The organism is Citrobacter sp. Cb031 (assembly GCF_030336725.1).
GTDB classification, from domain to species: Bacteria; Pseudomonadota; Gammaproteobacteria; order Enterobacterales; family Enterobacteriaceae; genus Citrobacter; species Citrobacter braakii.
The window spans coordinates 1-57,671 of sequence record NZ_JAOWDA010000026.1 but is presented as its reverse complement, the minus strand read 5'-3'; the positions used below and the strand labels follow the sequence as shown (position 1 = coordinate 57,671).

General features: G+C 50.9%; 55 protein-coding genes, 2 tRNA genes and 1 pseudogene (1 of these 58 running past the window's edge). 20 read left to right on the top strand and 38 right to left on the bottom strand.

The window, feature by feature from the left end; translation table 11 throughout:
- The 7 genes from hyaC to cbdX all read left to right on the top strand — a co-directional run.
- Positions 1-516: the 3' portion of a Ni/Fe-hydrogenase b-type cytochrome subunit gene (gene hyaC / locus OGV93_RS11635; RefSeq protein ID WP_049042196.1), read on the top strand. It extends 219 nt beyond the left edge of the window; the window shows 516 of its 735 coding nt (coding positions 220-735); its start codon lies beyond the left edge, outside the window; its stop codon occupies positions 514-516.
- Positions 513-1,094 (top strand): hydrogenase 1 maturation protease, encoded by a 582-nt coding sequence (hyaD, locus tag OGV93_RS11630; RefSeq protein WP_046276295.1) that lies wholly within the window; start codon positions 513-515, stop codon positions 1,092-1,094. Before hyaC ends, hyaD begins: the two co-directional genes overlap by 4 nt.
- A 5-nt stretch (positions 1,095-1,099) precedes the next feature.
- Complete coding sequence (hyaE, locus tag OGV93_RS11625) at positions 1,100-1,507, top strand: hydrogenase-1 operon protein HyaE (RefSeq protein WP_235116679.1); 408 nt, start codon at positions 1,100-1,102, stop codon at positions 1,505-1,507.
- On the top strand, positions 1,500-2,357 hold the full coding sequence (locus tag OGV93_RS11620; RefSeq protein WP_181634966.1) for a hydrogenase expression/formation protein: 858 nt from the start codon (positions 1,500-1,502) through the stop codon (positions 2,355-2,357). The genes hyaE and OGV93_RS11620 overlap by 8 nt, the downstream gene beginning before the upstream one ends.
- Positions 2,358-2,446: 89 nt before the next feature.
- Positions 2,447-3,991 carry a cytochrome bd-II oxidase subunit 1 gene (appC, locus tag OGV93_RS11615; protein WP_155574000.1) on the top strand — a complete coding sequence of 515 codons (1,545 nt, stop codon included), beginning with the start codon at positions 2,447-2,449 and terminating at the stop codon, positions 3,989-3,991.
- 11 nt (positions 3,992-4,002) lie between these two features.
- A complete protein-coding gene (gene appB / locus OGV93_RS11610; RefSeq protein ID WP_155573999.1) occupies positions 4,003-5,139 on the top strand; it encodes a cytochrome d ubiquinol oxidase subunit II in 1,137 nt (378 codons plus the stop codon).
- Between the two features lie 13 nt (positions 5,140-5,152).
- Positions 5,153-5,242, top strand: coding sequence for a cytochrome bd-II oxidase subunit CbdX (gene cbdX / locus OGV93_RS11605; protein ID WP_016151902.1), 90 nt, complete (start codon positions 5,153-5,155; stop codon positions 5,240-5,242).
- Between the two features lie 251 nt (positions 5,243-5,493).
- Here cbdX and OGV93_RS11600 read toward each other — a convergent pair.
- The 13 genes from OGV93_RS11600 to proB all read right to left on the bottom strand — a co-directional run bounded on the left by OGV93_RS11600 (position 5,494) and on the right by proB (position 19,644).
- Positions 5,494-5,569, bottom strand: a tRNA-Thr gene (locus OGV93_RS11600).
- Between the two features lie 165 nt (positions 5,570-5,734).
- Positions 5,735-6,079 carry a methyltransferase family protein gene (locus tag OGV93_RS11595; RefSeq protein ID WP_287109586.1) on the bottom strand — a complete coding sequence of 115 codons (345 nt, stop codon included), beginning with the start codon at positions 6,077-6,079 and terminating at the stop codon, positions 5,735-5,737.
- Between the two features lie 313 nt (positions 6,080-6,392).
- Positions 6,393-7,841 carry an EAL domain-containing protein gene (locus tag OGV93_RS11590; protein ID WP_046276289.1) on the bottom strand — a complete coding sequence of 483 codons (1,449 nt, stop codon included), beginning with the start codon at positions 7,839-7,841 and terminating at the stop codon, positions 6,393-6,395.
- A gap of 342 nt (positions 7,842-8,183) precedes the next feature.
- A complete protein-coding gene (locus OGV93_RS11585; RefSeq protein ID WP_131380711.1) occupies positions 8,184-8,657 on the bottom strand; it encodes a FidL-like protein in 474 nt (157 codons plus the stop codon).
- Entirely contained in the window at positions 8,632-9,363 is a 732-nt protein-coding gene (locus OGV93_RS11580; protein ID WP_131380709.1) for a winged helix-turn-helix domain-containing protein, read from the bottom strand. Before OGV93_RS11580 ends, OGV93_RS11585 begins: the two co-directional genes overlap by 26 nt.
- 144 nt (positions 9,364-9,507) lie before the next feature.
- A complete protein-coding gene (locus tag OGV93_RS11575) occupies positions 9,508-10,203 on the bottom strand; it encodes a fimbrial biogenesis chaperone (RefSeq protein WP_047417050.1) in 696 nt (231 codons plus the stop codon).
- Positions 10,200-11,816 carry a fimbrial adhesin EcpD family protein gene (locus OGV93_RS11570; RefSeq protein WP_046276285.1) on the bottom strand — a complete coding sequence of 539 codons (1,617 nt, stop codon included), beginning with the start codon at positions 11,814-11,816 and terminating at the stop codon, positions 10,200-10,202. The genes OGV93_RS11575 and OGV93_RS11570 overlap by 4 nt, the downstream gene beginning before the upstream one ends.
- 4 nt (positions 11,817-11,820) lie before the next feature.
- Positions 11,821-14,313, bottom strand: coding sequence for a CS1-pili formation C-terminal domain-containing protein (locus OGV93_RS11565; protein WP_284201686.1), 2,493 nt, complete (start codon positions 14,311-14,313; stop codon positions 11,821-11,823).
- A 47-nt stretch (positions 14,314-14,360) separates the two neighbouring features.
- A complete protein-coding gene (locus OGV93_RS11560; protein ID WP_065554268.1) occupies positions 14,361-15,038 on the bottom strand; it encodes an EcpB family pilus assembly chaperone in 678 nt (225 codons plus the stop codon).
- Between the two features lie 53 nt (positions 15,039-15,091).
- Positions 15,092-15,679: a common pilus major fimbrillin subunit EcpA gene (gene ecpA, locus OGV93_RS11555; protein WP_046276283.1), complete on the bottom strand. Its 588-nt coding sequence runs from the start codon at positions 15,677-15,679 to the stop codon at positions 15,092-15,094.
- Between the two features lie 595 nt (positions 15,680-16,274).
- Positions 16,275-16,994: a Crp/Fnr family transcriptional regulator gene (locus OGV93_RS11550; RefSeq protein WP_200083796.1), complete on the bottom strand. Its 720-nt coding sequence runs from the start codon at positions 16,992-16,994 to the stop codon at positions 16,275-16,277.
- Between the two features lie 281 nt (positions 16,995-17,275).
- Positions 17,276-18,529, bottom strand: a complete 1,254-nt coding sequence (gene proA / locus OGV93_RS11545) for a glutamate-5-semialdehyde dehydrogenase (protein ID WP_137352372.1) — start codon at positions 18,527-18,529, stop codon at positions 17,276-17,278.
- Between the two features lie 11 nt (positions 18,530-18,540).
- Positions 18,541-19,644 carry a glutamate 5-kinase gene (gene proB, locus OGV93_RS11540; protein ID WP_003031373.1) on the bottom strand — a complete coding sequence of 368 codons (1,104 nt, stop codon included), beginning with the start codon at positions 19,642-19,644 and terminating at the stop codon, positions 18,541-18,543.
- 289 nt (positions 19,645-19,933) lie between these two features.
- Here proB and phoE point away from each other — a divergent pair, with 289 nt between their 5' ends.
- Entirely contained in the window at positions 19,934-20,989 is a 1,056-nt protein-coding gene (gene phoE / locus OGV93_RS11535; protein WP_016151867.1) for a phosphoporin PhoE, read from the top strand.
- A gap of 57 nt (positions 20,990-21,046) precedes the next feature.
- On the opposite strand, the gene crl is transcribed toward phoE, so the two are convergent.
- From crl to gpt, 3 genes are all read right to left on the bottom strand, one after another.
- Positions 21,047-21,448: a sigma factor-binding protein Crl gene (gene crl / locus OGV93_RS11530; protein ID WP_016151866.1), complete on the bottom strand. Its 402-nt coding sequence runs from the start codon at positions 21,446-21,448 to the stop codon at positions 21,047-21,049.
- Between the two features lie 57 nt (positions 21,449-21,505).
- Positions 21,506-22,750 (bottom strand): esterase FrsA, encoded by a 1,245-nt coding sequence (gene frsA / locus OGV93_RS11525; RefSeq protein WP_016155767.1) that lies wholly within the window; start codon positions 22,748-22,750, stop codon positions 21,506-21,508.
- A gap of 98 nt (positions 22,751-22,848) precedes the next feature.
- Complete coding sequence (gene gpt, locus OGV93_RS11520) at positions 22,849-23,307, bottom strand: xanthine phosphoribosyltransferase (RefSeq protein WP_003031380.1); 459 nt, start codon at positions 23,305-23,307, stop codon at positions 22,849-22,851.
- A gap of 261 nt (positions 23,308-23,568) precedes the next feature.
- Between gpt and pepD the strand changes: the two genes are divergently transcribed.
- Complete coding sequence (pepD, locus tag OGV93_RS11515; protein ID WP_016151863.1) at positions 23,569-25,026, top strand: cytosol nonspecific dipeptidase; 1,458 nt, start codon at positions 23,569-23,571, stop codon at positions 25,024-25,026.
- 53 nt (positions 25,027-25,079) lie between these two features.
- Here the strand turns inward: pepD and dinB are convergent, their stop codons facing one another.
- The 3 genes from dinB to lafU form a co-directional block, all read right to left on the bottom strand.
- Entirely contained in the window at positions 25,080-26,135 is a 1,056-nt protein-coding gene (gene dinB, locus OGV93_RS11510) for a DNA polymerase IV (protein WP_103928935.1), read from the bottom strand.
- A 66-nt stretch (positions 26,136-26,201) separates the two neighbouring features.
- Positions 26,202-26,843: a hypothetical protein gene (locus OGV93_RS11505; RefSeq protein WP_016151861.1), complete on the bottom strand. Its 642-nt coding sequence runs from the start codon at positions 26,841-26,843 to the stop codon at positions 26,202-26,204.
- A 55-nt stretch (positions 26,844-26,898) separates the two neighbouring features.
- Complete coding sequence (gene lafU, locus OGV93_RS11500) at positions 26,899-27,813, bottom strand: putative lateral flagellar export/assembly protein LafU (protein WP_071600315.1); 915 nt, start codon at positions 27,811-27,813, stop codon at positions 26,899-26,901.
- Between lafU and OGV93_RS11495 the strand changes: the two are divergent.
- Positions 27,725-29,443, top strand: a pseudogene (locus OGV93_RS11495) (flagellar biosynthesis protein FlhA); the annotation flags it as partial. The gene lafU and the pseudogene OGV93_RS11495 sit on opposite strands and share 89 nt — an antisense overlap.
- A 38-nt stretch (positions 29,444-29,481) precedes the next feature.
- Here OGV93_RS11495 and OGV93_RS11490 read toward each other — a convergent pair.
- Complete coding sequence (locus tag OGV93_RS11490) at positions 29,482-30,243, bottom strand: C40 family peptidase (RefSeq protein ID WP_103928934.1); 762 nt, start codon at positions 30,241-30,243, stop codon at positions 29,482-29,484.
- A gap of 349 nt (positions 30,244-30,592) precedes the next feature.
- Here OGV93_RS11490 and dpaA point away from each other — a divergent pair, with 349 nt between their 5' ends.
- A complete protein-coding gene (gene dpaA / locus OGV93_RS11485; RefSeq protein ID WP_016151817.1) occupies positions 30,593-31,333 on the top strand; it encodes a peptidoglycan meso-diaminopimelic acid protein amidase in 741 nt (246 codons plus the stop codon).
- Here dpaA and OGV93_RS11480 read toward each other — a convergent pair.
- Both OGV93_RS11480 and lpcA read right to left on the bottom strand, forming a co-directional pair.
- Complete coding sequence (locus OGV93_RS11480) at positions 31,304-32,071, bottom strand: class II glutamine amidotransferase (protein WP_016151816.1); 768 nt, start codon at positions 32,069-32,071, stop codon at positions 31,304-31,306. The genes dpaA and OGV93_RS11480 overlap by 30 nt on opposite strands.
- A 149-nt stretch (positions 32,072-32,220) precedes the next feature.
- The gene (gene lpcA, locus OGV93_RS11475) at positions 32,221-32,799 is read right to left on the bottom strand and encodes a D-sedoheptulose 7-phosphate isomerase (protein ID WP_016151815.1); all 579 of its coding nucleotides are present in this window, start codon (positions 32,797-32,799) and stop codon (positions 32,221-32,223) included.
- Positions 32,800-33,038: 239 nt separating this feature from the next.
- Here lpcA and fadE point away from each other — a divergent pair, with 239 nt between their 5' ends.
- From fadE to OGV93_RS11460, 3 genes are all read left to right on the top strand, one after another.
- Entirely contained in the window at positions 33,039-35,483 is a 2,445-nt protein-coding gene (fadE, locus tag OGV93_RS11470; protein WP_016151814.1) for an acyl-CoA dehydrogenase FadE, read from the top strand.
- A gap of 110 nt (positions 35,484-35,593) precedes the next feature.
- The gene (locus OGV93_RS11465) at positions 35,594-36,361 is read left to right on the top strand and encodes an amidohydrolase (RefSeq protein WP_016151813.1); all 768 of its coding nucleotides are present in this window, start codon (positions 35,594-35,596) and stop codon (positions 36,359-36,361) included.
- 177 nt (positions 36,362-36,538) lie between these two features.
- On the top strand, positions 36,539-36,949 hold the full coding sequence (locus OGV93_RS11460; RefSeq protein ID WP_016155758.1) for a Spy/CpxP family protein refolding chaperone: 411 nt from the start codon (positions 36,539-36,541) through the stop codon (positions 36,947-36,949).
- 15 nt (positions 36,950-36,964) lie between these two features.
- On the opposite strand, the gene OGV93_RS11455 is transcribed toward OGV93_RS11460, so the two are convergent.
- From OGV93_RS11455 to OGV93_RS11415, 9 genes are all read right to left on the bottom strand, one after another.
- Complete coding sequence (locus OGV93_RS11455; protein WP_103928933.1) at positions 36,965-37,684, bottom strand: EAL domain-containing protein; 720 nt, start codon at positions 37,682-37,684, stop codon at positions 36,965-36,967.
- Between the two features lies 1 nt (position 37,685).
- Positions 37,686-39,353 carry an O-antigen ligase family protein gene (locus OGV93_RS11450; protein ID WP_287109585.1) on the bottom strand — a complete coding sequence of 556 codons (1,668 nt, stop codon included), beginning with the start codon at positions 39,351-39,353 and terminating at the stop codon, positions 37,686-37,688.
- 1 nt (position 39,354) lies between these two features.
- Positions 39,355-39,897 (bottom strand): fimbrial protein, encoded by a 543-nt coding sequence (locus OGV93_RS11445; RefSeq protein WP_137379584.1) that lies wholly within the window; start codon positions 39,895-39,897, stop codon positions 39,355-39,357.
- A gap of 9 nt (positions 39,898-39,906) precedes the next feature.
- Entirely contained in the window at positions 39,907-40,971 is a 1,065-nt protein-coding gene (locus OGV93_RS11440) for a fimbrial protein (RefSeq protein WP_287109584.1), read from the bottom strand.
- Positions 40,968-41,573 (bottom strand): fimbrial protein, encoded by a 606-nt coding sequence (locus OGV93_RS11435; RefSeq protein ID WP_019076065.1) that lies wholly within the window; start codon positions 41,571-41,573, stop codon positions 40,968-40,970. The genes OGV93_RS11440 and OGV93_RS11435 overlap by 4 nt, the downstream gene beginning before the upstream one ends.
- 12 nt (positions 41,574-41,585) lie before the next feature.
- Entirely contained in the window at positions 41,586-42,362 is a 777-nt protein-coding gene (locus tag OGV93_RS11430) for a fimbrial biogenesis chaperone (RefSeq protein WP_287109583.1), read from the bottom strand.
- Positions 42,363-42,388: 26 nt separating this feature from the next.
- Positions 42,389-44,860 (bottom strand): fimbria/pilus outer membrane usher protein, encoded by a 2,472-nt coding sequence (locus OGV93_RS11425; RefSeq protein ID WP_016155751.1) that lies wholly within the window; start codon positions 44,858-44,860, stop codon positions 42,389-42,391.
- A gap of 41 nt (positions 44,861-44,901) precedes the next feature.
- Positions 44,902-45,450: a fimbrial protein gene (locus OGV93_RS11420; protein WP_019076063.1), complete on the bottom strand. Its 549-nt coding sequence runs from the start codon at positions 45,448-45,450 to the stop codon at positions 44,902-44,904.
- A gap of 69 nt (positions 45,451-45,519) precedes the next feature.
- Positions 45,520-46,068 (bottom strand): fimbrial protein, encoded by a 549-nt coding sequence (locus OGV93_RS11415; RefSeq protein WP_016155749.1) that lies wholly within the window; start codon positions 46,066-46,068, stop codon positions 45,520-45,522.
- Positions 46,069-46,817: 749 nt separating this feature from the next.
- Between OGV93_RS11415 and OGV93_RS11410 the strand changes: the two genes are divergently transcribed.
- Together OGV93_RS11410 and OGV93_RS11405 are read left to right on the top strand one after the other, a co-directional pair.
- Positions 46,818-47,501: a winged helix-turn-helix domain-containing protein gene (locus OGV93_RS11410; protein WP_223307926.1), complete on the top strand. Its 684-nt coding sequence runs from the start codon at positions 46,818-46,820 to the stop codon at positions 47,499-47,501.
- Between the two features lies 1 nt (position 47,502).
- Positions 47,503-48,021 carry a FidL-like protein gene (locus OGV93_RS11405; RefSeq protein WP_016155747.1) on the top strand — a complete coding sequence of 173 codons (519 nt, stop codon included), beginning with the start codon at positions 47,503-47,505 and terminating at the stop codon, positions 48,019-48,021.
- A 156-nt stretch (positions 48,022-48,177) separates the two neighbouring features.
- Here the strand turns inward: OGV93_RS11405 and OGV93_RS11400 are convergent.
- Positions 48,178-48,254, bottom strand: a tRNA-Asp gene (locus tag OGV93_RS11400).
- 134 nt (positions 48,255-48,388) lie between these two features.
- Entirely contained in the window at positions 48,389-49,117 is a 729-nt protein-coding gene (dnaQ, locus tag OGV93_RS11395; RefSeq protein WP_029139417.1) for a DNA polymerase III subunit epsilon, read from the bottom strand.
- 64 nt (positions 49,118-49,181) lie between these two features.
- Between dnaQ and rnhA the strand changes: the two genes are divergently transcribed.
- Entirely contained in the window at positions 49,182-49,649 is a 468-nt protein-coding gene (gene rnhA / locus OGV93_RS11390; protein ID WP_287109582.1) for a ribonuclease HI, read from the top strand.
- Here rnhA and OGV93_RS11385 read toward each other — a convergent pair.
- Complete coding sequence (locus OGV93_RS11385) at positions 49,646-50,368, bottom strand: class I SAM-dependent methyltransferase (protein WP_019076062.1); 723 nt, start codon at positions 50,366-50,368, stop codon at positions 49,646-49,648. The genes rnhA and OGV93_RS11385 overlap by 4 nt on opposite strands.
- 33 nt (positions 50,369-50,401) lie before the next feature.
- Here OGV93_RS11385 and gloB point away from each other — a divergent pair, with 33 nt between their 5' ends.
- Both gloB and mltD read left to right on the top strand, forming a co-directional pair.
- Positions 50,402-51,157 (top strand): hydroxyacylglutathione hydrolase, encoded by a 756-nt coding sequence (gene gloB, locus OGV93_RS11380; protein ID WP_046274999.1) that lies wholly within the window; start codon positions 50,402-50,404, stop codon positions 51,155-51,157.
- A 71-nt stretch (positions 51,158-51,228) separates the two neighbouring features.
- Positions 51,229-52,587, top strand: a complete 1,359-nt coding sequence (gene mltD, locus OGV93_RS11375; RefSeq protein WP_029139416.1) for a murein transglycosylase D — start codon at positions 51,229-51,231, stop codon at positions 52,585-52,587.
- A 49-nt stretch (positions 52,588-52,636) separates the two neighbouring features.
- Here mltD and OGV93_RS11370 read toward each other — a convergent pair whose 3' ends face one another.
- The 3 genes from OGV93_RS11370 to OGV93_RS11360 form a co-directional block, all read right to left on the bottom strand.
- Positions 52,637-53,407 carry a class I SAM-dependent methyltransferase gene (locus OGV93_RS11370; protein ID WP_049271174.1) on the bottom strand — a complete coding sequence of 257 codons (771 nt, stop codon included), beginning with the start codon at positions 53,405-53,407 and terminating at the stop codon, positions 52,637-52,639.
- Positions 53,408-53,483: 76 nt separating this feature from the next.
- Positions 53,484-54,284, bottom strand: a complete 801-nt coding sequence (locus tag OGV93_RS11365; RefSeq protein WP_029139415.1) for an endonuclease/exonuclease/phosphatase family protein — start codon at positions 54,282-54,284, stop codon at positions 53,484-53,486.
- Between the two features lie 131 nt (positions 54,285-54,415).
- Complete coding sequence (locus OGV93_RS11360) at positions 54,416-55,591, bottom strand: MFS transporter (protein ID WP_131380669.1); 1,176 nt, start codon at positions 55,589-55,591, stop codon at positions 54,416-54,418.
- Positions 55,592-55,695: 104 nt separating this feature from the next.
- Here OGV93_RS11360 and yafC point away from each other — a divergent pair, with 104 nt between their 5' ends.
- A complete protein-coding gene (yafC, locus tag OGV93_RS11355) occupies positions 55,696-56,610 on the top strand; it encodes a DNA-binding transcriptional regulator YafC (protein ID WP_047498515.1) in 915 nt (304 codons plus the stop codon).
- A gap of 20 nt (positions 56,611-56,630) precedes the next feature.
- Here yafC and dkgB read toward each other — a convergent pair whose 3' ends face one another.
- On the bottom strand, positions 56,631-57,434 hold the full coding sequence (gene dkgB / locus OGV93_RS11350) for a 2,5-didehydrogluconate reductase DkgB (protein WP_047417102.1): 804 nt from the start codon (positions 57,432-57,434) through the stop codon (positions 56,631-56,633).
- Positions 57,435-57,671 lie beyond the last annotated feature (237 nt).

The following is a 57,671-nucleotide window of genomic DNA, read 5'->3' as shown; positions in this document are numbered from 1 at the left end:
GCAGCCATGGTGTTTACGGTGATACTGTTGGGTCGCATTTACTGGGCCTTCGTCGGCAATCGCTATTCACGCGAGCTGTTTATCGTGCCTGTCTGGCGTCGCAGTTGGTGGCAGGGTGCCTTTTCGGTGGTGCGCTGGTATCTGTTTCTGGAAAAAAAACCGGGAGAAGATATCGGCCATAACCCCGTCGCGCAGGCGGCGATGTTCGGTTATTTCCTGCTCTCAGTTTTTATGATCCTCACCGGTTTTGCCTTATACAGCGAGCATAGCCAGTACGCCATTTTTACCCCCTTCCACTATGTGACGGAGTTTTTCTACTGGACCGGCGGTAACTCTCTCGATATCCACAGCTGGCATCGGTTGGGGATGTGGTTCATCGCCGCCTTCATCATCGGTCATGTGTATATGGCTATCCGCGAGGACATCATGTCTGACGATACCGTCATCTCAACCATGATCAACGGCTATCGTAGCCACAAATTTGCCAAACGCCAGCACGATAAGGAGGCGTCATGAGCGAACCTAACGTCATCGTGATGGGCTTAGGCAACCTGCTGTGGGCAGATGAAGGATTTGGCATTCGCGTTGCCGAACGCCTGTACGCCCACTATCACTGGCCGGAATGGGTAGAGATTGTCGACGGCGGCACGCAAGGGCTGAATCTGCTGGGCTACGTTGAGCAGGCCAGCCATTTGTTGCTGCTGGACGCCATCGACTACGGACTCGCGCCAGGCACTTTGCAATCCTACGCCGGTGAACAAGTCCCCAGTTACCTCAGCGCCAAAAAAATGAGTCTGCATCAGAACAGCTTCTCCGAAGTGCTTGCTCTGGCGGAGATTCGCGGTCATCTGCCCGCCCACATCGCCCTCGTAGGACTACAGCCGGTGCAGCTGGACGACTATGGCGGCAGCCTGACCGACATCGCGCGCGCTCAGCTCCCGGCGGCAGAACAAGCCGCGCTAAGGCAACTGGCCGCGTGGGGCATCGCGCCACAGACAATCGATGAAACGCGTTGCCTGAACTATGAATGCCTGTCGCTGGAAAACTATGAAGGCGTGCGTATTCGCCAGTATCGTGTAACGCTGGAGAGATAAGCAACATGTTGAATGACAAACCATTTTCTGCGCTATGGCAACGCATGCTGGCGCGCGGCTGGCAACCGCTGACCGCATCTGAACTGGATGACTGGGTAACGCGTGTGCGTGATGGCGTGGTGCTGCTCAGTAGCGATCCCCGCCGCACGCCAGAAGTCAGCGATAACCCGGTAATGATTGCCGAGTTGCTCCGCGAGTTTCCCCAGTTTGACTGGCAAATCGCTATGGCGAATCTCGAGCACAGCGAGGCTATCGGCGATCGTTTTGGCGTATTCCGCTTCCCGGCCACGCTGGTATTTATCCACGGCGAGCTGCGCGGCATTCTCAGCGGCATCCACCCGTGGGCCGACCTGCTCAACCTGATGCGCCCCCTCGTTGAAGAACGTATCCCCCGGAGCCTGCAAGATGAGTGATACCTTTTTTCATCTGCTGGGGCCGGGAACCCTGCCGGGCGATGACAGCTTCAGCATGAATCCCTTGCCCCTCACCTGCCAGGTCAACAGCAGCCCCAGCATGGCGAGGCTGGAAAACTGTCCGCACAGCCCGGCGGTGATGGCATTGTTAGCCGACGTGCGCCACCAGCTTAGCCAGAAAATCCCCGTAAAACAGGACGTGCTGGGATGGGATTTATCCACGCTCAACGCAGACGACCTCACGTTTTTGAATACGCTGCTCGGCGAAGGCGAAGTTTCCGTGCGTATCCAGCAGGCTGACGGCAGGGCGAGTGTGATTCAGGAGTCTATTTTCTGCGGAATCTGGCGGGTGCGTTGCCAGAATGACTTGGGTCAATGGGAGGAGCATCTGGAGGCAGGCAGTGCGCCACGGGCGCTGTGGCAGGCAGCAACAATCACGACGCTGCCAGACGATAGCCTGTTGCCTCCGCCCGTCGATGGGTTGATGAATGGCCTGACGCTGGCTCAGGAACTGCTGGCGCACGTGCGCGATCCGGCCACGCAACCTCATAGCATTAACCTCACCCAACTCCCGGTTAGCGATGCGGATCGCCAGTTCCTCTCCCGCCTGTGTGGCGAAGGACGCATTCAGATCCGCACCATCGGCTACGGCGAGAGCCAAATCGACGCCACGGCGCTGCGCCATGTCTGGCATCTGCGCTGTCTGGATACCCTGAAAGGGCTTCTGCTCGAGAGTTATGAGATCTGTCCATTACCGGAACTGGTACTGGCTGCTCCGGAGGATCTGCTCGACTCGCTCCAGCGCCTGGATGAAGTCTGTAGCTGGCTGGCATCCGGCCCGCCGGCCTGATCCCCTTCTCCCGACCCGCATACTTTTCTGCTGCGGGTCTGGCGTTTTCTTCCTTATCTGTTCACTCTCTAATGCCTGATGGAGTTCGCATGTGGGACGTCATTGACTTATCGCGCTGGCAGTTTGCGCTGACCGCGCTGTACCATTTTCTGTTTGTTCCCCTGACGCTGGGGCTGATTTTTTTGCTGGCTATCATGGAAACCCTGTTCGTGGTGACGGGCAAAACAGTCTACCGCGACATGACGCGTTTCTGGGGAAAGTTATTCGGTATTAACTTTGCGCTCGGTGTGGCGACCGGCCTGACCATGGAGTTTCAGTTCGGGACTAACTGGTCGCTCTATTCCAACTATGTGGGCGATATTTTCGGTGCTCCGCTGGCGATGGAAGCCTTGATGGCTTTCTTTCTTGAATCCACATTCGTGGGGCTGTTCTTCTTCGGCTGGCAGCGCTTAAACAAGTATCAGCATTTACTGGTGACCTGGCTGGTAGCGTTTGGCTCCAATATCTCGGCCCTGTGGATCCTCAACGCCAACGGCTGGATGCAATATCCAACAGGCGCTCACTTTAATATTGATACCCTGCGCATGGAGATGAGCAGCTTTAGCGCGCTGGTTTTTAACCCCATCAGCCAGGTGAAATTTGTGCATACCGTGATGTCTGGTTATGTCACAGGCGCCATGTTTGTGATGTCCATCAGCGCCTGGTATCTACTGCGTGGTCGCGCTCGCGAGTTCGCCCTGCGCTCCTTCGCGGTAGGTTCCGTCTTTGGCACACTGGCTATCCTCGGCACTCTGCAACTGGGAGATAGCTCAGCCTATGAGGTCGCCCAACGCCAGCCGGTAAAACTGGCGGCAATGGAAGGGGAATGGCAAACCGAACCGGCACCTGCGCCCTTTCATGTGATAGCCTGGCCGCAGCAGGAGCAAGAGCGTAACGCCTTTTCCGTGAAGATACCGGCCCTGCTGGGTATCCTGGCGACTCACTCTTTAGATACGCCAGTTCCGGGGCTGAAGAACCTGATGGCAGACGCGCTACCCCGCCTGCAGCGGGGCCGGGAAGCATGGTTGCTGATGCAGGAAATCGCCAAAGGTAACCGCACGCCTCAGCTACTGCGCGCTTTTCACGCCGTGGAAAAAGATCTGGGTTACGGCATCCTGTTAGCAAACTACGCCCCTGACATGAACCATGTCACGCCAGCGCAATATCAGGCCGCACAACGCGGCGCTATTCCGCAAGTCGCCCCCGTGTTCTGGAGCTTTCGCATCATGATTGGATGCGGTTCCCTTCTGCTGCTGGTGATGGCGATTGCGCTGATACAGACCTTACGCTGGCGTATCGACCAGCATCGCTGGTTACTGCACATAACGCTGTGGAGCCTGCCACTACCGTGGATTGCCATTGAAGCAGGCTGGTTTATGACGGAGTTTGGCCGCCAGCCGTGGGCGATTCAGGATATTTTGCCGACCTGGTACGCCCACTCTGCGCTGAGCGCGGGCCAACTGGCCTTCTCCATGGGGCTAATCCTCACGCTTTACACCCTGTTTTTAATTGCCGAAGTCTACCTGATGCAAAAATACGCGCGTCTTGGTCCAGATGCGATGCAACGTCAACAACCGGCACAACAACAGGAATAAAGGAGAGCATCATGTTGGATTATGAAACGTTGCGGCTCATTTGGTGGCTGCTGATTGGCATTATTCTGGTGGCCTTTATGGTCACTGACGGGTTTGATATGGGGGTCGGCTGCCTGTTACCGCTGATCGCGCGCAACGATGATGAACGTCGGGTGTTAATCAATAGCGTAGGGGCACACTGGGAGGGTAACCAGGTGTGGCTCATTCTGGCGGGCGGTGCATTATTCGCAGCCTGGCCGCGCGTCTATGCTGCTGCATTTTCGGGGTTTTATGTGGCGATGATTCTGGTGCTGTGCGCCCTTTTCTTTCGTCCATTGGCCTTTGATTATCGCGGTAAAATAGCGAATGCACGCTGGCGCGCCATGTGGGACACCGGGTTGGTTATCGGCAGCCTGGTGCCACCGGTTATCTTCGGCGTCGCCTTCGGCAATCTGTTCCAGGGGGTGCCTTTGGTGTTCACGCCACAATTACACGTGCAATATCTGGGCACGTTCTGGGAATTGCTCTCTCCTTTTGCCCTACTGTGCGGCGCATTAAGCCTGATGTTGGTCATTATGCAGGGGGGCGTGTGGCTCCAGTTGAAAACCGACGGCATTCTTCACCTGCGCGCGCTGTCTGCCACCCGCCGCAGCGCAATGTTAGTGGTGCTCTGCTTCCTGTTAGCCGGGTACTGGCTGTGGACGGGGATCGACGGCTATGTGCTGCTTAGCCAGGATCCTAATGGTCCGTCCAACCCGCTATTAAAGGCAGTAATGACCGCACCGGGCGCGTGGATGGCGCACTTTGAAAATTCACCACTACTGTTGGTTATTCCGTTGTTGGGCATGATTTTTCCAATGCTCGCGATCTATGCCTGCGGGCAACGTCGGGCCGTGTGGGGATTTCTGTTTGCTTCATTGACCCAGACCTGCGTGATCTTCACCGCTGGAATCACCCTGTTTCCATTTGTGATGCCATCCAGCGCATATCCACTCTCTAGCCTGACGGTGTGGGACAGTACCTCCAGCCAGATGACGCTCAGTATCATGCTGGTTATCGTGCTGATTTTCCTACCGATAGTTCTGCTTTATACCTTGTGGAGTTATTACAAGATGCTGGGACGAATCAACGTAGAAACCATCCGCCGCCACAACCACGAACTTTATTAGGGAGGACTGTACGATGTGGTATCTGTTTTGGTTTGTCGGCATTCTGCTGATGTGCACGCTCTCCACGCTGGCGCTGGTCTGGCTTGAGTCACGGCAGAAATAGCCCTGCGCGTGCGTTACGCTTCCGGGCTCCCCTGTTTATTCGGGGAGTCTTTATTCGTTCACACAAAAGCAGCATGGCTGCACCCAACCCCTGGTTAGCACCAAGCTTTTCTATAAACCGCAGAGTGGTGCTGCAATGGAAGGGTTCGAAGAGCGGAAAGGAAATGAGAAGCTATAGAGTGCTAAACCAGTGCGCGAGACAAAAAGAAGGGGATTACATTGAAGATGTGGAGTTGTAACTGCTTGATTGAATGGTGCCGATAATAGGAGTCGAACCTACGACCTTCGCATTACGAATGCGCTGCTCTACCAACTGAGCTATATCGGCCCTGAAAAGGACATGTCCACGAATGTGAGCACGGGGTAGAAGGTTAAAACTAACCGGGCGATGCGTCAATGGCCTTGCGAATCAAACGCCTATTTTTGCATCATCCGGTTTCAATTACGCACGAATCGTGTCGTTACAGACATGCTTATACGCGGTCGGGTATTACTATAACCAGCGGCGAACGTGTTGTTCATAGCGCTCCCATTCCAGCCCGAAATGTTTTCGCAGTTGTTCCTCTTCAAAATCAATATGTAATCTGGCAACCGCCAGCATAAACACCGGTACAGCCAGTACTCCAGTCAGGCTACCGATGCAAAGAGCAAAGGCCAACTGGAGTCCACTCATACCAAGGTAGATCGGGTTGCGGCTCCAGGCATAACATCCGTCGGTAACAAGCGTGGTCGATTTATGTGCATGCAGCGGATTCAGGGTCGTACGTTTCATCCGCATCTGCCACGCGGTATGCAATATCACCAACAGACTGACGCCGGCCAGCAATGCGCATATCACGATATTCACCTCGCCGAATGTGAAACGCGGACTCGCCGTCAGCACATCCGCAACGAGAAAAAGTACTAAGATAAGAGGCGGCGGAAACCAGACTCTTAATTTTGTCAGGAAATGACGCATGGCCAGGAACTCACCTCGGCATCGGTTTAATTAACGCTGATACCGCTATAAATACCCCGTATTAGATACATAAACAAACGATGCCTCACTCACAACAGGCTATCGCCTTCACCAGACAGGCGGGAGTTATCGTACTCACCTCGACAAAAATACCTGCATCAGAGGCATCCGCCCCTGATGTTCCCGAAAGGCTTTACGTTGAGAAAGTAGAATCCGACGCTGATTCAAAAAAATCTAAAGACTGCTTGTAGTAACGCATAAAATCATCAAACGTCACTGGCGGTAAAAATTGATAACCCTGCAGGTAATCAACATTATTTTTCCCCAACCATTGCTGCTGATAGCCATATTCAACGCCTTCCGCCACCATGCGTAACCCCAGGAGTTCGGAAAGGTGAATGATTGACTCGAGCATAGGGATATGTTGCTCAACTTCTTTAATAGCTTTGATAAACGTTTTATCAATTTTTATAACATCCAGGTCTAACTCATTGAGATAGCAAAGGTTAGCGTATCCCGTCCCAAAATCATCTAAAGCAAACAGAACCCCTCTGTTTCGCAACGATCGTATCAGCTCTTTAATTGCAGGAGTAATAGTGAGAGTCTGGTTTTCAGTTATTTCAATCATCAATTTTATTGGTAGCCTTTGCGTTATTTCCATAAAATTAAGACACTCCCAATAAAAGACGGGGTTACTTAAACCTGATGGACTCACATTAAAAGAGACGAATAAAGTTTTATTGAAATCCTCGCTTCCGTCGACCAGATTACGCGCGACGGTGTTCATTAAATAGCTCGTTAACTCATTCATTAAGCCACTTTTTTCAGCCAGCGGTATAAACTCACGCTGAGAAATAGCATAATTATCCCCCTGTGGCCAACGAGCCAAAACCTCAACACCACAGACATCTTCGTTGATATTTACGATGGGTTGAAAATAAGGAATGATCTCTTCATTCCTTATTGCCATACTCAGTCGACTAGAATCTGAGACATCATATGCTTCGCCGTATATTACATTCTTACCAGAATAACTGTTCGTCGAGGAACCTTCATGCAATAGATTATTCCTGGTTAAAAAAATGATAGTTTCATTAAAATGAGAAAATCCCAGACGAGCGGTAATTCGTTCCCGATATCGATACACTGACTTAATTGTTATCGAGTTAGCATGACAAAAATCGTGCAATTTTTCCTTTGTGAAAGATGCATACAGCATTTTCTCTTCAAACTCAGTCAAATGAAACGTAAATATCGCTGAACCTTTAGTGACTTCCACAACCTCATTGGGAGCCATTAGATTGGCTCTCAACTGAGAAATCAGCTGATCCGATAGTTCCCGTCCATTAATGAATGCATACTCCTCATATCCCCGATTAATAGAACGGTTTTCATTCATCCGAAGAACAATACAGTTTATATTGATAAACTGCGTGCTATTTCTCTGAAACCACTTCCTGACCTGGAATAATGGTAATCGGTTATCGATCACCAGTAAACAGGATGGATACCGTGGAATAATTGACTGTGAACCAGAAATAAATGCCCGCGCATCGACCAACACCAGATTTGGCAACCACGCTTTTATCCCTGAGAAAAGAAAAATATCATAACTGAGCAGAAAAACCTTTTTCGTATTCATAGTTACCACCAACTTAAATTTATGGCATGGCAGGTCCCTCGTTTTATACACGAGAGAATATACAACACCTTTAGCCTCCAGAAATTACAATGCAGTCCGCGAATTAACTTTATCCATAAGTCATCTCACGCAGTTTCAGATTTTATAATCACGATTATCCATATGAATATTACCATTAAATGTTAAGGCCATTTTAATTATTGAAAAAGGAAAAATCCTAATTCTTCATCAATACAAATCCTATTGCTCATTTTCACTGCAAGACAAAACAAAAAACCACGAATACTAAAAACGACAAAATATAAAACTACTAAAACCATAAGGATAACATATTATTGTTACTCATGCTGCCCGACAAACCATTAACGTACGTCGCAGATCTCTGATCGCATAGACATTTTTGGCGATATGGATGATCTTATAATAAAAAATTTCCTGTCGTGACATGAGCTGTTCGGTAACGTCATCAGGAACATTATCATTTTTATTTTTAACAATAGCTACACGACGGGTCTGCAGGTAACCATCACGATCTTTACCAATAAAATTCAGGATAACATTACGATCTACAGCATAATTTTCACCCTGAATATTGAGGCTTCCTATCTGAGATACCCGCCCTTCGGTAGCAGAAGAAATACGAAAAACCAGCAGAACTTCACCTTCAATTTTTACCCCCTGAGTTTGCGCCTCCAGATGTAGGTAAGTTTTTGCCGAGCAGGTCAGCGTCTCAGGTTCTTGATGGCGATATAAAAAATATGCTGTTATCGCTGCAAGAAAGATTGCCCCACTAATAAACAAAATTTTCACATTCACGGACAACCCCTCCTTTCTCTAACGTACAAATCCCAAGCAAATTCACTCTAAGATCATTGCCGACTGATAAATTATTATCATCATAAAAAACAATTGTTTTCTTGCCATCATGACAAGCCGCATTTACTTTTCGCCACATATCAGAAGATAAAAATGCTTTCGTTTTATCAGCATTATTGTCATCGGCAGTATAAAGTTCACAATCATCTATTGCCCTGATATAGATAAAATTTTTGGAACTTGAATTAAGTGCTGAAAATATAAAAATAGCGCTTCCAAGAAATGCAAATAATAAAATGAACAGAATAATATTTTTACGTTTTGGTCTTACGGATGAGTTCACCGTCTCAGTTACCGAACGCACAGTTTCATCTTCACAGGAAGATGACGATTCATCGCTGATCGAAGCATGGAACAAAAATCCCTGCCGAGGCAGCGTTTCAATGGGATTACCCGCCCCCAGCTCACTAAATGCTTTTCGCAAAATACTGATGCTTTTATTAAGACTATGACCCGATGGGGCCATGCCATGCTTTTTCCACACTTCTTCAATGATAAACTCGCGGTGGACTTGTTGATTTTTATGGGCAATGAATAGCTCAAGTAGTCTCGCGGTAGACGCCGAAAGAATTATTGTCGTATCGCGATGTTTCAGGCTTTTTCTGGTGGAATCATACTCAACCTGTTCATTAATTATACTGTTCATACTACCTGACTCTTAATTACCGTGACGTTGAGTGCAAATGACTAAAATTTCATCTGTGCCGAGCTGATTACTGCATTGTATAAAGACAGTTACAGTATAGGTTCGATATCTAACCATGACATATCGGATCAGACTTAATGCTTACTATTGATTGAGTTTGAAGCACCCCTGACCTACTGGTATGTATTTCTGCAATGCAACGATAAATTTCCGGTTTTTTGATTTCAATTCGCTACTACGCCAGGTTTCACCCGGCAACACATAACGCATGGTGGCTTCATCATCGGTTGAGTTGCACCCCAGGTGTACGATGATTTTAAAAAAAGTATTCCCGGTGTTTTTCAGTGTTCCGTTTGCCTCATCAATGGTGTAGGCCAGATTCATTTTTCTCGGGCGAACAACCAATATGGTGTCCATAGCAATCACCGGGAGAGCCTGCCCACCTTTCCCTTGATTACGCTCGGTAAACAGCGTTATCGGCATTTCACGAAACAGAATTCGGTAATAGCGTTCTTTATCATCCTGCGGTCCACGGTAGAAAATCTTAAAAAACTCACTCGCCTGCGGAGCCAGTGAAAAATTCAGCGGCGTAAACAGAAGTTCGCCTTCAGCAATGGCACTTCTGTTTTCACCTCCCGGTCCAGGCTTATCAATTTTTACTGCGCCAATACTGTACAAATTCTGTTTCTGGCTATCGTTATAGATCCGTTTGCTGATAAATGATTTATCCGATGGCATCTCATAAATGGTCGACTCCAGGTAGACAGCCTGTGCGGAGAATATAGTCAACCCGGAAAGTAAGATAAATACCCATCTAAACACCAAACGGCAGCGGTTCATGGCGTCACTCCCACCCAATTCGCCGTGACTTTTATCTCTCCACTGGCACTGACGACACCTTCCCAATCTGTTCCGGAAACAGTTAACATCGACCGTGAATCATTCATTGGGAAAAGCAATTTTAAATCCGTAGTATAGTAGCTTCCATCATCATTGTTATTTGCGTCCCAGGGCGTCTGTTGCCACTGCGCATCGCTCATATTGATTGCTGCTTCACTACAGCTATTTCGTTTCTTCACCACGCCCCCCGACTGACTGTTGTACTGCAGAAAGGCGGGGATTGGGACTGACAGCCCGCCTTGAGGGGAGGTAAACAGACAGTAAGGCACACTGTTTATCGTCGTACTTTCTCCAATAACTTGCGCGGTAATGCTATCAGCCTGACGAGGACCGGAGACTGTCACGGTGTAATCTATTTCTATAGGAGCGGCGTCGCCAATCGTGCCACTGCCGCTCGCAGAAGCGGTGTTGTCTGAAGAGACGATACTGATCCCATACTCCTTCGGCACAATATTGATCTGTAGCGAAGGCGTAAACTGGTAGTGCCCTGACTCAGGTGTTAAGCCATTATAAAAACCGAAGGTAAACGGTTGAGTGTTAGTAATGCTGATTCCTGAATCGACGAGTTTTTTCAGGAATACTTTTGACAGAAAAATATATATGTACTCTCCAGAGGTCGTGAAAACGTTGTAATAAGCAGTTGAAGTACCATAGTTATACCAGTTTGAACCATTCCCGGAGTATTTCACGGTGGCCGGTCCAGGCGTAAAACCAAGCATCGCCGTGTCGACATAAGCGCGAAACGTCAGAGAGGCGGTCAGATTGGCGGTTTGTTGCAGGTTATAATTTACCATTTTGCAAATCACGCCGTCTTCGCCGTTAACCACGCCAAGCTCGCAATAACCAGTGTCTTTGGTGATGCTCGGCGTACCGTCGCTGGCAACCCAAAGCTCCTGAAATGCATTAGTCGATACAAGTGACAGATGACCGCGTTTGGTTAACGTATAATTGACGTAATTCCATAATCCTTTCGATTGATCTTTGCAACGTTGCCCGGAAGAATAATCATAATCCACGGAAGTATAACAACGGTTGAACACATAGGTTTCGCTGCTACCGGTAGGCACATTGCGAAAGTACTCATAGGCAGTATCCGTCAGGGAAGCGAATCCGTAGGCGCCACCAATAACACCTGCGACAGATCCCACCTGCGCATGATAAAAACCGTTTTTATCAGTGCCTTGCCCGGCAATAAATCCAGTTGATGGACACTGGCTGCCGCTATAACAACGGATCCCCCGAAAAGGCCCGTTAATCGGGGAATTATCAATCCACATGTCCTGATAATAATTTCCTGGCGCAGTCCAGATGACAAAACCTAAATACCCGAGACTTACCTGAGAGGTACCGTATTTTATCCACGTGTTTGAACCGCTGAAACGAGGGTCGAGTGCGGAGGGGGTGATAAAGTATTCACTATCAATGGCATTTTCAATAAACAAATAGTTATTACTGACTGAGCCGGAAGATACTGCATTTAAAGCCAAAGCAGGCGCAGGCGTGAAACTCCCCACGGCACAGATTACAGTAGCTACTTTAATTAATACTTTCATTTTATTACCTCTGCGCCATCGTGGTTTGCGTGGAACATTTCACATCACCAACCCACGCTGCGCCACGTGCTTTTTCCAAATCGAGATCGGCTTCGCATAGGCTGCCATTGGCTGAAATTAACGTGATGACCGGATATTTCTTATCGATATCGATAGCAAACTCCCCTTTTTCATCCGTACGCGTTTTACCGATGTGATTATGAATATCGGTGTTTGCAGCCAACTGCCCATCGGGATAACGAATACGCCCGAATACGGTGACCATACTTTTCACTTCAGGGTTGATAACACCCACGTTACCAGGATATAGCGTCAGTTCCTGTTTGCGCCCTGAAACAATATCAAAGCTGTCTTCAGAGTTTTTATCATTGAGGATCTCCAGCTTGTACTGAGCATAAGGCGGCAGTGCAATGAAATTTGATTTACCGCTGAGAAGATAATTTCGGTTATTAATCTTCGCAGCCAGTTTCCCTTCGCCGGTTAAATCGGTTTTCACAATAATGCCTGACCTTTGCCTCTCTTTACTCAGACCGAAATCTTTTCCTGCCCACGCCAGGGAACCTTGAGAAGAGAAGTTCATATTGGTTGAGTTGTCCGCAGAACGCGTTACCGATACGGTGCCGGCGTTATATTTCGTGTCATAACTCAGATTGCCGTTTACCGAGTAATTATTGTCGTAATACTGCTCACCACTCAGGCGTGTCGAAGCCGACAATCCGACCGATTTAATGGGGCCTTCAGCATACTGCTTGCGCGCGCTGAGATTACCCTGAGTGCTGCCATAGCGATCCCGGGAGACGCCCATGCTCATCCAGGACGCCAACGGCAACGATAAATCCAGGCTGACATAACGTTCCTGTCGCCCATCGTCATTCCGGTTGTTGTAGTAATAACGCTGAATACCTGCGCGCAACCCAACCGTGGCATACTTGCCTGAATAAAGGTTCGTGCTGTAGTCCAGGTTACGGTATTTATTTCCCGAGTAGCGATTCTCCGTCTGACTCACGGTAAGCGAGCCGCCATGAGGAATAAACTTCCCGAGGTTAAGAGTGCCACCAATGGAATAATTGTCACGCTCCTGCATGGGCAGACGGTCGCCAATTTTACTGTCTTCACGAGATGCCCAAAGGGAACCATATCCCTCGGGGATATTGAGATTGATATTACTGATGTTTCGCCATGACGAATCGTTAGCTACCAGCGTCTGATTGCCAATGCTTACGTATTCATTCACATTGAGTGTGACATCCGTTTCATTAACCGTATTGTTACCAAAACCGTAGAGCGTAGATTTCAGGCCCAGCCCCGACAATATCGCCAACGTCACCGATGCGGCACCGCCGGCAATCCAGGTCTGCTCATTGCCTAAATCCTGATAGTAGTTTCGCTTATAGCTCACACGGTCATAATCCAGTGAGCCACCAAACAGTTGCCATGAGAGCTGATCAATTCCAGCTGCCTGCTGGCGGGCAAAGATTTTATTAACCCGACTAATACGACTATTAATTGTCCGGCCATTGACCACGATATCTACCGTGACATCATAAACACCATACGGAAAACGACTGGTATCAATTTCATAACTGCCCATATTAAAGTTCTGTACGCTGAGCAAACGCCCGTCACGAAATACATGAACCTCGCCAGCGGCTGGCAAAAATACGGTAATTGGCGTGAGCGAAAGCGAGGTATTCTCAACAACCGTACTTCCTTTGTTTCCGTAGCTTACGCCGTAAATTTTCCCACCATTCAGCGCATTCAGGCTGGCAATAGACTGGACATTCCAGGTGTCGAGCATCCCGAGCGCCAGTCGATATCCGTCATAATCACGCTCATACATCGCGCGATAGAGTTTACTGGTGCTGTTGCTGTCGCCTATGCCGTAAAACGAACCGTTAATGTTGACATGGTGTTCACGCAGCGATGTTGTATTGTCCATCGTCAGATAGCTGCGGGTACTGCTGCCGTTATGATAATCGTTGTAGTAGGTGCCAAAGTTATAGTTCAGGACGTTAGAGAGAGTCTCCACGCTGGAAGGTCCAAGCAGGCTGCTGCGTGCGACAATCGCTTCAGTTAACGCATCTTTGCTGACAATCATCTCCAGGTGAAATGAAGAGACGTTGAGTTGCAGACGTGCATCATTCGATAGCTCGATATTGGTGTTATCGTGAAACTTCACATCACGAATTTTTTCCACCAACGCGCGGGTTTTTCCAGATAACACGGCATTATTGGGCAATTCAGCAAGAGTCAGGGCTTTAACCGTAATATTGCCATCAACAAGGGAAATCACCGCATCGGCAACTTTTTGCTGACTTTTCTCGTCAGTCTCGTTGTAACGAATATATACCGGCACCGTCATTCCCTGTTCCAGTGAACGGGCGAAAGCGCTGGGGATAACATAATTACCCACTTTTACTGGGGCTGCATGTGAAAATCCTGGTGTCAGCGCAAGAAAAAGACAAATGCTACCGCCGACAATATTTGTTGTTGTCATCTGCATCCTTACATTCCGGTAATTTTATTTATCCCTGCTATTGACCATCACTTCACTGTAATAAACTGCTTACCGTGCCAGATACCGATGCGTGAACGGCTATTACTAATGTCGGTAAACTGTAATTTTATTTTTGTACCCGGCATAATGTAATAACGTTCGCGACAGCCTCGCCCCCGCTCGCGAGCCTTATCTTTACAAGCCCCATAAGCGATCACACGAAACGATACATTGCCGGTATTGGTAATAACATCGCCATTTCGGCTATATTCAAAACGCTCCTTGCGCGGCGCGACTACCAGGATAGTGCCAATTTCAGCCGACGCTGTTGCAACAGCCATTTTATTCGCCCGGGTTTCCGCGCTCTCGGTGACCGGCTCATCTATCCATTGCAGACGATAATAACGCTCGACATCATCTGCAGGTCCTTTATAAAAGAAACGAAATACATCCTTCGCCTGGCCAGGAAGAATAAGATTGGCAGGTGTAGAGAGTAATTCTCCGGAATTAACGGGCTTTATTTCGATTCCCCCCGCCAAAGGTGATGACAATTGTTTTACCGAAACACTGACATAACGCGCCGCATCTGTCGTATTGATAATTTCTTTCGATAATGAACTCTCAGCAGAAGTCATGATCGATGTGATTTCACCAACATTAATTGCCCATCCGGGAAAAGATGCTACTAACCCTACCAACATCGCTGCCGGTAAATATTTTTTCATGACACCATTCCTGATAAATTCGGGAGAACAAATTCTCCCGAATTTTTTATTACTTAGGCAGACGGAGTCGTCCAGGTTGCATTGAACTGTACTTTTACATCGCCAGTCCAATAGCCGTCTGGCAGTGCAGAGTAATCTGCTACTGTCTGACTACCATCAGAAGTCGCTGACGCGATGGTGAATTTGAAGTTGGATTGATCGCTGACACGATCGGCACCGTTATAAGCGCCATCAGCCATCAAGCTTTCAAGACCAGAAGTGGAGCTGGAGTTAACAAGGACAGTATCTGATGAATTAGTCAGCGCAGTGCCATTCCATGCCACCCCTACGTTCAGGGTAGAAGCATCACCACTGGCGTTGATCAGAGTGTTACTAATAATCTGAGCAGTCAGTTCAAAATCAGTTGCCGTCTCCTGACCCTGAATCGTCACATCAAAAGCACCGTCCTGAGAGTTGAAGGCATTCAGCCCTTCAGCATACTGGAAAGTTAAAGAGTTCAGCGGGGTGACAACCAACATGCTGGTGGTATCTTTCGTTGCCGTCGCGTCCCACGAGGCTGTTGCAGAAGCAGTAACATCTGCCATTGCATTTGCTGCAACAAATACAGAAGCCAGAGATGTTACTAATAATATTTTTTTCATTTTATCTTCTCCTAAGAACAAACTCACCACCGAGTCTTATTATTAAGTCACTCCAGCGGTTCCATTAATTGCGAGCCAGAATTGCCGCGCCAAAAAATTATCATTTGGATTAAGTAACATCTCAACAAACCCTGAAACGTAAAAATTACAAAAAACTAAGAATTTTCCTATAAAAAACATTATCTAAGAAGTTTCCTAAGATATAATTACTTAAAATGCGTACATTTTTAGAATTATTATCCACACGAACAATAAAAACCAAACAATTCATCTTTTTTATGTTTTTGATAAATATCAAAAAGATCATACAAATAGCCCAGGAGTAAAACCCTTAAAAAACATAAAGATAATTAACATCCACATACTCTCTCTGTAATGCTTATTATTTGTTGCAATTATGCTAATTTTTTAACTTCACAAGAAAATTCTCATGAAATATTTATTTAAGAGGGAATATTCTTATAAAAATAGCGCTGACCTGTAGGATTATCATTCGAATTGATAATTATTCCACATAAATAAAACCAGGAATTTTCCATATAAAATGAATATTCCTGGAATATCAAGAGATAAATAACGCACGGCAAAGATAGGGTTAGCAGAAACCTTTTAATCCCAAATAACTATTAATTGTTACCGTACGGACCCGATGTAAGCTAATCAACTTTTGATGTTCGAGGGATTTTAATGAGCGGCTAACGGTTTCAATTTTAAGATCGAGATAACTGGCAATTTCCTCCCGCGAGAATGGCAAGCGAAGCGTCGTTTCAGGCCTGCCAATACGTAAATGCATTTCGTAAAACTCCACGAGGAAAGCAGCGATTCTGGCCTCAGCATGTTTATTGGCATAACGCCGTAGTTTTTCAACAATGAATCCATTGTCCCTGCAGAGAAACTTGATGACTGCCGCTGCAACCGACGGCTCCTTTTCTGCTGCCTTGAACAACCGCGCAATATCGATATGACATACCTCCGCAGCCGTTGCAGCCTTGATCGTTGTCAGATACTTACCCCCCTCAACGGCATCCAGCGCCATGATATCTCCCGGAACATAAAAGCGACTGATAAAATCGTTATCACCACATTCCACGCTGGACGTGCAGTACCCCTCGTGAATAACAAAAAGCATGTCCGCGGCTCCATCCTGCCGGGCGAGTATCTCCCCCGCTTTAAACTTCCTTCTTTTGTCTATTAATCGGTATTGATTATCACGATCAATCGCCGCTCCCTTTGGACACAGTGAACAATGGCGGGGGGGAAACGGGTTGCCGAGTGGCACAACAGGAATGCTATGTTTGTGAATATCCGATTTCACGCAACGACTCCTCATAAAAATGAGACTGATTCTAATAGATTGGACCATAGGAACAATACGTGAGCCACAGACCCAGAAAATTCATGCTGGTAGGGAAAATTCTGTGTTACGTCGCCTTTTCGACGCCGGGGAGCACATGGCTAAAAACCAGACTGATGCGGATGATGATAAAACACAGGATAGAAAACAAATGCGGTAGCGGGGTAAAGAGTAGAATTAACCGAGCAATGCCTTAACAGACCTGAAAATCATAGACCTATTATGGCATCGCCCGTTTTCAATTACGCACGAATCGTGTCGTCACCGAAGCCAACCCACTTATAGGTGGTCAGTGCTTCCAGACCCATTGGGCCACGCGCGTGCAGTTTTTGCGTACTCACAGCCACTTCCGCCCCCAGTCCGAACTGGCCGCCATCGGTAAAACGAGTAGAGGCGTTAACGTACACGGCAGAAGAGTCCACTTCATTCACGAAACGATCGGCGTTACGCAGGGTGCGCGTCAGGATGGCATCGGAATGCTGGGTCCCATGTTCGCGAATGTGGGTAATAGCATCGTCCAGATCGGTAACGATTTTCACGTTCAGATCCAACGACAGAAACTCGTCGTCATACTCTTCGGCTTTCACCGCAACCACGTTAGCGGGCCCTGCCTGCAATGTGGCCAGCGCGGTGTCGTCGGCATGCAGCGTGACGCCGCTTTGTGCCATCTGCTGGCTCAGCGCAGACAGAAAACGCGCAGCGATATCCTGATGCACCAGCAGGGTTTCTACGGTGTTACAGGTGCTCGGTCGCTGGGTTTTGGCGTTGACGATAATCTTCAGCGCCGGGTCGATCTCCGCGCTATCATCAACATAAATATGACAAACTCCAATGCCGCCGGTGATGACCGGGATAGTCGACTGCTCACGGCACAGCTTATGCAGACCCGCGCCACCGCGAGGGATCAGCATATCAATGTACTTATCCATACGCAGCATTTCAGCGACCAGCGCGCGGTCCGGGTTATCTATCGACTGCACGGCTGCAGCGGGTAAACCACAGGCTTCCAGCGCCTTTTGGATAACCGCCACGGTTGCCGCATTCGTTCGGTACGTCTCTTTCCCACCGCGCAGGATCGCCGCATTACCGGTTTTCAGGCACAGGGAAGCCACGTCAACGGTGACATTTGGACGCGCTTCATAAATCACGCCAATCACGCCTAGCGGAACGCGACGACGTTCGAGACGCAGGCCGCTATCCAGCAGACCGCCGTCAATCACCTGCCCGACCGGGTCGGCGAGATTACATACCTGACGCACATCGTCGGCAATCGCTTTCAGACGCGCCGGAGTCAGCGCCAGGCGGTCGAGCATTGCTTCGCTCAGGCCGTTGGCTCGCGCTTGCTCAACATCTTGTACGTTCGCGCTGAGGATGCTTTCCGTTTGCGCTTCCAGCTCATCAGCTATCGTTTCCAGTACGCGGTTTTTTTCGCGACTGGAGAGCAGCGCCAGCTTGTATGACGCAGCTTTGGCAGCAATGCCCATTTGTTCCAGCATATGCCTGTTCCTTAACGGGTAATCATGTCGTCGCGATGGACAGCAACCGGACCGTATTCGTAGCCCAGGATGGTGTCGATCTGTTGTGAGTGATGTCCGGCAATACGGCGCAGCGCATCGCTGTTATAGCGGGTAACGCCGTGGGCAATATCGCGCCCTTCGAGATTGCAGATGCGGATCACTTCACCACGAGAGAAGTTGCCTGTCACGCTTTTAATGCCTTTTGGCAGTAATGAACTGCCACGCTCCAAAATCGCTGCGGTCGCCCCCTCATCAACGGTAATTTCCCCGGCAGGCGGTGCGCCGAAGATCCAGCGTTTACGGTTCTCCAGCGGAGAGGCCTGTGCATGAAAACGCGTCCCAACGGAAACGCCTTCCATCACGTCGCCAATTACGCCCGGCTTGCTGCCTGCAGCAATAATGGTGTCAATCCCGGCACGGCATGCAACATCAGCGGCCTGCAGTTTAGTCCCCATACCACCGGTTCCCAGACCCGAGACGCTATCACCGGCAATGGCGCGCAGCGCATCATCAATACCGTGAACGTCTTTGATCAGCTCAGCCTGCGGGTTGGTGCGCGGATCGGCGGTAAACAGCCCTTGCTGATCGGTCAGCAGCAGCAGCTTATCGGCCCCGGCCAGAATCGCCGCCAGCGCTGAAAGGTTGTCGTTATCACCGACTTTAATTTCGGCGGTCGCTACGGCGTCATTCTCATTAATGACAGGAACGATGTTGTTATCCAGCAGCGCGCGTAGCGTATCGCGGGCGTTAAGGAAGCGCTCTCTGTCTTCCATATCCGCACGCGTTAGCAGCATCTGTCCGATGTGAATACCGTAAATCGAGAACAACTGTTCCCACAGTTGAATCAATCGGCTCTGCCCTACCGCCGCCAACAGCTGTTTCGAGGCTATCGTTGCCGGGAGCTCAGGGTAACCCAGATGCTCACGTCCGGCGGCAATCGCGCCCGAGGTAACGATAACAATACGATGCCCTGCGGCATGGAGCTGCGCACACTGGCGAACCAGTTCTACGATGTGGGCGCGGTTCAGGCGGCGCGATCCGCCCGTTAACACACTGGTGCCAAGTTTTACCACCAGCGTCTGGCTGTCACTCATGATTCTCTGCCATTCAAAATTGGGGAAAATGATATCAAACGAACGTTTTAGCAGGACTGGCCCCGGTTGCCAACAACCAGCGCACAAAGCATGAAATTTTATTGCGCAGGATCAGCAAGCGTAGCGGCAGATTTTGACGCATTTATTACAGAAACAAAAAAACATCCTTTTTTAAAAATATTCTTACTTTGTCATAAAACGTTCATTACCAGACGTTAAAAACCCTCCTGTCTTTTAACGGGGATCACACCCAGTGAATATTAGCGCGTACTTTTAATCAGGAATGAAAATGAAAAAGAGCACTCTGGCATTAGTGGTGATGGGTATTACTGCGTCGGCATCCGTACAGGCAGCGGAAGTGTATAACAAGAACGGTAATAAACTGGACCTGTACGGCAAAGTAAAAGCCATGCATTACATGACGGATTATGACAGCAAAGACGGCGACCAGAGCTATATCCGTTTAGGTTTTAAAGGCGAAACGCAAATTAACGATGAACTGACGGGATATGGCCGCTGGGAAGCAGAGTTCGCCGGCAATAAAGCCGAAAGCGACTCTAACCAGCAAAAAACCCGTCTGGCCTTTGCCGGTCTGAAATTAAAAAACCTTGGCTCGTTTGATTACGGTCGTAACCTCGGCGCGCTGTACGACGTGGAAGCGTGGACCGATATGTTCCCGGAATTCGGCGGCGACTCCTCCGCGCAGACCGATAACTTTATGACCAAACGCGCCAGCGGCCTGGCGACCTACCGTAACACCGACTTCTTCGGCGTCGTGGATGGTCTGGATCTCACCCTGCAATACCAGGGGAAAAATCAGGACCGCGATGTGAAAAAACAAAACGGCGACGGTTTTGGTACTTCCGTTACCTATGACTTTGGCGGCAGCGATTTCGCGGTGAGCGGTGCGTATACCAACTCCGATCGTACCAACCAGCAGAATCTGCAAACGCGTGGGACTGGCGATAAAGCAGAAGCCTGGGCGACCGGTTTAAAATATGATGCTAACGATATTTATATTGCGACGTTCTATTCTGAAACGCGCAATATGACGCCAATTTCCGGTGGCTTCGCCAATAAAACACAGAACTTCGAAGCGGTAGTTCAGTACCAGTTTGACTTTGGTCTGCGTCCGTCACTGGGTTATGTGCTGTCAAAAGGGAAAGATATTGAAGGCGTAGGCAATGAGGATCTGGTGAATTATATCGACGTTGGCGCAACATACTATTTCAACAAAAATATGTCCGCGTTTGTCGATTATAAAATCAACCAGCTTGATAGCGACAATAAACTGGGCATCAACAATGATGATATCGTTGCTGTCGGTATGGTTTATCAGTTCTGATGTAGCATAAAAAAATGCCGGATGGGGTTGCGCCGCCATCCGGCATTTTACTGTTCATTATGCCGTTAATTTAACCGGTTCATCGTTAAAATCGTCAGCAGGCTCCAGCGCCAGATTCAGCGACGTTAACAACCCACGTAATTTTTCATGAAATTCACGTAAGGTGTATTCCAGTCGCTCTACCACTTCAGTCTCTTTCACCGGCACCGCAGTCCAGTTCCCGTCTTTATCGAACAAGCCAAACTGGTAGCTGTACGTGAAGCGTTTTTCCTGCGCCTCCAGTTCCATCCACCAGCCCCAAAACTCGCGTTTCTCTGGGGCGGGTTTCACATTGACGCAAACAGCCAGACAATCGAAAAAAAACCGATTATCTTCGCACTGCCCTTCCCGGATGTACGGGCCAAGCGCGGTGAATTTCTTGATCAATCTACTTTTCGGATGCCCACTCGGTAACGTCATTACGATCTCCTTAGGTGAAGCACCTGTTTTACCAAATCGATAAAATTTAGCAAACTTTTAACACAATCTCTGATTGATCCAACCGGTTATTTCCTGCAGCCCTTTGTCAAAATTGCGATACACCGGGTTGAATGGAATCTCCAGCAGCTTACCGTCAGAAGATGAAGATGTGATTAAACGCGACTCCTCTTCCGGGCTAAACGGATCGTTTTTCCAGAACCCCGACAGCATTGGCGTCGGGCAGCGTCGGCCCAGCAGGCCCTGCACTTTTAATGAATAGCGATTAAGCTCAACGCGCAACGCTTCATCGGATGCGTCGTGCATTCCCAAACGACTGGCCAGAACGTCAAGGTACATTTCCGGGACGCTTGCCTGACGCTGCGGGTCGCTAAGCAGCGCATGAACCACCGGACCCAAACAGGCCACCGCCTTCAGACGTGATGATTCCAGATACGCAAGGCGTACCGCCACGTTGGCGCCAAAGCGGAAGCCGAAGGCCGCCACACGGGTGTGATCCACCCACGGAACATTCGGCAGCGCTTTTAATACGTGCTGGTGCAGCAGGCTGGAGTCCTGGGTCAGTTTCCATTTTGACGAGAACCCGACCGACGGCATATCCAGCGTCAGCATGGCAATACCGCGCGGGGCAAAGTAGCGCTCATACAGAGTGTAATAATCCGTTTGCATGGAATCGAGGCCACCGCACATCAGCACCGTCGGGAACGGACCGTCGCCTTTTGGCATATGCAGGAAGCCGGTAATCGGCGCGCCGCCGGTAACGGCAAATTCCATCTCACGCAGCGTGCCCGGCAGACGCTGTGCGGCCTCTTCATAGGCGCGATTGGCCAGAGCCTGCGCCTGCTCTGCCAGCTCATCGCCTTTTAAGTGCGGATAAGCAGCGATGTTGTAGAGCGTGGAAGCATGCAGCCAGTGGCGTCCGCTCACCTGCGGATCCTCTTCCATAGAGGCTTTCTGTTGCCAGTCCATCGCCTGCTTCGCCCACTCGTAAATCCAGTTTCCGCCGCGATAGCCGATAACCGTGTCGTAAAGCTCTTTATCGGTGCGTTCGGCTTCGCTCATGACGATACGCGCCTGCACTTCGAGGATTTCGCGCGGATCGACGCCACGCCAGATCCACATCAGGCGGTTCACCATGCGGTACCAGTGCGGGATGGTTTTGCCATCCAGGGTCGATTGTACGGACGGCTGCGCGCCGTGATTAAAACGACGAACCAGCGTTGACGTTTCAGGGTGTTTGAAGCGGGGTTTAAACAGGACTTCGCTGAGGTTAGCCTGTGACATGATTGCAGCCTCCATGAGTACTCACTAAGGCATAGTGTAACCTGACACAGCACAAAAAGAACAACGCCCGACAGTGCGGGCGTTGAAAACTTTTTAGATTAGCGACCCGAGATCGGCGGAACGAACACTACGCCCATATCCCACGGCTGCTCAATCCAGGTATCCTGAGGGATATCAACAACATAATCATTCACCAGCGGGCGACCTGCCGGCTTAGCGAAAATAGTGACGAAATGCGCTTTAGGGTACATTTCGCGGATCGCTACGGCGGTACCACCGGTGTCAACCAGGTCATCAATTACGATGAAACCTTCACCGTCGCCTTCGGCACGCTTCAGCACTTTCAGTTCGCGCTGGTTGTCGTGATCGTAGCTGGAGATGCATACGGTATCGACATGACGAATACCCAATTCACGCGCCAGCAATGCGCCCGGCACCAGACCACCACGGCTAACGGCAATAATGCCTTTCCATTGTTCAGAAGGCATCAGGCGGCTTGCCAGTTTACGTGCATGAATCTGCAACATGTCCCAGGTGACGACGTATTTTTCGCTCATGTGAAGTGTCCCAGCCTGTTTATCTACGGCTTAAAAAGTGTTCGAGGGGGAAATAGGTTGCGCGAGATTATAGAGATCTGACGCACTAAAAACCAGTGTTTCGCGGAATCCGCGCCTCTTTTTGCATGCTTTATGCTAGCCGTCAGCGGAGAAAGTGGTATTCTCAATCGCATCGCGCAAGCCTGACTTGTGATGTTTTTAATTCTGCTAACCCTGTGGCCTGCAAGCAAGTTTTGTAGGACATCGCCAAGGAGACTCAACGTGTCTGAACTGTCTCAGTTATCCCCGCAACCGCTGTGGGATATTTTTGCCAAAATCTGTTCTATTCCTCATCCGTCCTACCATGAAGAGCAGCTCGCTGAACACATTCTGAGCTGGGCCCAAGAGAAAGGTTTCCACGTCGAGCGCGATCAGGTCGGTAATATCCTGATTCGCAAACCCGCTACCGCAGGAATGGAAAACCGCAAGCCGGTCGTTCTGCAAGCGCACCTGGATATGGTCCCGCAGAAAAATAACGACACCGTGCACGACTTCACTAAAGATCCTATCCAGCCTTATATTGACGGCGAATGGGTAAAAGCCCGTGGCACCACGCTGGGTGCGGATAACGGCATCGGTATGGCGTCCGCACTGGCCGTTCTGGCTGATGACAACGTGGTACACGGTCCGCTCGAAGTGCTGCTGACCATGACCGAAGAAGCAGGTATGGATGGCGCGTTTGGTCTGCAGGCTAACTGGCTGCAGGCAGATATCCTGATCAACACCGACTCTGAAGAAGAAGGTGAGATCTATATGGGTTGCGCAGGCGGTATCGACTTTACCTCTAACCTGCCGCTGTCCCGTGAAGCAATCCCGGCTGGCTTCCAGAGCTTTAAGCTGACGTTGAAAGGCCTGAAAGGCGGTCACTCCGGTGGCGAAATCCACGTTGGTCTCGGTAACGCTAACAAGCTGCTGGTACGCTTCCTGGCGGGTCACGCTGAAGAGCTGGATCTGCGTCTGGTTGATTTCAACGGCGGTACGCTGCGCAATGCGATTCCGCGTGAAGCCTTTGCCACCCTCGCCGTGGCGGCAGATAAAGTTGATGCGTTAAAAGCGCTGGTCAACACCTACCAGGAAATCCTGAAAAACGAACTGGAAGCCAAAGAGAAGAACCTGGCTCTGCTGCTGGATGCCGTTACTCACGACAAAGCCGCGCTGACCACTCAGTCCCGCGACAGCTTCGTACGTCTGCTGAACGCCACCCCGAACGGTGTTATCCGCAACTCCGACGTAGCCAAAGGCGTGGTAGAAACCTCCCTGAACGTCGGCGTTGTAACCATGACTGACGACAACGTTGAAATTCACTGCCTGATCCGTTCCCTGATCGACAGCGGTAAAGACTACGTGGTAAGCATGCTGGATTCACTGGGTAAACTGGCTGGCGCGAAAACCCAGGCCAAAGGCGGATACCCTGGCTGGCAGCCGGATGCTAACTCTCCGGTTATGCACCTGGTTCGCGAAACCTACCAGCGTCTGTTCAACAAAACGCCAAACATCCAGATCATTCACGCCGGTCTGGAATGTGGCCTGTTCAAGAAACCGTATCCGGAAATGGACATGGTTTCCATCGGGCCAACCATCACCGGTCCGCACTCCCCGGATGAGCAGGTTCATATCGAAAGCGTTGGTCACTACTGGACGCTGCTGACTGAACTGCTGAAGTCGATTCCGGCGAAGTAAGATTCTGCGCTAAATGCCGGATGGCGCTGCGCTTATCCGGCAATCCATCAGAGTCACAGCCCCAACAGCAGCTGTCTTTCCAGTTGGGGATCAAGCAGCGTGACGTGTAATCCCACCAGCCTCACGCCTCGCCCTCCCCGACGTTCTTCCCAGGTTTTACGCGCCGTCGCAATTAAGTCATCTTTATTTAAGCGCGGCCAGACGTGCTCCTGCGTGGTCTGCTGAAAATCATTAAACTTGAGTTTTATCCCCTGGCGAGCGATAAGGAGATCCGGCTTTACCTTGGCCAGACGCCGTTCCAGTTCGGGATAAAGCCGCTCAATAATCGCCTCACACTCTGACCACTCATGAATATCTTCCGCCAGCGTGCGCTCCACGCCGACGGATTTGCGCAGTCTGTCGTTGTTAACGTCCCGCTCGTCAATGCCCTGGCTTCGCTCCCACAGCACGCGACCAAACTTACCAAAACGTTTGAGCAGCATTGCCAGGTCGTATTTTTGAACATCCTCGCAGGTACGCAATCCCATTGATTCCAGCTTCGCGGCGGAGACTTTGCCGACGCCGGGAATTTTGTCGAGCGGTAACGTTTTGAGAAATTCAGGAACATCGGCAGGGGTAATCACATATTGCCCGTTGGGCTTGTTGAGATCGGAGGCTATTTTTGCCAGAAATTTAACCGGCGCAATCCCGGCAGAAGCGGTTAGCTGCAGCTCGTTAAAAATCGTCTGGCGGATCTCCTGGGCGATCAGCGTGGCAGAACCGTGGCAGTGGGTGCTGTCGGTTACATCCAGATAGGCTTCATCCAGCGACAGGGGTTCAATCAGCGAGGTATAGCGGGAGAAAATCGCCTGAATCTGGCGGGAGGCTTCTTTGTAGGCCTCGTAGCGACCGGGTAATAAGGTAAGATGCGGGCATAGCTTTAACGCCATTCCCGTTGGCATCGCGCTACGCACGCCAAATTTGCGCGCCGGGTAATTGGCTGTACTGATAACCCCCCGGCGCTCCCGGCTGCCGCCGATGGCAATGGGAATGTCACGCAGAGCGGGGTTATCGCGCATTTCCACCGCTGCGAAAAAGCAGTCCATATCAACATGTATGATTTTGCGCATTACTCGCCTCCCACAACACTGTTTAAGTATACAGTATTTTTATAGTGTGAGAAGTATGATTATTCCTTACGCCGGACCATTCATGACGAAGCGGGCATCGCACAGGTAACGCACAATATCCTTTTTCGTATGTTCTGCGGGATTCCCCGCCGTGCTGACAAACAGTTTATTCACTTTGCGAACATTTGCCCGCAGCAGTTTTTCGATTGTCATCAGGCGGAAGGCATCATTTTCAACGCAGAAAAGTTCGTAGTCGCCTAAACGTTCACCACAAATTTCACAGTGATTCATCCAGTAACGTAGCCCGGTGGTTTTACTTTTATCGAGGTAGTAATTGCTGGCTTTGATGTTCTTTTTTATCTCTTCAGGCAGAGAATTAATGTGGAACAAAAAGCTGTTACGCCTGACCGACTGCCAGCCTTGACCATCCTGATTTTTCTTAATAAAGCGGGTAAACATCACGCCATGGATGCGGGTAATTTGGTGGCAGCTCCAGCAGTGCATCTTCGAGGTAATCACCAGATAGTACGGCGCGACAATATTAAAATTGTCGGTGTCGTAGACATAGTCACGAAGCGCCCCGTTTAGCTCGTGGGGTTCGGTGTACCAGATACCTGAAACCTTGTCGAAATGCGCCCCCTGACAGGCTACATCGGTGACGTTATCAGTATGAATCTCCAATGGAATAATATGGGTTACATCTATCACATTGCCTTCCTGAGGAATAAATTGCCCCCACATTGCGTGGGGGACGGGAACAGAATTAATGAGTGACGGGAGCAGATTGTTGACGTAAAGAAGTCACCTGCTTTTGCTTGTCCAGCTTATCCACCAGCGGTTGCACAACCTTCTCTCCCTGCTGGCCAAAATATTGATACAACGTATCGGAAGCGCTTTGCGTCAGCACCATGATCTCAATGCGACGGTTCCCGGCACTTTCCGGATTTTTCGCATCCAGCAGCATTTGGTCCGCCATCGCGCTGACCTGCATGACTTTATTCTGCGGCATTCCGGCATCCTCCAGCACGCGTCGCGCCGACAAAGCGCGGTCGCCGGAGAGGTTCCAGTTGTTGTAAATGTTACTCTTATAGCTCATCGCATCTGTATGCCCGGTGATGATTATCTTGTTATCCAGCGAGTCAAACACGGGGGTCAGTTCAACCAGCAGCGATTTAAAGAACGGCATAATCCTGGCGCTACCGCGCTCAAACATATTGCGATTCTGGTCATCTTTAATCAGTACGCGCAGCCCCTGAGGAACAATCTCCATCTCGAGGTTAGTTTCCATATGCGCATTGCGGGCGATAACGTTAATGTCGGTCGCCAGTTCGCCCAATTCGCGGGCTGATTTTTGTTTCAGCAGCACCGCTTTTTCATTCACATCCAGCGCCTTTTTCGCGTTCTCTTCCGTAATTTTCGCCGTCTCCTGCGGGTTGACGGTTTTATCGAGTTTGTTGCGCGTGACGTTTTTCTTCTGCGCTCCCGGCGCTATCGGCTGCTTGCCCAGCTTATTTAACGGCGCCATACCGCCACCGTTAAAGATTGACTGACCATGCAGCGCCGCCACGATATTTTCGCGGTCAGCTTTACTGACGCTGTTCACAATCAACTTTATCGTGGTTACCAAGGGTGCCGAGCGTATCTCCGAGGTTTCGGCCCGCTTTACGCTGGACGCCATGCCCGGGAAGCAGATGGCGATCGATGCCGATCTGAACGCAGGCCTGATTAATCAGGCACAGGCGCAGGCGCGACGTAAAGATGTGGCGGGCGAAGCGGATTTCTATGGCGCAATGGACGGTGCGTCGAAGTTCGTGCGCGGTGATGCCATCGCCGGGATGATGATCCTGGCCATCAACCTGATAGGCGGCGTCTGTATCGGTATTTTTAAATACGATTTAAGCGCCGAAGCCGCATTCCAGCAATACGTACTGATGACCATCGGCGACGGTCTGGTTGCCCAGATCCCGTCTCTGCTGCTGTCGACCGCGGCGGCGATTATCGTTACTCGCGTGAGCGACAGCGGTGATATCGCCACAGACGTGCGTAGCCAGTTACTGGCCAGCCCCTCCGTACTTTATACCGCCACCAGCATTATGTTTGTACTGGCGGTGGTACCGGGAATGCCGCATTTCCCGTTCCTGGTGTTCAGCGCCCTGATGGGTTTCACCGCCTGGCGTATGAGCAAGCGCCCGAAGGTGGCTGAAACTGAAGAGAAAAATCTTGAGACGCTGACTAAAACCATCGTTGAAACTACTGAGCAACAGGTCAGTTGGGAAACTATCCCTTTGATCGAGCCAATCAGCCTGAGCCTGGGGTACAAGCTGGTGTCGCTGGTAGACAAATCCAAAGGGAATCCGCTCACCCAACGTATTCGCGGTGTACGGCAGGTTATCTCAGACACTAACGGCGTGCTGCTCCCGGAAATTCGCATCCGCGAAAACTTCCGTCTAAAACCGACCCAGTACGCCATTTTTATCAATGGGATCAAGGCTGATGAGGCCGATATTCCCTCAGATAAGCTGATGGCGCTGCCCTCCAGTGAAACGTATGGCGAGATCGATGGTGTTTTAGGCCACGATCCGGCCTACGGTATGCCGGTGACGTGGATTGTCCCGGCGCAAAAAGCCAAAGCGCTAAATATGGGGTATCAGGTCATTGATAGTGCCAGCGTCATTGCGACGCATGTGAATAAGGTCATTCGCAACTTTATTCCCGACCTGTTTAACTACGATGATATTACCCAACTGCATAACCGCCTCTCTTCGATGGCCCCCCGTCTGGCGGAAGATCTGAGCGCGGCGCTGAATTACAGCCAGCTCTTGAAGGTTTATCGGGCGCTGCTGGTCGAAGGCGTGCCGCTGCGCGATATCGTTACCATTGCCACCGTACTGGTCGCCAGTAGCGCCGTCACTAAAGATCATATTCTGTTAACGGCAGATGTGCGTCTGGCGCTCCGTCGCAGCATTACCCATCCGTTTGTGCGCAAAGATGAGCTGGCGGTCTACACGCTGAATAATGAGCTGGAGAATCTGCTGGCTAATGTAGTGAATCAGGCTCAGCAAAGTGGAAAAGTGGTGCTCGATAGCGTACCGGTCGATCCTAATATGCTGAATCAGTTCCAGACCAATATGCCGCAGATTAAAGAACAGATGAAAGCCGCGGGTAAAGAGCCGGTACTGCTGGTCGCACCGCAGCTACGTCCTCTGCTTGCGCGCTATGCGCGCCTGTTTGCACCAGGCTTACAGGTGTTGTCATATAACGAAGTTCCGGATGAGCTGGAATTAAAGATCATGGGGGCGTTGAGTTAACCCCTGACGAGGCGGTGCCATTCGCACCGCCTTTTTGATTACAGAATGGTATTTTCCGTCAGAATACGACGGGCGCCGAGATAATGATCCTGCCAGAAGTCATCGGATAAATTGCTCACCCGAATCGTTTCTCCCGTACGCGGCGATTCAATAAATTGTCCCTGCCCCAAATAGACGCCCATATGATCGGCAATATCCCGACTGTGAATATGAAAGAACAATAAATCACCACGACGAAGGTCGCGATTAGCGACGATGGTCGCCCGCCGATAGTGATACATTTCATTCGCCGTACGTGGCAATTTTGCTGCCAGAATTTTGTTGTAGGCATAAAAGATCAGCCCGCTACAGTCAAAGCCTTGTTCCGGGCTGGTCCCGCCCCACAAATAGGGTTTACCTAACTGCTGTTCAAGACGGTGGATTGCCACTTCGGTTATGTTGTGCAGATGATCGCTACTGAGAAAATGGTCATTCTCAGCCAGCTCCTGCCAGCGTTGATCGCTCGCTTTTAGTGGCCCCGGGAACCACTCCGGGTGCTGTTTAATCAGCGTCCTGTTTTGCTGGCGCAGCGCGCTTTTACTTTGCGCATTACCTTCCACCACATAACTTTCCTGCTTTTTTACCTGCGCGTGGTACTGCTTCAGCAGCCGGGCGCGGTTACGCATGCGTAATTGCGCCGCATAGCTTAAATGGGCGTCAGATAAGAGGGGCTGAACTTTGGCGACAGACGGCGAGGACAACACAACACACAAAGACAGCAGACCCGGCAAAAAGCGTCGGGGCGCAGAGGCAAAAGACATGAAAACAACACTACCTAATCAAACACGTTCGCCGCAGTCTACCGCTATTGCCGGGCATTCCATTTTAATATTCGATTATTAAATTATTAATTTTTTAAATTCAATATATTAGGAATTCTGCACTCAGAAGACTTAATGACGTGCGCTAACCCGCAAAATACGTCAGTGTCTGACTGCCTTTAAGCACAATTTTCCGTATAAAGAAAATCTAAAGTGTAAACGCCGCACGAGAGACTTGCGAAAAACTCTCTGGGTGATAATGTGAGCGCTCCAGATCCAGATTTATCCGATTTGGGAACTCTTTTTGCCGTCCTGGCGTGTGTAATCGTTTTATCAAGGAATAAGCAGTATGCGTAAAATCGCATTTTTTCTTGCGATGCTTTTATTGCCGTGCGTTTCATTTGCCGGTTTGCTGAGCAGCAGCAGCCCGACTACGCCTGTCAGCAAAGAATATAAGCAGCAATTAATGGGCTCCCCCGTCTATATCCAGATCTTCAAAGAAGAGCGAACGCTGGATCTGTACGTCAAGATGGGCGAACAGTATCAATTGCTCGACAGCTATAAGATCTGCAATTATTCCGGCGGCTTAGGTCCGAAACAGCGTCAGGGCGATTTCAAAAGCCCGGAAGGGTTTTACAGCGTACAGCGCGGACAGCTGAAACCGGATAGCCGCTTTTATAAAGCGATTAACATTGGTTTCCCTAACGCCTACGACCGCGCACACGGTTATGAAGGTAAATACCTGATGATCCACGGCGCCTGCGTTTCCGTCGGCTGCTACGCAATGACCGACAACGGCATTGATGAGATTTTCCAGTTTGTCACCGGCGCACTGGTGTTTGGGCAGTCCAGCGTGCAGGTTAGCATTTATCCATTCCGCATGACCGATGCCAACATGCAGCGCCATAAGTTCTCGTATTACAAAGAATTCTGGGCGCAGCTAAAGCCTGGCTACGATTACTTTGAACAAACGCGTAAGCCACCGACCGTTTCCGTCGTCGATGGCCGTTACGTTATCAGCAAGCCGTTGAGTCACGAAGTGGTTCAGCCGCAGCTGGCATCAAACTATACGCTCCCCGAGACAAAATAACGCCCACTCGCCTGGCATAATCTTTTGCCAGGTTTCATTGCCGGTTAGCGGCTGAGTGGCAATCACGGTGACCACATCATTGGGTGTGGTCTCTGAGCTAAAATCGATTTCCACATCCTGATCCAGCAGTGTCGCCACGCCAAACGGCGCACGACGGGTGATCCAAAACAGGTTGGTCGAGCAGAAAGCCATCACATAACGCCCGTCAGACAACAGCATGTTGAAGACGCCCTTCTCACGCAATTCTCCTGCCAGCATAGCGATATATTTAAACACTGCCGTCATATTGCCAGGCGTACGCGGATACCGTTCAGTCAGCTTGTGGAGCAGCCAGCAGAAAGCTTTTTCGCTGTCGGTTTCCCCGACCGGGCGGAAATTACCGGTTTCCAGCGATTTATAGCCGCTGAGCTGTCCGTTATGAGCGTACGTCCAGTTACGTCCCCACAGTTCACGCGTAAATGGATGGGTGTTTTCCAATGCCACTTCGCCACGATTCGCCTGACGAATATGGGCAATCACGGAACAGGATTTGATGGGATAGTCTTGTACCAGTTTGGCGATAGGCGAATTAAAGCTGGGTTGCGGATCTTTAAACGTACGGCAGCCCTTACCTTCATAAAACGTAATACCCCAGCCGTCTTTGTGCGGCCCGGTACCTCCGCCGCGCTGAACCAGCCCGGTGAAGCTAAAGCAGATATCGGTTGGCACATTGGCGCTCATCCCGAGCAGTTCGCACATACATCACCTCCACAAACGCCTTTAAGCGGGAAGGCGTAATTGTTGCAGCCAGTTTAGATTCGGACAGCGCGCAGAAACCGGAGCGTACACGTAGTACGTGAGGATTTCGGGCACTGCCCGGATTCAAAATGGCAAATAAAATAGCCTTCTTACTTCACCATCTCTTTTTCGATCAACTGGATCAGGATATGGATCACTTTGATATGAATTTCCTGAATGCGGTCAGCATAGCCAAAGTGCGGCACGCGAATTTCGATATCCGCACTGCCCGCCATTTTGCCGCCATCTTTACCAGTCAGAGTGATGACTTTCATCCCTTTCTCACGCGCTGCGGCAATCGCTTTAATCACGTTACCGGAGTTACCCGAAGTAGAGATGCCTAACAGGACATCGCCTTCGCGACCCACGGCTTCAACGTAGCGGGAGAAGACATAATCGTAACCGAAATCGTTGCTGACGCAGGAGATATGGCTGACATCAGAGATAGCGATCGCCGGGTAGCCTGGGCGGTTTTCGCGATAACGTCCGGTCAGCTCTTCGGCGAAGTGCATCGCGTCGCAATGGGAACCGCCGTTACCGCAAGAAAGTACCTTACCGCCAGCTTTAAAGCTGTCTGCCAACAGGACCGCCGCGCGCTGAATGGCGTGAATATTGGCGTCATCTTTAAGAAAATTAGCCAGCGTTTCCGCCGCTTCGCTCAGTTCGTTACGAATAAGATCCTGGTACATGAGGATATCCTTCAGCATGAATGTAAATGACAAGATGCAGTGTACCGGATAGCGCTACCAGCGAGAAGTACAAGCCACAGGAATGGCTGCGGCTTTTGATTTTTTGTGCCGGTTAAAACAGCAACAATGTGAGCTTTGTTGTAATTATTTTGTAAACACATTGCTAAAAGAATTTACATCCACTACAACCATATCATCACAAGTGGTCAGACCTCCTACAAGCAAGGGAGCTTTTCGTTATGATGATTTTGAGTATTATCGCTACGGTTGTTCTGCTCAGCGTTCTGTTTTATCACCGCGTGAGCTTATTCCTCAGCAGCTTAATTTTGCTCGCCTGGACAGCTGCGCTTGGCGTGGTTGGCCTGTGGTCAATCTGGCTGCTGGTTCCTCTGGCCATTCTCCTCGTACCGTTTAACTTTACGCCAATGCGCAAATCCATGATCTCTGCGCCAGTGTTCCGCGGTTTCCGTAAAGTCATGCCACCGATGTCGCGCACTGAGAAAGAGGCGATTGATGCCGGTACAACCTGGTGGGAAGGCGACCTGTTCCAGGGCAAGCCAGACTGGAAAAAACTGCATAACTATCCTCAGCCGCATCTGACAGCTGAAGAACAAGCGTTTATTGACGGCCCGGTGGAAGAAGCCTGCCGCATGGCGAACGACTTCCAGATCACCCATGAACTCGCGGATCTGCCGCCGGAACTGTGGGCGTATCTGAAAGAGCACCGCTTCTTCGCGATGATCATTAAGAAAGAGTACGGCGGGCTGGAATTCTCCGCGTATGCTCAGGCTCGCGTTCTGCAGAAACTCTCCGGCGTTTCCGGGATCCTGGCGATCACCGTTGGCGTACCTAACTCCTTAGGCCCTGGCGAACTGCTGCAGCATTACGGCACCGAAGAGCAGAAGAATCATTACCTGCCGCGTCTGGCTCGTGGTCAGGAGATCCCCTGCTTTGCTCTGACCAGCCCGGAAGCGGGTTCCGACGCAGGCGCGATCCCTGATACCGGCGTGGTTTGTATGGGCGACTGGCAGGGCCAGCAGGTGCTGGGTATGCGCCTGACCTGGAATAAGCGTTATATCACGCTGGCGCCTATCGCTACCGTACTGGGTCTGGCATTTAAACTCTCCGACCCGGAAAAACTGCTGGGTGGTGAAGAAGATCTTGGCATTACCTGTGCGCTGATCCCAACGTCAACGCCAGGCGTACAAATTGGGCGTCGACACTTCCCGCTGAACGTGCCGTTCCAGAACGGTCCGACGCTGGGTAAAGATGTCTTTGTGCCGATTGATTACATCATCGGTGGCCCAAAAATGGCCGGTCAGGGCTGGCGCATGCTGGTGGAATGTCTGTCCGTGGGACGCGGTATTACTCTGCCGTCTAACTCGACGGGCGGCGTGAAATCGGTCGCAATGGCAACCGGCGCGTATGCGCACATTCGTCGCCAGTTCAAAATCTCTATCGGTAAGATGGAAGGTATTGAAGAGCCGTTGGCACGTATTGCGGGTAACGCGTACGTGATGGATGCAGCGGCGTCGCTGATTACCTACGGTATTATGCTGGGTGAAAAACCGGCGGTGCTGTCGGCCATCGTGAAGTATCACTGTACCCACCGTGGACAGCAGTCAATCATCGATGCAATGGATATTACTGGCGGTAAAGGCATTATGCTTGGCGAAAGCAACTTCCTCGCCCGTGCTTATCAGGGCGCGCCTATCGCCATTACCGTAGAAGGTGCCAACATTCTGACCCGGAGCATGATGATCTTCGGTCAGGGGGCAATTCGCTGCCATCCGTACGTTCTGGAAGAGATGGCTGCGGCACAGAGTAACGATGTGAATGCGTTCGACAAGCTGCTGTTCAAACACATCGGCCACGTCGGCAGTAACAAAGTGCGCAGCTTCTGGTTGGGCCTGACGCGCGGCTTAACCAGCAGCACGCCAACCGGCGATGCGACCAAACGTTACTACCAGCATCTGAACCGTCTGAGCGCTAACCTGGCACTGCTTTCGGATGTCTCCATGGCCGTACTGGGCGGTAGCCTGAAGCGCCGTGAACGTATCTCCGCGCGTCTGGGCGATGTATTAAGTCAGCTGTATCTGGCCTCTGCGGTACTGAAGCGTTATGACGATGAAGGCCGTAATGAAGCAGACCTGCCGTTGGTTCACTGGGGTGTTCAGGATGCGTTGTACAAAGCGGAACAGGCGATGGACGACCTGCTGAAAAACTTCCCGAACCGACTGGTCGCGGGCTTGCTGAATGTGGTTATCTTCCCTACCGGTCGCCACTACCATGCACCGTCTGACAAGCTGGATCATAAAGTCGCGAAGATTCTGCAGGTTCCGAGCGCCACTCGTTCTCGCCTTGGCCGCGGTCAATACCTGACGCCGAGCGAGCATAACCCGGTAGGTTTGCTGGAAGAGGCTTTGCTGGATGTGATTGCAGCCGACCCTATCCACCAGCGGATCTGCAAAGAGCTGGGTAAAAACCTGCCGTTTACCCGCCTGGATGAACTGGCGCACAATGCGCTGGCTAAAGGGCTGATTGATAAAGACGAAGCCGCAATTCTGGTGAAAGCCGAAGCGAGTCGTCTGCGTAGCATCAACGTGGATGACTTTGAACCCGAGGCGCTGGCGACTCAGCCGGTAAAGCTGCCAGAGAAGGTGCGTAAAGTCGAAGCCGCGTAACGACACACGCACAACGTTTAGCCCCGCTTAATGCGGGGCTTTTTATTGCCACATTTCAGTTAGAGCTCATGCTACAGTGTCAAAATGTTGTTCAATGAGGAGCCTCGATCGTGCCCGGTTTGAAAATTACTCTGCTGCAACAACCGCTGATCTGGATGGATGGCCCGGCCAACCTGCGCCATTTCGACCGCCAACTGGAAACCGTCACCGGACGTGATGTCATTGTGTTACCTGAAATGTTTACCAGCGGATTTGCCATGGAAGCGGCAAGCAAATCGCTGCCGCAGGAAGAGGTTGTCAGTTGGATGCGCACTAAGGCGCAACAGACGAACGCCCTTATAGCAGGCAGCGCCGCTCTCCTGTCTGAACGTGGCCCGGTAAACCGCTTTTTGCTGGTCGAACCCGAAGGTAATGTCCATTTCTATGACAAGCGCCACCTGTTCCGCATGGCGGATGAACATCAACATTATCAGGCGGGGGACGCGCGGGTTATTTTTGAATGGCGCGGCTGGCGCATTCTGCCGTTGGTCTGTTATGACTTGCGTTTTCCGGTATGGTCGCGCAACCGCAACGATTACGACCTGGCATTGTATGTCGCCAACTGGCCGGCGCCGCGTTCGCTACACTGGCAGGTTCTGCTCACCGCGCGGGCAATTGAGAACCAGGCTTATGTAGCAGGATGTAACCGCGTGGGTACTGACGGTAACGGCCATCATTATCGCGGTGACAGCCGGGTGATTAATCCGCAGGGGGAGATTATTGCCACCGCCGAGCCACATCAGGCTACGCGCATTGACGCTGAACTGTCACTCTCGGCGCTGCGCGAGTACCGCGAGAAATTCCCCGCCTGGCAGGACGCTGACCCGTTCACGCTATAGATATCGCCTTCTTCCCGCTGCACAACGTTTTCCGTAGCGGGATTGTTTCACTCCGTAACCAACCGCAAAACAAATTCGCGTGGCGACGTGCTTCGGGCATCGTATTCTGCAAAGGATAATCACTCGTCACCAGCGAGTGACAGACAATGTTAATAATTCCCTTATCAGGATCCCGAAATGAAGAACTTCGTACGCATGACTTTGCTGGCGGCAACCGTGGCTGGCGCTTCTTTTAGCACGCTTGCAGCAAACGTATCCAATGTACCCGCACCAGCTCAGGACCCGGTAGTTCAGCACCTTAAACTGAGCACTGACCAGGTTGCGCAGATTAAAAAGCTGCACCAGCAGCTTGAAACCAACGTTAGCCAGATATCGGTGAAGGATGTTAAAGACGGCGCGTTGATTGACGTCATCAAGTCCGGGAAATGGGATGAAGCCGCCGTCAAAAAACAGCTTTCCGCCTTCAGCAATATCGAACAGCAGGCGCGTTATTACCGCGTGAAATACTATTTCGACCTGAACAAAGTACTGACCCCAGAACAGCGCCAGCAGGTGCAAAAAGATATCGCACAGACGCTGAGCGAATAATGACCATGGCCTGAATCAGCAATGATTCAGGCCTTTCGGTAATACTTCCTGCTCGAACAAAAATCCCTGCACAGCATCTGCGCCGCTCATACGGCAAATGGCGTAATCCTGCGGCGTTTCCACCCCCTCGATCACAACCCGTTCTCCCAGCCCGCGAAATTGATTGACCAGTACCCTTAACTGCCAATCCGACGTCCTGAACTGATGAAACATTCCGCTTTCAATTTTGATGGCATCGAAACGGATGCCAGACAGTCGCCAGACAAAAAATAGCTCAGGCGAAACATCATCCAGCCACACGCGAAACCCGTGACGCACCAGGGTTTTAACGGCAATGCATACGGCCTGCTGTTCTGCCTTTTCCAGTCGCATCATGGTGCCAGGATCCTGTATTTCGATAACAATCCGCCCCTGATGCGCCTGCCGGGCGAGCTGCGCAATCCACGACAGACAGGTCAGCATCCTGACGGATAAATTCAGCGAATAACTTCCTGAGAGTGCCAGTACCTGCCGCATTTGCCACAGAAATAGCTGCTGTTTTGCGGTGATGGAAAGGTGCTTGAAAAAAAGATCGAGCGGTAGCGGCGTGCGTACCTGACTTAACACCTCACAGACATCCAGCGATGCATCATCAAAAAAATGGATGCGCTGCAAACGGATCCCGGTGATCCGCAGCAGCTCGGCGTTGCGGGGAAGCTCTGGCCCAGGGCGGGTCTGTTCGCTGAATCTGTTCATATCATTCCATTTTTTGATTGAAAGGACGTCGTACATCCCGCAGCCACGGGATACGGCGATCGTTCGGGTATGTCAGGTAAAAGCGCGTCGCCAGACGATGCGCCTCAGGTAGGTCGCGCTGCTGTAACGCCAGCAAGATTTGCGTGAAGGAGACATTCGGGTCTGGGTGAACACGCACATAGTCAGGCGCCCAGCGGCGAACCGCTTCCAGCCAGCGAGCGTCCCGGGTACGCTGATACCGTTGCAGATACCCCATCTGAACATCAAACCGGTAGCGAGGGGCAAGGAGCCAGCCTCCTACCGGGAGCGACTCGGCCAGACGCCACTGCGCTGACTGTCGCTCCGCCAGCGTCAACTGCTGTTGCGTGTGCAGTGAGAGAAGCAACAATGGCGTGAAGGTTAAAAACGAGATCAATGCCAGCGCACGAATCAGCAACGTCGACGTAAGCGTCAGGCGAGCCACTTTTAGCGGGCTATCTGCACAACGAAGCAGCAGGATCAGCAGTAACCAATGTGGTGTTGACTGCCTGACGGGGTATTCCGTCAACATATGAATAACCACCGGCAGCGCCGCCACCAGACAAGCGCGACGCCAGCGATTTCCGTGCATCCACAGCCAGAAGCCTCCCGTAATAAAGCACAGCGCCCCCGCCAGTCCAACCAGGCCGCCCTCCACCAGCCACAGCACCAGCTCATTGTGCGGATGCGAGATGCTGCTCAGCCCCAACGGCCCCGCGCGTTCGAGAAACACGGCGGCAAAACTGCCCACGCCCCACCCCGTCCACGGGCGTTCGGCAAATAATGCCAGTGACGTTTTAAGCACCGTCCAGCGCACCTGGGAAGTGGTCAGGTGATCGACTGTAGCAACGGACAAAAAATGGCGAGCGAGCGTGCCCGCCACCATGCCTAACGCCAGCGGCAGCAGAAGTAGCAACAACATACGGCGTTGCGCCGGGAAAACCACCAGCAGCAAGACTTCACCTACCACCACAGACACATAGCCGGTTTGCGACTGGGATTCATGCAGCACAAAGCCCATCATCACCAGAGCAACCCCGATGACAATTCGATATCTGTCGCGTAGCCGTAAAAAGAGCGGGGCTGACAGCAGCACACCAGATGCAGTGAAGCTGGCCATCAGATTGACCTGCTGAAAAATACCGTAGGGCCGCGTACCGCGTCGCCAGGCAAACTCCCAGTAATCAACACCCGGCAAATGCCAGTACTGATACAAAAACGCCAGACATTCGATGACGCACGCGCCCCATAGCAGGGTCAGCAGTACCGTCAGGGTGTTTGCCGCAAGCGGAATCTGCAATGTCACCAGATAGACGAGCACGCCTCCCAGCAGCGCCCCTGCGACCAGGTGCGCCTCGAACTGCCAGACGCCAGGCGTCAGCAGACAAAGCAGCGTCAGGATGAGCGCCCCCATCGAAAAAACCGTGGCGGGGACAGTGATGCGCCAGTGTTGACGAGGCACCAGCACTGATGCGCTTGCAGCCAGCACAACGGCATAAATCCAGCTCGTAATATTAAGCGGCAACGACAGACCGCTGCCGCCGTTATTCGGCCAGTAGAGATGCATTACCCCACACCAGAAAAACAGACTAATAACGAGCAATAATTTCTGCGCAGGCAGCGGGGCAATACGATTCAGTGCGTTCATCATGCTACTGGTAGTTCAGTGTCCAGGTTCCGCTGGCGCTGAACGGACCGTATTCGAGAGACTGATTTTTTATCGCCGACGGCTCTGCTGCGACCCACGCCCAAAAATTTAGCGTCATCGAGCCTGCAGTTATCTCTTTGACTGACGTACTCTCATCAAGGCGGATTGCCGTGCCGTCCTCTTCGCTCATCCCAATACCGATCCCTGTCGCGCCGCCCTGTTCACTGCTATCCAGCGCCAGATGATCGGCAAGCTCAGCATCCTCACTACCACTGAAAGTGACCGAGATCCCGCGAAAAACCTCTGGGTTGCAGTCGCGTAGCTGAATGCTGAATTTTTCCGGCTTACTGCGCCCCGAAAGATAGAGATCCTGCGTTGCGATTTGCCCGAAATCGACCTCGATTTTGTCGCCTCCAGGTGCCAGGCTGCAGGCCAGCGCTCTGATAGTGCCGTGAAAATACATATCGCCGCCGACCAGTTTGGTGTCGGCCTGCGCCATGCCGCCAAGCAGTAACACACCGATCGCGAATAACGCCGAAAATCTCATGGCATCCCCCTACTGAAACTGCGCAACAACGGTGGCAGAGGCTTCAAACTCACCTTCCTTAACGCTTCCCGCGCCCGGCTTTGCCACCGGTGCAGCGGTAAGATTCCAGTCGCCCTGATTCTGGTAAAAACCTTTCACGTTATAGAATTGATTGGGCACGACGGTGCCACCGCTCTCGTCTTTAAGCATAATGCCGAGATCGTCGCGCTTTTGTCCGCCGCTCAGCGTGCCGAGGAGATGATCGTTGAACCCCGCCGTGCCTGACGCCGTGGTAGTTTGTACGCCAAGATTAATGTTCAGCGCGCCCTGATCGAAGCTGCCGCCTTCACAAACAACATGAATGGGGATCGACTTGCTGTAGTTAGTGCCATTGAGCCGGGCAGCGGATCCTGGCAGATCGCCAAACTCAATACTGATTTTGTCTCCCCGGTTGAAGGTGCATTTGTCCGGTACGGTAATCAGCCCGGATTTAATCACCACACGGGAAATCGCCGTAGTGGGCGTAGGTCCCGCGCTCCCCATGCGCCCGGCTACCTCCACCAGCGATTGGGAAGTGATATTGATGCCGTTGATAATGGGTTTAGTGACAATAAACGTCACTTTCCCTTTTGAACCACTTTCAACGTTAGTGGCGCGCGTGTAGCCCTTGCGCTTTTTGCAAGTGTTATTGCTGTTGCGGTTTGAAACGTTGGTAAAAGGCGCCTGAACATACTGTTTATAGCCCCCGGCAACCCACACCTGCACTTCCACATCCAGATACTCATTTAGCCGAAAACGGTTCGCCCCCTGATTTGAAGGCGGCATCGTAGTCGTGGTGGTGTAGTAAATCGGCGACCGGGAGATGTCAGCCTGCTCGCAATAGAAATTCACCACATACCAACTGCCCAGATTCCAGGTAAACGGATCCGTTCTGCCACCCACGTGGTTTTTACTGACATCCAGCGAGCTCAATTCGATATCGTACTGATGCGGCGACCCGCCCTCCGGCTCACCTTCCCCCTGTGTAAATGCCTGCCCGGCCAGTGGACAGCCAGCCAGGGCAACCCACAACAGCGCTTTGCGTAATACGCTCATAGATACTCCAGCTTAAGTCTCACCAGGCCGTTAAATTCTCCGGCAGTCACCTCTGGCCCAAAAGATTCCAGCGTGGCCAGAAAGTGAATGGCGTTATCGCCTGGTTTGAGGATCCACATACGTTGCGGTTGGTTCAGATGGATCAGCTGATTACGCTCGGTCAGTAGCCGAATGCCCGCGCCGCGCACATCACCACGAATACGCCCCAGGTCACTGTTTTCCGGCGCGCCTTCGGCCATCAGCGTCATCGAAACGCCACGTTCCACCGTGCTGTGCGCCAGCTCAGGCATTTCGCTGGTCTGCCCGGGGAAATCCCTCAGGGTATGACCAGAGCCCTTTAAGCAGCCGTTCAGGTACAGCGTGACCAACACCGGTTCGCTGCGATCGCCGCCCTGGCGAAACCGACTGGCGGAAATATCACCAAGATTGATGGTCTGATCGCGTGAGGCCATATCCAGCACGCACGGCGACACGTAGACCCGGCCGTGAAAGCGGACGTTGCCATACTCACCGGACACGTTGCTCATATCCTGGCGGCCGCTGGTGGCCTGAACCTGCCAGGCCATGCCCGCCATCAGCAGGGCGCAAAGCATCTTTTTCATTTACGATTCCTGTTACCGGGGCTGTTGCTCCATCGGCAATGCTTTACATACATTGCCTGTGCAGCTGAATTTCAGTTCGGGATGACCGCCAAAATCGTTCACGTACATCATGCTGAACTGGCTGACGCTGCCGTCCGTGACGCTGAAATCGAGAGAGGATTTTGGTGAGACCATAACGCCGGGGAAGTCGGTCAATATGCCGCCTCCCTGCGCTTCTGGCTTGCGGCTTAAGCCGATTAAGGTGACGAAGTAAGGCGTTGGGTTATCCACACTCCAGCGCTGGCCCTGCTTGTGAAAGACCAGTTGGTTTTGCCACACTGCGCCCGGCGTTTCCGGCACAATGGCGGCCGGACGGTAGAACAATTTGATGCGCGACTGCATCGCCAGTTGCAGCACGTTCGGCTTATCCGGTTTAGGCGGAATTTCACGTACGTTCAGGTAGAACAAGCTCTCGCGATCCTGCGGCAGGGCGTTGATCCCGCTGGTTTTCGTCACGCGGGCAATTCCCTTTTGCCCGCCGTTAATTCGTTGCAGCGGCGGTAAGACCATCAGCGGCGAGGTAATTTTTGTTCCGTTGGCATCTTCCACCCACGACTGAGCCAGAAACGGAATGCTCGGGCTGGTATTGGTTAAGTTCGCACTGACTGAGCGCGCATCACCAGTGATGATCATGCGGGTACGGTCGAGCGCAATACCCGCCCATGAGGTGTTGATCTCTGCAATCAAAAGCAGGCCACAGGCCACGGGTTTAAGCCAACGCTGCACGGAGTAAAAAGCTTGATTATTCATGACAAAATTCATTCAGGTTATTGAAATTATTCACAAGGCAACAGCACGTTACCTTCCGGGTTGATTTGTTGTGGCACCTGTAAGTGGCACTGCGCACGGCCAGCCCAGGCAACGGAAAGACGCTCAGCCGGATTCACACCCGCAATCCAGGCCATACCGTTTTCCATTACCATGGCGACGCTAACGCCGTTAGCGTTAAACACTTCGGCGCCAAACGGCGGTACCGAACCATCCTTCAGGCGTAGCAGCGCCATCATTTTTTGCCCCTGCGCCACGGCAAAATGCTGGTAGCCAATCGCACCTTCCGTCAGGGTGTTGGTCACGATGGCTTTAGTCGCGGAAATGTCCTCGTCCATTGCGTCCACATCGATACGGGTATCAAAGCTGTGATAGCTAACGACGTCCGGTACGACGGCAATACCGAAGCGGTTTGAGTGCGCCTGTTCGCCGTTCAGCGGCACGTTCGCCACCCCGTCGGTATCAACCATCACCCTGGCGGTATTCATCGACGCCTGGCTGTTGTGCAGCGCCGCACCGTGACGCGTCGCGGTAAAGCCGCCGCGCATCGTGCCGCCCACGGAGAAATAACGTGATTGCTGCCAGCTGACGTTAGATTCCAGTTCCGCCATCATGCTGCGGTGCTTGTAATAGCCATCAAACGCCGTACGCCCTTCACCGGAAACCCCTGTGCGCAAACGCCACGGATTGTTACGGTCGCGGTTATCGGAATACGAAACCATCTGGCTGGTCTGGTTGCCGCTGTTCTGCAATTCGTAATCCATAGAGCGGCCATCGCTCCATGGCACCGAGATTGAAAGCGAAAGACTGTCGTCTCGTTTGCCCTGATACTCAGAGCGGTAAGCCGCAACGTTGGCGCTGATCCCCTGGATGCCAGCAAATGAAAAGCTGTGCCCCATCGATAATCCGTAACGATCCTGGGAACCGCGATCCCAATAGTTCTGGTGGGTATAGGTCAGGTACAGCGTGGTCGCTAATAGTGGGTCGTCAGCAAAGAAGGTTTTGTTGCCGGTGATGGTGTACATCTCTTTTTCGTTGCCGGCACTGTTGTTATTTTCATACTGCTCGTCGAGAAACTGCGAGAAAGTGCGGAAGTTACGCTGTGAGAAGCGGTAACCGGCAAAGGTGATGGCGCTGTTGTACTCATCAAAAGTTTTGGCGTAGCTGAGCTTAAAAGACATGCCTTTTTGTTCAGCCTGATGCTTTACCCGACTCACGGATTGCGTCGCATCAGCCGACAGCGCCCCCAGCCAGCTCAAGTCCCGCCCAATCCCCATCGACCAGGCGTTATAGCGATCGCCAGTGAGCAGCGCGCCGCCGTACAGCGACCATGCATTGCTGACCCCCCATGAAAAATCACCGCTATAAAACGCAGGCCCCTGAACGTCGTGGTTATAACGCGATGGCTTCCCGACCGCGGCGTTGTAGCGCACATAGCCTGGGCGCGTCAGATAAGGAATATCGGCCGTATTGACCTGAAAAGTATGTACGCTGCCATCCTGCTCCTCGACGCGAACATCCAGCGTGCCGCGTACCGAACCGTGCAGATCCTGAATATTAAATGGCCCTGCAGGAACGGTGGTTTGATAGATAACACGGCCCTGCTGACTGACGGTAACCTTCGCATTGCTGCGGGCGATGCCGTGCACTTCAGGCGCGTAGCCCTGCAAATTCGGTGGTAACATACGCTCGTCGCTGGCGAGGTTAGCCCCGGTGAAACGCACCGAATCAAAAACCTGGGAATTCAGGTAGATTTCGCCGACCGTCAGTTTTGCAGCCTGCATCGGCAACGGTCGATAGGCATAGATCTGATCCCAGTCGATACGGCCGCGATTATCATCCGAAGCGTAATTGGCCTGATACTGGCCACGAAATCGCCACGCGCCGAGGTTAAAACCTGTCTGCCCATAGCCAGACAGAGAGCGATAACGATCGCCGCCCTGTTCATAATGTGTGGCCTGGCCCGAGACGCTGTAGTCAAAAATCAGCCCTGCGACGCCGTTATCCCAGCGTTCCGGTGGCGTCCAGTCTGGATCGGTATATTTCATCCACGCCTGGGGCACGATAATGTCCAGTACGCCTGCGCTATTATTCAACGCCACACCCGGCAGGCGGGAAATGTCATAGCAGGTCGCGCTAATCGGATGAATATAGGCCAGCGCTTCTTCTTTGAGCGCCAGTAATTCGAGTTGTTGCGGGGTCAGACATGCCATGGATTTATGCGGGTTGGCAGGATCGACGATATAACGGATCGACTGCTGTGGAATCTCCTGGCTGTTAATACGAACATCCAGCAGATATTCTCCGGGAGTCACAAAGTTGCCTTCGGAAAAACGCTGCAAATCGACATTGTGCCTGTCGCTGGCATCCAGTACGTCGGTATTAAATTCAATGGCCTCATCCGCTTCAGCCCATGAAGAGGCACAGACCAGAGCAATAAAAAGCGCCAGACGTTTTTTATCTGTTTTCAGCGTGATCATTTTCGTTCGCAAACCTTCAGATACCCGAATTGCAGTGCAGCTCAGAGATAATTCACAACAAAATGCGTGACCGCAGTAAATTCGCCAGATGTCATTCTTCCGTCGCGGGAGATCAAATAAGCCGTAAAATTGAGCGTGTTTTTCCCTGGATTAAGCACATAGTCCGGTGATGGCTCACCCAGATGAATTTGCTGTCCGTTGCTGTCATATATTTCTATCGCTAAATTTTCAGTTTCCGATTGCACGCTTAGATAATCAGGATTGTCACTATCCGGTGCGCCAGAAAAGGTAATATTGGCGCGTTGAAACAGATTCCCGGGATGTTGAGAATCCCCTAATGAACATCCCAACAAATGAATGCTGAAATCATGCGCTGATACTTTCTCTGGTTTTCCGGAAATATCTCTGGCTGAGAGATCATCAAATTCAACCAGTAGCGACCGGTCGCGTGGATCGACATAACAGGCAGCCTCAATAATATTTCCGCGCATGCGCATTTTGCCGGGCGTACTGACAAGACGATTGGTGTCAGCCAAAACCCATGCAGGCGATATGAAGATAAAAAGCAGTAAAATTCGCCATCCAGGCATCACCGCATTTCCTTTCAGTTATTCGCAGGAAGGGTTAAGCAGGCGCGTTAATGCGCCTGCTGCAGATCGTTACTGGTAGTCGATCTGGAAATTAACGGTAGATTCGAAATCACCTGGGGTTACCGCTGCAGATGCGTTGTTTGCCTGCAGGTAAGCGACGAAATCAATGTCGGTTTCACCATCGGTAATGTTGACCTGAGAAGCGGCTTGGCCCCATTCCACGTCCTGGTTGCCACTGTCAATCATACCGATGCCCGCGCCCTTTGCAGTACCAGAGGTGAACGCAGCTAGTGCGTTGTTGTCTGTATCAATCGTTGCCGGGGTATAGGTCACAGTGGCCGTTTTCGCGACGGTCGTATCACAGCCCTGCAGAACGATTTTGGCATGCTTAACGCCAGCACGTTGGTTGTCTTTTAACTGAGAAGTTGGGATCTCACCAAAATTAACCTGTACCGGGCTGGATTCTGGTGCCAGACCACATGCGGAATTAACCAGAGAACCGGTGAAGTGAATTTTACCGTTAGTCGGTTCGACATTTTTTGCAGCAAAAGCAGAAGAGGCAGTAAAAGTCATTCCCGCCATCAGCGCACAGGCCACAGCCACGTTTTTCATTTTCATATTACTACTTAACCTTATATCTGTTTTTTAGTTATTCCGAAGATCTATTTCCGCAGATAATATATGTCCGGGAATCCTGATCTGCAGGTGGCGGTAGCGCATATCCTTGCAAACAATCCATCTCAAGCCGCCCCGTATTTTGAACTTCATTGGTATTCCATCCGAAATACCGTCCACAGTTGTTTACGCTGTTTCGGGGCTTATATTAAGTCGACGGGAAAATGACACAATGCAAAAATCCGGTATTAATCAAACTCAGGGAATCATGTTGTAACACTGTCTGCACAGCGATCGTCTACCTAAAAAACCGCCAAAAATCACGACTTAACCAGTGTTAATATCTATCATTCAGCATTTTTATAGAGTTTTTATCTATCAACTATTTTTTTATTTAGCCAGAACAACAGGCAAAATGTATTTATGAAATTTTTGTAAAAATGAAATTGGATATCAAAAGCGAGTAATGACAATAAGATAGTGAAAGAGAGGAAGGAGAAAAGAGGATTCTATAAGAGATATTAAAATATTGTTATATAAATATTAATAAAGCGATCTATGGTACAACCATTTTTTATAAATGAATTATGTTATGCTATTGCTTCACCCACTCGAATGCGAGATATCCTGCTTTAAAGGAGACATCAGTGATTTCTCATATACCAATAAACAAAATTAAATCCGTAATTATTGGTGATGGCTTAGTTTTCAGACCACATAAAAATACCCTAAAAGACCTGGCATCTGGTGAAATGGCCACATTGAATAATGTGGCAACACAATTACTGCTCTATTTGTTGCAAAATGGTAAAGAGATATCCTCGCGTGATGAAATTCTGCTGAATGTTTTTCAGCATAATGGCGCCAGAGCGACGGATGCGAATCTCAATCAGCACATTTCATTTCTGCGCAAAGCAATAACGTCTACGGGTCATCCTGCAGAGCTCATCGTCACAATTCCGCGGATGGGATTTCGGATGGGCGACGCTAATATCAATATTCAGCAACTGGAAGAAGCGCAAGCTCCCGCCAGAATTGCCAATGTTGCATCGACGCTCAACAAAAAGAAACAAAGCCGTTGGCCTGTGGCGATAACCGCGTTAATTACTGGTATCGCCGTGCTGGCGACAGCGTGGTTAACATGGATTCCCAATGAAATCGCCATGACGGACGCGACTATCCTGCGGACTATCGACTATGAACAATGCCGTGTACATATATTAGGAAACGCCCTCACCGACACCATAACCGAAAAGAAAGCGCTGGATATTTTCAAGTCCGTGGGCATTAACCCCGACTGTTCGTACCCAAAAGATCTGTATCTCAATACCTGGGCGAGCAACCATAATCTGGTTGAGTGGTCGTTTGCCGCTGAATGCGGGCTGAACCTCGGCTATTACCATTGCATCAGCCAGTATCGCCATCATGAGGAATGATATGAAGCAAGAAAGCGATCACTCTCCTTTACTATGGTCAGTCGTGATTGCCATTTTTGGGCTGGCGGCTATCGCTTTTTTTATTATCGCCGGGAATGCGAAAAAACAAGAAATCAGTTTTTCCTGCTCCTCGGAATTCACGTCGATACTCGACATCCAGGATACAAAAAAGGTACTCCATGGAATAATGCTGATTACCAGCTACAACTCCGGACACCTTTCATTGTCAGTACAAGGGAAACTCAAAAGTGATGATGGCGAGTTTGCTGTGAACCGAAAACTGTTCTTTCGCTATGCCCGACCACTCGGCCATACCGCCGGTGTTTTCATGCTCACTCCCAACGGACGTGAAAAATCTCCCGATGATGAAGCAACGGATGCTGTCGATTATCTCTTCTTCGACGCTTACGAACGTGCCGACAAGCTGTATATGCTAAAGCACTTGAATGAAGAAACGGTGCTTATCGGCGATAACTTTTCCCCCCGCTTCGCCTGCGTGATGAATCACTTCGCAGGTTGATCTGCCCCTGGATATGCGTCGGGTTAAGGATGACCTGATGTGTTGCCTGCCCGATAGCACGGACGTGGTCGATAAAGTGTGATGAGGAGATTATTATTGTTGGCGGGCCAAAACGACGAAAGCCTGAATCATTTCTGATTCAGGCTTTCTGAATAGTGGCGGAATGGACGGGACTCGAACCCGCGACCCCCTGCGTGACAGGCAGGTATTCTAACCAACTGAACTACCACTCCGCGTTGTGTTCCGCTTGGGAACGAAGCGAATATTACGGATTGCCTCACGCCTCGTCAACGCTTTTTCTCACGTTTTTTAATCGTTTGCTGCAAAAATCACCCGAATGGTCATTTCCATACGGAAAACGTACAAACTATGCCCGCCAGAGGCAACTTCCGCCTTTCTTCTGCACCAGGTCAAGGCGCGACTCATGGGCCGCTAACTCTTCATCAGTGGCGAAAACAACGCGTAGTTTGCTGGACTGTCGCACAATACGCTGGATCCCCGTGTCATTCTGCTGCTGGCTGTCACCTTCCATTGAGAACGCCATCGTGGTCTGCCCACCGGTCATCATCAGATAAACGTCGGCCAGAATCTGGGCATCGAGCAATGCGCCGTGCAGGGTTCGCTTACTGTTGTCTATTTCATAGCGTGAGCATAACGCATCAAGGCTGTTGCGCTTGCCAGGAAACATTTTCCTCGCCAGCGCCAGGCTATCGGTAATTTTGCAGAATTCGTTTGTCTTCGGAATATCCCGCCTGAGCTTAGCGAATTCGTAATCCATAAACCCGATATCAAACGATGCGTTATGGATGACCAGCTCCGCACCGCGGATGTAGTCGAGAAACTCATCGGCCACATCGGCAAACGTAGGTTTATCAAGCAGGAATTCGTCTGCGATTCCGTGTACACCAAACGCTTCCGGGTCCACCAGCCGATCCGGTTTCAGGTAAACGTGGAAGTTATTCCCGGTCAGGCGGCGGTTCACCACTTCAACCGCACCGATCTCAATGATCTTGTGGCCTTCGTAGTGGGCGCCAATCTGGTTCATACCGGTGGTTTCGGTATCGAGGACGATCTGTCGTGTAATTCCAGTGCTCATAACGGTCATTTATGTCAGACTTATCGTTTGATTTCGATTTGCTAAAACAGGAAGTCTACCAGAGATGCTTAAACAGGTAGAGATTTTCACCGATGGTTCTTGCCTGGGAAATCCAGGGCCAGGTGGTTATGGGGCGATTTTACGCTATCGCGGGCGCGAAAAAACCTTTAGCGAAGGCTACAACCTCACCACCAATAATCGCATGGAGCTGATGGCGGCAATCGTTGCGCTGGAAGCCCTGAAAGAACAGTGTGAAGTGATACTCAGCACGGACAGCCAGTATGTGCGCCAGGGCATTACGCAGTGGATCCACAACTGGAAGAAGCGCGGCTGGAAAACAGCAGATAAAAAACCAGTGAAGAACGTCGATCTGTGGAAACGTCTGGATACCGCGCTGGGGCCGCATCAAATCAAATGGGAATGGGTTAAAGGCCATGCGGGCCATCCGGAAAACGAACGCTGTGATGAGCTTGCGCACGCTGCTGCAATGCGTCCCACTCAGGATGATATTGGGTATCAGGCTGAGGCTTAAACGTCTGGTTTACGGTATTGCCGGGTTGCGCCAACGGCCTGGCGGATAGGCGTTTTGCTTTTATTTTGTTTCATCGGGTTGAGCGTAAGCGGAATGGTTCGCTTACGCGCAACCACCAGTTGCAAACAGCCCAGCGCAGGGATATGGGCGCTTAACATTTTCCCGCCCTTCTTGTTCCAGGGCAGGACATGAAAACGGCTATAGTGCAGTACTTCAAAATTCAACAATGAGAGCCAGTCCAACTGCCGCATGAGGGTAAACATCCGGCTGTTGTAGGGCGATGTTTTACGCAATACGGGCACCAGTTTACGCAATCCCATCAGACTTACCGGGTTAAAGCCGCTCAGAATCAACCAACCGTCATCAATAAGCACGCGATCGGCTTCATGCAATAAGCGATGTGGATCGGAACACCACGGCAGCGTATGAGCCAACAAACAAACATCCACGGACTTATCGGCAAAGGGCAGATGTAAAGGATCGGCAGTCACCTGCATGGGAGCGCCTTGCAAAGAAACATTTACCTGATGAGAAACCGCGCACGCTTCAGAATTGATTTCTGCGCTTAAATTGCCAATCTTAAGCAGATGAAATCCGTACATTTTTGCGAACCACGGGTTAAGCTGATGCTCCAGCGCCTGACGATAGTGTTCGCCCCAGGGCAAATCATCCCAACTAACGGGCGCTACGACAGTTTGAGGGATCCTTGCCGGTTTCATCACAACCTTCCGTTACGCATTGAGAGGTAATCTATGAATCTTAACAGTATTCCTGCATTTCAGGACAATTACATCTGGGTCCTGTCGAATAATGACAAACATTGTCTGATTGTGGACCCGGGTGAAGCAGAACCTGTTCTGAAAGCTATTGCAGAACATAACTGGGTTCCCGAGGCCATTCTGCTGACACATCATCATCAGGATCACGTGGGCGGCGTGAAAGAACTTCTGCAACATTTCCCACAAATAGCGGTATACGGACCGGCTGAAACGCAAGATAAGGGAACGACGCATATAGTCGAAGATGGCGATATTGCACTCGTTTTGGGGCATGAATTTACGGTAATTGCTACGCCGGGTCACACTTTAGGACATATCTGTTACTTTAGCCACCCTTACCTGTTTTGCGGCGACACGCTCTTCTCCGGTGGCTGCGGTCGGCTTTTTGAAGGCACAGCATCTCAAATGTATCAATCACTTAAAAAACTAAACGCACTTCCTGACGATACATTGATTTGTTGCGCACATGAGTACACATTAGCAAACATGAAGTTTGCCTTAAGCATTCTTCCGCACGATCCGTTCATAAATGAATATTATCGTAAAGTTAATGAGTTACGCGTAAAAAAACAAATGACACTGCCCGTAATTCTGAAAAATGAGCGACGAAATAATCTTTTTTTAAGAACAGAAGATATTGATTTAATTAATGAAATAAATAAAAAAACAATATTGCAACAACCTGAAGAGCGTTTTGCCTGGTTAAGGTCAAAGAAAGATACGTTCTGACAATTGCGGGTTGCCTTTTGAAAACTTCGCCGTTATGATCGGTCGTCTTTTAAGCAACTATTGACACACACATGAAGGCAAAAGCGATATTACTCGCCTCTGTCCTGCTTGTTGGGTGCCAGAATACTGGTAACGTCCAACAACACGCACAGAGCCTTTCTGCAGCTGGTCAAGGGGAAGCAGGAAAGTTTACAAGTCAGGCGCGATGGATGGACGACGGAACATCTATCGCTGCTGATCAAGATTTGTGGGCTTTCATTGGTGACGAGCTAAAGATGGGAATTCCGGAAAACAACCGGATTCGCGAACAGAAACAGAAGTATTTACGCAATAAGAGCTATCTCCACGATGTAACTTTACGGGCAGAGCCGTATATGTACTGGATAGCCGGGCAGGTTAAGAAACGTAACATGCCAATGGAACTGGTACTACTACCCATAGTGGAGAGCGCTTTTGATCCTCACGCAACGTCTGGCGCCAATGCCGCAGGTATTTGGCAGATCATTCCGAGCACGGGGCGCAATTATGGTTTAAAACAGACCCGCAATTATGATGCACGTCGCGACGTTGTGGCTTCCACCACCGCCGCACTGGACATGATGCAGCGTCTGAACAAAATGTTTGATGGCGACTGGCTGCTGACCGTTGCTGCTTATAATAGCGGTGAAGGTCGTGTCATGAAGGCAATTAAAACGAACAAAGCCCGTGGTAAACCCACTGACTTCTGGTCGTTGCCATTGCCTCAGGAAACGAAGCTATATGTGCCAAAAATGCTGGCATTGAGCGATATACTCAAAAACAGCAAACGCTATGGCGTGCGTCTGCCAACAACAGACGAAAGCCGCGCGTTGGCACGTGTTCGCCTGAGTAGCCCGGTTGAAATGGCTCAGGTTGCCGATATGGCAGGTATTTCCGTCAGCAAGCTGAAAACCTTCAATGCAGGCGTGAAAGGCTCCACGTTGGGTGCCAGTGGTCCGCAATATGTGATGGTGCCAAAGAAGCATGCAGAGAAGCTGCGTGAGTCTCTGGCCTCAGGCGAAATTGCAGCCGTGCAGTCAACGTTGGTTGCGGATAACACACCGCTGAACAGCCGTAGCTACAAAGTTCGCTCTGGCGATACGCTTTCTGGCGTCGCTTCACGTCTTGGCGTGAGCACCAATGACCTTAAGCAGTGGAATAATCTGCGCGGGTCATCGCTGAAAGTAGGCCAAAATCTGACGGTGGGCGCTGGTACTAGCGCACAGCGACTGGCGAACAACAGCGATAGCATCACCTATCGTGTGCGTAAAGGCGACTCGCTCTCGAGCATTGCCAAACGCCACGGGGTTAACATCAAGGATGTGATGCGCTGGAACAGCGATACGAACAATCTGCAGCCAGGCGATCAGCTAACGTTGTTTGTGAAAAACAGCGGTATGCCGGACTCCTGATAGCATTGTAGAAATGAAGGCACTGGTTTCCCCCCAGTGCCTTTTTTATTTATCCCGCTTTATGTGCTTCAACCATTATCGTGTCGCTGGTAAACGAGCCATCTTCCTGTAACGCAAAATAGGCTTTCACTTCCGCAGAAGCACTTTGTTGGTATACACGGATCGCGTCGCTCAATGCTGCAGGCGTGCGCATCCGCGCCACCCACGAACTGAACTCCAGCGGCAGACGATCGGTTAACAAGGTATCGGCAATCAGATTGGCGTCATTAATTAACGACAGCCATTCTCCGCTGGAATAGTTGCGTACGTGCGAGGTATCGCGTAACGCCTCCACAGTTTGCAACCAGATGTCACGTACAGGATGGCCTGGCGACATCACATCCATCACAATCAGCACGCCGCCGGGCTTCAGAACGCGGTTCACTTCTCGCAACGCACGCCCGACATCATGCCAGTGATGCGCGGAATAGCGGCTAATCACCACGTCAAATACGTTATCTTCAAACGGCAGGCTTTCAGCATAACCCTGCCGTGTGGCGATATTCTCCAGACCTCTGTCCTTTGCCGCTTCAGTGACCACGTCAAGCATCTGCGACGATAAATCATATGCCACTACCTGCTTTACGTATTGCGCGGCCACAAAGCTGGCGTGCCCCGCTCCGCATCCCATATCCAACACACGGGCCTGCGGAAATGCCAGCAACCTTTCCCCCAGACGTTGCAAGTCACGACCAGAGGCGTGCACCGCACTGGTTAAGTAGGCATTAGCCTGAGAGCCAAACTGTTTTTCGACGTTGTCATGATGAGAGCGTGTTGTCATTGTGTTGTCCTTCGGTTGTTGTGAAATATGAAGGGCAACCATCACAGGCCTGCCCTACGGCAGACCTGACACACCGTTATTGTTCAGGTTTGCCGGGACTGAATTCAACGAGTAGCGGGTTGTGGTCGGAGGCGCGGGTGACCAGCACAGAGGCCTCACTCACGTTCAGACCGCGATAGAACACAAAATCGAGAGGACGACCAAACGCGCGGCGGCGCTGATCGTCGGTAAAGCGCACCTGGCGCAGCGACATTTCACGCGCAAAGCGGTACAGCGCATTCATCCGTCGACGGCTCCAGGCATTAAAATCGCCGGCCATAATCACCGGACCGCTGTGATGAGCAATCTGATCGCCAATGGGAAGTAACTGCTTACTATAGACATCAACGCCAAGGCTAAAGTTAACCGCGTGGATATTCACCACCATTAACAACCGAGTGTCAGGCAACGGGTACACCGTCACCAGCGCCGATTTCGCCAGCCGTAAAATAGGCTCACGCTCGCGCAATGGGCAGCAGTAAACAGGATGGGCGGAGGAGAGTGTCATAACGCCAGAGGGGTGCTGAGGCAGCACAAAGGCGGGAACCTGGTCGGCAGCGAGATAGTTAGTGGTCGCAAACTGCACCAGTTCTGGTGTGGTTTGCGCTTCCTGCAATAACACCAGATGCGCGTCTTTACCAAAATTCTTCAGCACCGACTGCCATTCTGCTCGCTGCTGTTTAAAAATATTCCATACCAGCACGCGAATGCGATCTTCACTGCTCAACGGTACGCCTGCGGGTAATGCCTGGCCAATATGCGCAAACGAGCCCGGCGGTAAAATCCGCTCGGCGGGTTGTCCGGCAACATAACGCATGGCATAGGTGTTTTTTCGCACTTTAGACTTTCAAACCTCTGTAACGTCAACCAGTCCGCAGCCGGATTGGTTCTTCTGTTATAGGGATTTTAGCACTCACTTTCAACGAACAATTGCAGTTTGTTTTGTAAGTAGGCGCTTACATCAATGATTTACCCCAGAGCAACGCGTGTGGACTTATCAAGACGGCCGCTCAGCCCCATCAGCAGGAAAGCCACCAGAACAATAAGTGCGCCAATCCATGGTGTCTGCGCCAACCCATAATGCTCGACCGTTTGTCCGCCAATCACGGAACCCAGTGCAATACCAATGTTAAACGCTGCAATGTTCAGCCCTGACGCCACATCAACAGCATTGGGCGTAAATTGTTCCGCTTTCTGTACCACGTAGACCTGCAACCCTGGTACGTTACCGAAGGCAAAGATCCCCATCACCAGAATGGTAGCCAGCGCGGCGTACTGCGTGGAAGCCGTCAGTTGGAAGACCATCAGCAGAACAAACAGCGCGGCGAAAATGAATTTCAATGCAGGAACCGCACCATGCTTATCCGCCAGCTTACCGCCCCAGATATTGCCGATAGCGACTGATACGCCGTAACCCAGTAAGATCCAGCTCACCGCTGCCGGGGAGAAGCCCGCCAGATCCTGCATCATCGGTGCCAGGAAGGTGAAAGCCGTGAACACACCACCGTAGCCCAATGCCGTAACGGCGTAAATCAGCAACAAACGAGGATGAGTCAGCACTTTCACCTGGTCGCGAATGCTGGCGGCCGCTCGGCCAGGAATGTTAGCCGGGATCAGCAGTTGGCTACTAATCAGCGCAATCACGCCTAACATTGATACTGCCAGGAAAGTCTCACGCCAGCCAAAGTGCTGGCCGATAAACGTACCCAGCGGCACGCCCGTGACCAGCGCCACCGTTAAGCCACCGAACATAATAGCGATAGCGGAAGCCGCTTTTTCTTTTGGTACCAGACTTGTCGCGATAGTGGAACCAATCGAGAAGAATACGCCGTGAGCCAGCCCTGTCAGCAGACGGGCGACAATAAGTGTCATATACCCGGGTGCCTGCCATGCCAGTAAATTCCCCGCCGTAAACAGGACCATCAGCGCGACAAGCAACTTTTTACGTGGCAGGCTTCCGGTCAGAGCGGTCAGCACTGGTGCGCCAATCGCCACACCCAGCGCATAGATTGAAACCAGCATCCCGGCTGAAGGTAACGAGATTGCCAGTTGTTGAGCGATGGTCGGCACCAGGCCAACAATCACAAACTCAGTCGTGCCAATAGCGAAGGCACTTATTGTTAGTGCAAATAATGCGAGAGGCATAAATAACTCCGTAACATCAGTAATCAGATGACACGCAGTATGCCGGGATGTTTTAATAACAAAAATATTCAAAATCTCAATATAATTTTGCGTCAGGTGCAAAAATGAAAGCAACCTCTGAAGAACTTGCGATTTTTGTGGCCGTTGTGGAAAGCGGCAGCTTCAGCCGGGCGGCAGAACAACTCGGTCAGGCTAATTCCGCGGTCAGTCGGGCAGTAAAAAAGCTGGAGATGAAATTGGGTGTGAGTCTGCTTAATCGAACTACCCGACAGCTAAGCCTGACTGAAGAAGGAGAACGCTACTTCAGGCGTGTGCAGCAGATACTGCAAGAGATGGCAGCAGCAGAAACGGAAATCATGGAGTCACGCAATACCCCGCGCGGCCTGCTGCGTATCGACGCGGCAACGCCGGTGATGCTGCATTTCCTGATGCCGCTAATCAGACCGTTCCGTGAGCGATATCCTGAGATGACATTGTCTCTTGTCTCCTCAGAAACGTTCATCAATCTTATTGAACGAAAAGTGGATGTCGCGATACGAGCAGGTACGCTGACTGACTCGAGCCTGCGTGCGCGTCCGTTGTTTACCAGCTATCGTAAGATTATTGCCTCACCGGACTATATTGCCCGTTTTGGCAAGCCCGAGACCGTCGAACAGTTAAAGCAGCATCTGTGTCTGGGGTTTTCCGAACCCGTTTCACTCAATACCTGGCCGATTGCCCGTAGCGACGGACAGCTCCATGAGGTCGAATGTGGGCTTTCTTCCAACAGCGGGGAAACGTTAAAACAGCTTTGTCTGAGCGGCAATGGTATCGCATGTCTTTCAGATTATATGATTGATAAAGAGATCGCGCGGGGAGAACTGGTGGAGCTGCTGGCCGATAAACGTCTGCCGGTAGAAATGCCTTTCAGCGCCGTTTACTACAGCGATCGTGCGGTCAGTACACGCATTCGGGCATTTATAGACTTTTTAAGTGAATATATAAGAACAGCTCCCGAAGGAGCTGTGAAAGAGGGTTAAAGGTACAGAGGGTCGGGCAATTAATCCCAATCAGGGGCCAGGCCTTCCGGGCTGACCAGACGATCGTTGCAGTCCAGTGCCGCGATCGCTTTTTTATCTTCAGTATCCAGATGCAGGTCCAGCGCCAGCAGGTTGCTTGCAAGGTTTTCACGCTTGGTAGATGAAGGGATCACGGAGTAACCTTCATCCATTGCCCATGCCAGAATAACCTGCGCTGGGGTCGCGTTATGTTTAGCGGCAATGCGTGCAATCACTTCATCTTTTAGCGCCTTACCGTAAGCCAGCGTCATGTAAGAGGTGATGTGGATACCGTGCGCTTTAGCCCAGTCAACCACCTTACGACTCTGCAGATACGGAGACAGCTCAATCTGGTTGGTCGCGATATTGTCTGCACCGACTGTAGCAATGGCTTTTTCCATCAGCGGAATAGTGAAGTTTGAGATACCAATTTCGCGAGTCAGCCCCTGCTCTTTCGCTTCAAGCAGCGCCTGCATAAATTCTTCAACGGATACCGCATCGCCCGGAGATGGCCAGTGGATCAGCGTCAGATCGACATAATCCGTACGCAGTTTCTTCAGACTTTCTTTCAGACTTGGGATCAGTTTGTCTTTGCTGAGATTTTCAATCCAGATCTTGGTGGTGATGTACAACTCGTTACGCGGTACGCCACTTTCGGCAATCGCCTGACCAACAGCCGCTTCATTTTCATAGATTTGCGCAGTGTCGACAGCACAGTAGCCCAGCTCAAGCGCCGTTTTGACAGAAGCGATAACCACGTCGTCTTTCAGGCGAAACGTACCTAAACCGAATGCAGGGATAGTCATAGAATTCCTCTTTTTAATCACTATGTTCGTTAACTGAGAGGATTATGACCATCAGTTCTTTACCGAAAAAGAGTGAAAAATGCAGAGGATTTTTGCGGATTCAGCAATAATTAATTCGCTGGAAAAGAAAAAGCCCTGAGCGTTAGCTCAGGGCTCTTAATAAGTGGCGGAACGGACGGGACTCGAACCCGCGACCCCCTGCGTGACAGGCAGGTATTCTAACCAACTGAACTACCG

Coding starts and splice junctions, on each gene's coding strand:
- OGV93_RS11420 (WP_019076063.1), bottom strand. CDS start 45,450: ATGCCTGGATGGCGAATTTTACTGCTTTTTATCTTCATATCGCCTGCA.
- yafC (WP_047498515.1), top strand. CDS start 55,696: ATGAAAGCAACCTCTGAAGAACTTGCGATTTTTGTGGCCGTTGTGGAA.
- hyaD (WP_046276295.1), top strand. CDS start 513: ATGAGCGAACCTAACGTCATCGTGATGGGCTTAGGCAACCTGCTGTGG.
- appC (WP_155574000.1), top strand. CDS start 2,447: ATGTGGGACGTCATTGACTTATCGCGCTGGCAGTTTGCGCTGACCGCG.
- OGV93_RS11360 (WP_131380669.1), bottom strand. CDS start 55,591: ATGCCTCTCGCATTATTTGCACTAACAATAAGTGCCTTCGCTATTGGC.
- phoE (WP_016151867.1), top strand. CDS start 19,934: ATGAAAAAGAGCACTCTGGCATTAGTGGTGATGGGTATTACTGCGTCG.
- OGV93_RS11370 (WP_049271174.1), bottom strand. CDS start 53,407: ATGACAACACGCTCTCATCATGACAACGTCGAAAAACAGTTTGGCTCT.
- OGV93_RS11385 (WP_019076062.1), bottom strand. CDS start 50,368: ATGAAACCGGCAAGGATCCCTCAAACTGTCGTAGCGCCCGTTAGTTGG.
- dnaQ (WP_029139417.1), bottom strand. CDS start 49,117: ATGAGCACTGGAATTACACGACAGATCGTCCTCGATACCGAAACCACC.
- frsA (WP_016155767.1), bottom strand. CDS start 22,750: ATGTCACAGGCTAACCTCAGCGAAGTCCTGTTTAAACCCCGCTTCAAA.
- fadE (WP_016151814.1), top strand. CDS start 33,039: ATGATGATTTTGAGTATTATCGCTACGGTTGTTCTGCTCAGCGTTCTG.
- OGV93_RS11450 (WP_287109585.1), bottom strand. CDS start 39,353: ATGATGAACGCACTGAATCGTATTGCCCCGCTGCCTGCGCAGAAATTA.
- cbdX (WP_016151902.1), top strand. CDS start 5,153: ATGTGGTATCTGTTTTGGTTTGTCGGCATTCTGCTGATGTGCACGCTC.
- OGV93_RS11560 (WP_065554268.1), bottom strand. CDS start 15,038: ATGAAAAAATATTTACCGGCAGCGATGTTGGTAGGGTTAGTAGCATCT.
- crl (WP_016151866.1), bottom strand. CDS start 21,448: ATGACGTTACCGAGTGGGCATCCGAAAAGTAGATTGATCAAGAAATTC.
- lpcA (WP_016151815.1), bottom strand. CDS start 32,799: ATGTACCAGGATCTTATTCGTAACGAACTGAGCGAAGCGGCGGAAACG.
- OGV93_RS11570 (WP_046276285.1), bottom strand. CDS start 11,816: ATGAAAGTATTAATTAAAGTAGCTACTGTAATCTGTGCCGTGGGGAGT.
- OGV93_RS11405 (WP_016155747.1), top strand. CDS start 47,503: ATGAAGCAAGAAAGCGATCACTCTCCTTTACTATGGTCAGTCGTGATT.
- OGV93_RS11620 (WP_181634966.1), top strand. CDS start 1,500: ATGAGTGATACCTTTTTTCATCTGCTGGGGCCGGGAACCCTGCCGGGC.
- mltD (WP_029139416.1), top strand. CDS start 51,229: ATGAAGGCAAAAGCGATATTACTCGCCTCTGTCCTGCTTGTTGGGTGC.
- OGV93_RS11440 (WP_287109584.1), bottom strand. CDS start 40,971: ATGAGCGTATTACGCAAAGCGCTGTTGTGGGTTGCCCTGGCTGGCTGT.
- OGV93_RS11480 (WP_016151816.1), bottom strand. CDS start 32,071: ATGTGCGAACTGCTCGGGATGAGCGCCAATGTGCCAACCGATATCTGC.
- OGV93_RS11455 (WP_103928933.1), bottom strand. CDS start 37,684: ATGAACAGATTCAGCGAACAGACCCGCCCTGGGCCAGAGCTTCCCCGC.
- dpaA (WP_016151817.1), top strand. CDS start 30,593: ATGCGTAAAATCGCATTTTTTCTTGCGATGCTTTTATTGCCGTGCGTT.
- proB (WP_003031373.1), bottom strand. CDS start 19,644: ATGAGTGACAGCCAGACGCTGGTGGTAAAACTTGGCACCAGTGTGTTA.
- OGV93_RS11460 (WP_016155758.1), top strand. CDS start 36,539: ATGAAGAACTTCGTACGCATGACTTTGCTGGCGGCAACCGTGGCTGGC.
- OGV93_RS11590 (WP_046276289.1), bottom strand. CDS start 7,841: ATGAATACGAAAAAGGTTTTTCTGCTCAGTTATGATATTTTTCTTTTC.
- OGV93_RS11565 (WP_284201686.1), bottom strand. CDS start 14,313: ATGACAACAACAAATATTGTCGGCGGTAGCATTTGTCTTTTTCTTGCG.
- OGV93_RS11445 (WP_137379584.1), bottom strand. CDS start 39,897: ATGAGATTTTCGGCGTTATTCGCGATCGGTGTGTTACTGCTTGGCGGC.
- OGV93_RS11415 (WP_016155749.1), bottom strand. CDS start 46,068: ATGAAAATGAAAAACGTGGCTGTGGCCTGTGCGCTGATGGCGGGAATG.
- OGV93_RS11425 (WP_016155751.1), bottom strand. CDS start 44,860: ATGATCACGCTGAAAACAGATAAAAAACGTCTGGCGCTTTTTATTGCT.
- gpt (WP_003031380.1), bottom strand. CDS start 23,307: ATGAGCGAAAAATACGTCGTCACCTGGGACATGTTGCAGATTCATGCA.
- rnhA (WP_287109582.1), top strand. CDS start 49,182: ATGCTTAAACAGGTAGAGATTTTCACCGATGGTTCTTGCCTGGGAAAT.
- dkgB (WP_047417102.1), bottom strand. CDS start 57,434: ATGACTATCCCTGCATTCGGTTTAGGTACGTTTCGCCTGAAAGACGAC.
- OGV93_RS11580 (WP_131380709.1), bottom strand. CDS start 9,363: ATGAACAGTATAATTAATGAACAGGTTGAGTATGATTCCACCAGAAAA.
- proA (WP_137352372.1), bottom strand. CDS start 18,529: ATGCTGGAACAAATGGGCATTGCTGCCAAAGCTGCGTCATACAAGCTG.
- dinB (WP_103928935.1), bottom strand. CDS start 26,135: ATGCGCAAAATCATACATGTTGATATGGACTGCTTTTTCGCAGCGGTG.
- OGV93_RS11410 (WP_223307926.1), top strand. CDS start 46,818: ATGGCCACATTGAATAATGTGGCAACACAATTACTGCTCTATTTGTTG.
- OGV93_RS11435 (WP_019076065.1), bottom strand. CDS start 41,573: ATGAAAAAGATGCTTTGCGCCCTGCTGATGGCGGGCATGGCCTGGCAG.
- lafU (WP_071600315.1), bottom strand. CDS start 27,813: ATGGCGTCCAGCGTAAAGCGGGCCGAAACCTCGGAGATACGCTCGGCA.
- ecpA (WP_046276283.1), bottom strand. CDS start 15,679: ATGAAAAAAATATTATTAGTAACATCTCTGGCTTCTGTATTTGTTGCA.
- appB (WP_155573999.1), top strand. CDS start 4,003: ATGTTGGATTATGAAACGTTGCGGCTCATTTGGTGGCTGCTGATTGGC.
- OGV93_RS11490 (WP_103928934.1), bottom strand. CDS start 30,243: ATGTCTTTTGCCTCTGCGCCCCGACGCTTTTTGCCGGGTCTGCTGTCT.
- OGV93_RS11575 (WP_047417050.1), bottom strand. CDS start 10,203: ATGAACCGCTGCCGTTTGGTGTTTAGATGGGTATTTATCTTACTTTCC.
- gloB (WP_046274999.1), top strand. CDS start 50,402: ATGAATCTTAACAGTATTCCTGCATTTCAGGACAATTACATCTGGGTC.
- hyaE (WP_235116679.1), top strand. CDS start 1,100: ATGTTGAATGACAAACCATTTTCTGCGCTATGGCAACGCATGCTGGCG.
- OGV93_RS11430 (WP_287109583.1), bottom strand. CDS start 42,362: ATGAATAATCAAGCTTTTTACTCCGTGCAGCGTTGGCTTAAACCCGTG.